Here is a 57,671-nt window from a genome sequence, read left to right as displayed (position 1 = left end):
CTTTAATATTGCATCTAAAATTTCGCAAGTTCCATGTCCATCACATCTTATAACTATTGAGTTTTTTCCTATTGATTCACAAGGAAAGTTCCCATCTGAAATTATAAGTCTGTCACTATGTCCCATTTCACATAATGCTTTTAAAAGTTCTGGTGATAAAATTTTTGGTATATTTTTTAACATTTTATTATCTCCTTAAATCTTTCATAGGCCTTGTCCCATTTTTCTTTGTCTTTAGGTAAGTACTCTTTTATTTCTTCAGATTTTTTTATAATATGCCTTGCCTCTTGTACATTTTCTATACTTCCAAGTGCAATAAGTTGCATGCTTATATTTCCAAGAACTGTAGCTTCTACAGGGCCTGCTAAGACTTTTCTATTACAAGCTGATGATGTCATTTTGCAAAGTAATTCACTTTGAATACCTCCACCAATCATATGAATAGTATTGTAGTTTTTATTTGTGCAGTCCTTTAATTCTTCTAGAGATTTTCTGTATTTTAAAGCAAGACTTTCATTTATGCATCTTATGATTTCTCCTTCAGTCTTTGGAATATATTGCTTTGTTTCTTTGCAGTAATTTTTAATTCTTTGAGGTATATTTCCAGAAGAGACAAAAATTTCATCATCTGGATCTATAAAGCACTTAAATTCTTCTGTTTCTTCTGCCATTTTTTCAAGAGATGAAAAACTTAGATTTTTGCCTTCTTTTATCCACTGTCTTCTACTTTCTTGAACTAGCCAAAGTCCTATTATATTTTTTAAAAAAGATGTTTTATTTTCATGAGCAACTTCATTAGTTATATTGTATTTATAGGATTTTTCATTTATTATTGGACTATTCTCCTCTGATCCAAGAAGTGACCATGTACCACAACTTAAAAAGGCAAAGTCCTCATCTTCTGCAGGTGTTGCTATTAAAGCACTTTGAGTGTCATGTCCTGCTACTGCTATTACTTTTAATTTATCTATTGATAGTTCTTTTGCAACTTCATCAGATATTTCTCCAACAATAGTTCCACTTTTTACAATATCTTTAAAAATATTCTTTGGAATTTTAAATTTATCAATTAATTCACTAGACCAAGATTTTTCTTTTTGATTATAAATTTGAGTAGTTGATGCAATAGTTACTTCAGAGTATTTTTTATTTGTTAGAAAGTAACTTAATAAATCAGGCATAAGTAAAATCGAATCTGTTTTATTTAATAATTCACTTTTATTTTCCTTTAGAGATAATAGTTGAAAAAGTGTATTAATATTCATAATTTGATTTCCTGTTATAGAATATAATTCTCCAAGAGAAATATATTTTTCAATATTATTAAATACTTCTACAGTTCTTAAATCTCTATAGTGAATTGGATTTTCAATTAAATCTCCCTCTTTATTTATAAGACCAAAGTCCACTCCCCAAGTATCTATTGCCAAGCTGTCTATTTTTCCATATTTTTTTGATTTTATTAAGCTTTGTTTTATTTCATGTAAAAGCCTTAAAACATCCCAATACATTGTATTGTTTACTACTACTGGATCATTGGAAAATCTGTGAATTTCTTCATATTTTATTGTCTCACCATTATAAATGCCTAGCATGGCACGTCCACTTGACGCGCCAAAATCTATTGCTAGTACTTTTTTTTCTACTTTTGTTTGCATATTAAAACCTACTTATTTATATAGTGGTCCATAATTTTCACAAGCTCTATAATCTTGAGATTCCTTATCCATTCCAAAGGAGTTCCAAGCTGATGGTCTAAATATTTTATCTTCATCTACATTGTGCATAGATACTGGGATTCTAAGCATTGAACACATTGTAATTAAATCTGCTCCAATATGTCCATAAGTTGTTGCTCCATGATTTGCTCCCCAATTATTCATTACATCATAAGCTGATTTAAATGCACCTTTTCCTGTAATTCTTGGTGTAAACCAAGTACATGGCCAAGTGTAGTCTGTTCTTTTCCATAGTTTTTCTGTAACTTCTTCAGGAAGTTTTACTGTCCAACCTTCTGCTATTTGAACAACTGGTCCAAGTCCCTTAACTAAATTTACACGAATCATAGTAACAGGCATTTCTGCATCTGTTACAAATCTTGAAGAGTATCCTCCACCTCTAAAGTATCCAGTATCAGCATAATTCCAAGTTGTATTTTCTAAAATTTCCTTTTCTTCTTTTTTTGTAATATCATACCAAGCTTTCATTACAGAGTTTCCGTTTTCATCTTTACAAACTCCTGTGGCATCTAGACAAGTTGCACCTGAATTTATTAAATGTAAAAATCCATCTGCTTCTTTTGCATGACCAGAAATATCATATCCAGTTGATTTTTTAACTGCATCTGTTGACCAATAAGTTCTTACATCTGAGAAAATTTGAGCTTGATTTGTTAAAAGCTTCATAAATAACATTCCAATTCCATTTAAAATATCATTTTCTGTAGCAAGAATATAAGGTTCACGAATACCATTCCAATCAAAGGATGTATTTAAAAGAGCCTCTGCAAAGTCACAATTTGGATAAAAGTCAGTCCATTGTCTTTGACCTTGGAATCCTGCTGCAATGGCATTATGACCTACCATTTCTTCTTCACAGCCCTTTGGCAAGTTTTTATTTCCATTCATTAGATCCTTTATAATAAGCATCATTTTTACTACAAATTCCCAGTCTTTATCCTTTTCTTCTCTTGTCTTTTGAAGTTTTTCTGGATTTTTATCAAAACCTTCTTTGCAGTTTTCTTTTGTCCATTTCATTGCCTTTTTAAATTCATCTTCATCATAAATTCCTTCAGACATTCTTCTTATTATTTCAACTTCATCTACTGATTCAACTCTAAGACCTAAATAATCTTCCATAAAGTTTGGATCCATCATTGATCCACCAATTCCCATACAAATTGAACCTATTTGTAAATAAGATTTTCCCTTCATAGTTGAAACAGCAATAGAAGCACGTCCAAATCTAAGTAATTTTTCTTTCACATCGTCTGGTATAGATGTATCATCTGCTTCTTGAACATCTTTTCCATATATTCCAAAAGCAGGAAGTCCCTTTTGAGTATGTGTTGCAAGAACTGATGCAAGATAAACAGCTCCTGGTCTTTCTGTACCATTAAATCCCCAAACGCCCTTTATAGTATTTGGATTCATATCCATAGTTTCTGCACCATAGCACCAACAAGGAGTTACAGTAAGAGTAATATCTACTCCCTCTTTTTTAAATTGTCTTTCACATTCTGCAGCCTCTGCAACTCTTCCAATAGTTGTATTAGAAATTACTACTTTAACAGGCTCTCCATTTGTATATTTTAAATTCTCTTTGAAAAGCTTTGCAGCTGATTTAGCCATATTCATAGTTTGCTCTTCTAGTGAACCCCTTACATTTAGCACTCCTCTTCTTCCATCTATTGTTGGTCTAATTCCTATAACTGGATATTCACCTATTAATCTACTTTTAGTCATTTTACTTCCTCCTTAAAATCCAAAAAACCCTTTAGGACTACGTTTGCCTTTTTCTTGATTAGATTATATGTCTTTATATATTTATATACTTGTAATATAATTAGGAAAAATGGTAATATATTCAGGTTTTTTAAACAATTGTTGTTGATTTAAGTAGTTTTTATAGTTTTTAAGTAAATTATGTACATTTAACTTTGAGGTGTTCAAATGAAATATCTAAATTATAGAGAAAATAGAAAACATGGAAATAATAATTTTCCCTTTGAAATTTATGAAGTTGATAAAAAACATATAAGATATAATATGATTTTACATTGGCATCATGAATTTGAAATAATTAAAGTTTATTCAGGAACTTTGACACTTTTTATCGATGGAGATGAATATATTTTAAAAGAAGATGAAATTATACTTTTAAATGATGGCACTTTACATAGTGGAGTTCCAAATAATTGTGTCTATGACTGTTTTTTATTTGATATGAGATTTTTATTAAGTAGTAATTTTGTTGGAAATGAAACTATTCAAAAGATAATAAATCATGAAAAAAATATTAAAAACTTATTTACAAAAAAAGATGAAAAATCCTATTTAATAATATCTGAAATTTTAAATACAATGAAATCAAAAAACAATGGATATGAACTTAAAATTATTGGACTTTTATATACTTTAATAGGAATAATTGAAGAAGAAAATCTCTATAAAATAAAATTAAAAACTAATCCCACTTATAAAAAAAGACTTTCTCAATTTAAGGATTTAATTACATATATTGAAAAGAACTACAATAAAAACATAAGTCTTGATGATCTTGCAAATTATGCAAATATAAATAGTCATTATATGTGTGAGTTTTTTAAAGAAATTACACATATGACTCCCATAGAATATTTAAATTACTATCGAATAGAATCTGCCTGCGATCAGCTTCTTTTAACAGATTATAAAATTACAAAGATTGCCTATAATTGTGGATTTAACGACTCTAGTTATTTTACTAAAGTATTTAAAAAATATAAAAATATGTCTCCTAAGGAATATGTACAACTAAAATCAAAATAAGGACCTTTAAAGGTCCCTATTTATTCTTCCTTACTTATTGCTGATACTGAACAAGATGAAATTGCTTCATCAACATCTGAAATATTTGAATCATTTACATTTTCATTATGTGCAACTGCCTTCATATCATCATTAATTTCAAAAATTTCTGAATTTACACCTTCACAAATTCCACAGCCAATACATAAATCTTTGTCAATTTTTACTTCCATAACTGCCTCCTTACATTAAAGTCTTACTTCCCTCTAATGAGCGAAGTTCTGAAATTTCTTCTGTTACTTCTAATACTCCTAGATATTTATTTTCTTTATTTCTTAGAGCATAATATCTAATTAAAATAAAGATATTAGGCTTATTTATATAAAATATTTCACTGTCTTTTTTATTATTTCTAAAATCTTCTACTATTTGTTCTACTATATGAACTGACTTACTTGGATGACAATCACTTACATCTCTTCCAATTATCGTTCTTGTTCTAGGAAATACCCTATTTTTATTTTCAGAAAAATATCTAACTTTATTATTACTATCTACAAAAGTTATATCTACAGGAAGTGTATTTAGTAATGTCTCAAGCTCTTCTATTGTAAAAAATCCACTTGGTAAATTTATCTCACCTGATTTAATTTCACTAATAATATTGTCCTTTGCCTGTCTTTTTTGCCAATCTCTTATATCAGATAAAGTTGCACCCTCAATTTCCTTATTAAAGACATATCCAATTTCTTCACTTTCTTCAGATATTAAAATCCAATCTTTGTGATTTATATTTTCCTTTAAAAGAGGATTTAAAATATTATCTTCCTTTGAAATCATAGACAATATTTTATCTATTAATGTATCTAAAAAATCAAAATCTAAGGCATCAATTTCAAGATCTTCTATTGATTTTTTAATCATATCTCTTATTTCATCATCTACAGACCACATTACCTTAGGTGGTGCTATAATATTGTTTTTTTCTAAATAGGGAAATAATAATAATTCTTTTCTCTTGTAGTGAATATCTATTTTTGACAATTTTTTTAAATTTTCAAGCAGTTCAATTTTATTATTTTTATTTTTATAATCATCTATACTTTTATTTAGCTTATTTTCTATAAAACTTTTAATTCCCTTATTTTCACTACTAAATACAAATAGTGGATGTCCTTTTATCTTTTCAAGGGGCATATTGTGAATTTCTTCTATACTAGTTTCAAATACTGCAGCATGAATATCACAAAGTTCATGAATTTCATCAATTGTAGTTCCACTTTCTATTAATTCCCTTTTAGCATCTGCAATTTCCTTAGCTGAAACCTTTCCAAGTCTCTCTTTAAATTCTTCTACTACAGAATCAAAATCTTCTCCACTACTTATTTTTTGCAAAATTTCTTTTATAATATCCTTATTTTCCATAATATCACCTATTTCAATAGAGCTTTTACAACAGAACTTGCCTTTTCAAAATCTTCTTCATCTGGATTCCAAAGAGATTTAATATTTTCCTCTACTACTTCAAATCCTGCATCTAAAAGTCTTTCTTGTAGGACCTTTACACCTTCTCCACTCCATCCATAACAACCAAAAGCTGCTGCTTTTTTATTTTTAAATTTTAATGATTTTAAAAAGTGTATCCATCCATCAACACTTGATAAAATATCATTTCCAACTGTTGGTGATCCAACTGCAATTGCACGAGATTTAAATACCTCTGTCATTATTTCATTTTTATCATATTTTGCACAATTAAATACTCTTACTACTGTATTTGGACTTAGTCTATGAACTTCACTTGCTATTTTATGTGCAATTTTCTCTGTTCCTTGCCACATAGTGTCATAGACAATAGTAATTTGATCTTCTTGATATTCTTCTGCCCAAAGTGCATATTTTTCTACAATTTGCATTGGATTATCTCTCCAAATAGCACCATGACTTGGAGCAATTATTTCAATTGGAAGATTTAAAGCTACTATTTCTTTTATTTTTCTTGATGCAAAAGGTGAAAAAGGATTTAAAATATTTGCATAATATTTCATAGCTTCCTTCTCAAGTAGACATTTATCTGCTCTATCATTAAAAAGTTCTTCTACTGCATAATGTTGTCCAAAGGCATCATTTGAAAACAAAATATTGTCACTTGTCATATAAGTTGCCATACTATCTGGCCAATGAAGCATTTTCATCTCTACAAAAATAAGTTTTTTGCCATTTCCAATATCTACACTATCACCTGTTTTTACAGTTTTAAAATTCCATCCATGTTTTCCATATTGTCCCTCAATACTTTTTACTGCATTTGCTGTACAGTAAATAGGAGTATCTGGAATTTCCTTCATAAGATCAACTAAAGCCCCTGAATGATCTACTTCTCCATGATTTGCAACTATAAAATCAATATCTTTTAAATTGATTTCTTTTTTTAAATTGTCAATAAATTCAAATCTATGTGGAGCCCAAACTGTATCTATTAAGACATTTTTTTCCTCTTGAATTAAGTAGGAATTTTGACTAGAACCATTTATTATTGAATAGTCATCGCCATGAAAGCTTTCAAGTTCCCAATCAATATATCCAACCCAACTTACATTATTTTTTACTAACTTTTTCACTTTACTCCTCCTTATTAAAATCAAATGGCATTTTTATTTAAACATTCTACTACTTTATTTATATCCAATTTTCTTTCCTTTGCCATTATTTCAATTGATCTTTTTTCTAAAGTAAAGGGATTTATTTTAAAATTTAATAATACTTTTATTGTTTTTGGATATTCTTCAACTATATCTTTAATATTTTTATCTTTTGTTATCATAAAAAAACCCTCTTTAAAACTTAATATCTTTTATATCTCTATATTAAGTCTTAAAGAAGGTTTAAACATTGATTTAAATCAACTTATAATAATTCTTCTAATTTTTTTATATTTAATATTTTTATTTTTTTATTTCCAACTCTTTCAACTATTTTCTCTTCTTGAAGCTCACTTATCTTTCTACTTACTGTCTCTCTTCTTAGATTTATAATTGCAGCAATATCATCAATTGACAAATGTATTTCTTTATCTTCAAGTCTTTTACTTCTATATATTAAAAACATTGCAACTTTTTTTAGCGCATTATTTTCATGAAGTATAGATAAATTTTCATTAGAAATAATTAATTTTCTATTTAAATTTTTCATAATATCAAGTGCTGTTTCCGGCTCTTTTTTAATTAAATCAATAAAGGAACTTTTACTAAATTTACAAATTTTAACATCTTCAACTGCAATACAATTATAGGGATAATTCATCTCTTCAAAGAATAATTCTTCTCCAATGCTATCTCCCTTAATTAAAATATCAAAAATATATTCCTTACCTTGAAGATCATATTTATTTAATTTTATTTTTCCCTCTCTTATAATAAGAATACTGTCTAATTTATCATTTTCATTTATAATAATATCATTTTTTTTATAATCAATATGTTTTGCCCTTAATATAAGTTTTCTTTGAATTTCCATTGGAAGACTTCTAAACATAATAATATTTTTAGTACATAGCTCTTCACCACATCTATTGCAATTACCACTCAAATAATCACTTCCTTTTATTATTATATATACTACAAAGTTTTTATAAGTCAATATTTAAAAGATTTTATAGAGTTTTTTAATAGGTCTAAACTTTTAATAAATATGAAATTATGATATATTATTTTAGAGGTGAAAGCTGTGAAATTAAGTGTTTTAGAGTATTTAGAAGAAACAGCAAAAAACTATCCAAAAAAAATTGCTATTTCAGACAATAATGAATTTATTACTTTTGAAGAACTTATAAATCAAAGTAAAAAAATAGGTTCTTTTTTATATGAAAATTTAGATAAAAAGAGAAATCAACCAATTTTCGTAGAAGTTCAAAAGAGCTTAAAATCAATTGTAGCTTTTTTTGGAGTTTTATATAGTGGCAATTTTTATGTTCCTATAGATGGAGAAACTCCTCTTATTAGAATTGAAAATATGATTAATACTATTGAGCCAATTTGCTCTATTTCAATTACTAAAAATAATCCCTTTGTAGATTCTAATAGTAAAGTTTTTGATTTTGAAGATATTGTTTTAAATGATATAGATGAAATAAATTTAAAAGAAACTCGAGATAAATCCCTTGATATAGATCCTTGTTATCTTATTATGACATCAGGTTCTACTGGTGTGCCAAAGGGTGTTGTCATAAGTCACAAGATGGTTATTGATCTTGGACTTTGGCTTGTAGATACATTTAATTTTACAAGTGATGATATTTTGGCAAATCAAAGTCCTTTTTACTTTGATGGTGCTACTAAGGATATTTATATAATGGCCTTTGCTGGAGCTAAAATGGAGATAATTCCAAAGCAATTATTTTTAACTCCTTTAAATTTAGTTAAATTTTTAAATGAAAAAAAGGTAACTTCTCTACTTTGGGCTGTTAGTGCTATTAATATATTGTCTAATTCTTCTGTTTTTGATATAGAAAAACTTCAAAGTGTAAATAAAGTTATCTTTGCAGGAGAAGCTCTTCACACTAAGGAGCTAAATATTTGGAAGAAAAATCTAAATGCTCTTTATGTCAATTTATATGGACCTAGTGAGTGCACTGTTGATGCAATGTATTATATTGTAGATCGTGAGTTTTCAAAGGATGAAGCTATTCCCTTAGGTCGTGCTTGTAAAAATATGGAAGTTTTTTTACTTGATGAAAATAATAATATTATTAATGATGGTATTGGAGAAATAGCTATTCGTGGTACTGCTGTTTCTATGGGATATTATAATGATTTTGAAAAGACTGATAAATCCTTTATTCAAAATCCAAATAATAAATCCTATAGGGATATTATTTATAAAACAGGTGATCTTGCAAAATACAATGATCTAGGAGAGTTAGTATTTGTATCAAGGCGTGATAATCAAATAAAACATATGGGAAATAGAATTGAGCTTGGTGAAATTGAATTTGCACTTAAAACCTTAGATGAGGTTCAAGAAGGTATTTGTATTTATGATAAGGACAATCAACTAATTGTATTTATATATACAGGCATTGAACTTTCAAGACGTGATATTTTCATAAAACTAAAGGGAAAAATCCCAAAATATATGTATCCAAATAAATTAATAAAACTTGATACTATGCCCTATACAAATAATGGAAAAATCAATAGAAATAAATTAAAGGATGATTATTATAAAAAAAATTAATTCTATTAATGAGCTAAATAGCCTTATTAATATTTATTTTAATAAAAAACATTTTATGAACTTTTTACAAAATCCAAGTTCACTAGAAAAATATATTTTAGAACAAAATCTCTATTATATAAGTGATAAGGACAATCTTATTATATTAGTAGATAGAGATACTCACTATTTGGGATATTATTATTTAATTAAAGAAGATAATAATTTTAACTTCTCAATAGACAAAAATATAGTCTTTGAATATTCTTATAATACTTTAAGATATGACTCTTCTATAGAAGATATTTTAAATAAAATGAATTTTAAAGAATTAAATAATAGAACGAGTCTTAGTTTAGATCTTAATAATATAGATAGAAATTTTGATTTTGAAAAAATAGATAATTCTTTTTTAGATGAAATATATAATTGTATTTTAGAAAATTTCAATCCCTACTATGGCTGTATTAAAAGAAAAGATGAGCTTTTAAAATCTATTGAAAATAATGAAATTTTTCCCCATATAGATTATAATGAACTAGTTGGATTTATTGAATTTAGCAAGAAAAGAAATATTTTTACAATTGATCATTTCTGTGTTTTTAACAAATATAAAAATATGGGATATGGAAGTAAAATTTTATCTTCCTTTATAGAATATAGCAGTTGTGAAAATATTAAAAAAATTGATCTTTTCGTACTAGATAATAATATAAGTGCAATAAATGTATATAAAAAGATGAATTTTAAAGAAACTAAAATTAAATCTAAAATTTTTATGAAAGAGGTTTAAATAATGAAAGAAAAATTAATTGAAATATTAAATGAAGTTAGACCAGATATTGACTATAGTGACGATATGAAACTAGTTGATGATGGTATATTAGATTCTTTTGACATAGTAAATTTAATTCTTGAAATTGAAGAAGAATTAGATGTTAAAATTGGTGTTGAAGATATTCTTCCTGAAAATTTCAACAATTTAGATGATCTTGAATTACTAATTGAAGAATTAGATAAGGAATAAAAATGTCCTTATTGTCAGCTGAATTTTTGGTTTTTATAAGCTTACTTGCATTTTTCTACTATGGTCCTCTTAGAAGACTTCAGTGGCAATTATTACTTATTGCAAGTTATGCCTTTTATTTTATATCAGGGCCAATTTCTATTATATATTTATTAATAACTACATTAACTACTTATTTTGCAGCTAATAAAATTGATAAATTAAATAGAGAGTTTAAAGCTTTTAAAAAAGAAAATAAGGAAATACTTCCAAGAACTCAGATAAAAAAGAAAAAAGAGCAAGTTGATAATATTAAAAAAAAGCATCTTTTATTTGCAATTTTAATTAATTTTGGAATGCTTGCTATTTTTAAATACAGTGCTTATATTTACTCTATTATAAATTCAATACTTTTAAAATTTAACATAGATGGAAATCTTACAAATATTATTATTCCAAATAGTCTAAGTAATATAATACTTCCACTTGGAATTTCTTTTTATATATTTCAATCTATTGGATATGTTATTGATATTTATAGAGGTAAGTATAATTCACAGAGAAATATCTTTAAATATGCCCTTTTTGTGTCCTATTTTCCACAAATGATACAAGGACCTATTGGAAGATATTATAAATTATCAGAACAACTTTATAAAAAACATAGTATTAATTATGACGAAATAAAATATGGACTTCAACTTGTAATCTGGGGTTATTTCAAAAAAATATTAATTTCAGATAAAATTGGAGTCATTGTAAATACAGTATTTAAAGATTATACTTCCTATCCTGGAGCAATTGTATTTTTATCTATACTTTGTTATGGAATACAAATTTATACAGATTTTTCTGGTGGAATTGATATAGTTCGTGGTATATCTCAAATATTTGGTATAAAAATGAGTATTAACTTTAAGCAACCTTTCTTTGCAACATCTATTTCAGATTTCTGGAGAAGATGGCATATTACACTGGGAACTTGGCTTAAGGATTATTTATTTTATCCACTAAATTTATCAAAACCCCTTGTTAAATTAAATAAAAAGGGCAGGAAAATTTTTGGTCCAGAAAAGGGTAAATTCCTATCACTTTGCATATCAACTTATTTAATTTATTTTATAGTTGGTATATGGCATGGTGCTGGTTTTAAATATATTGCCTTTGGTCTGTGGAATGGTACTATAATCTCACTATCACTACTTTTAGAAAGTAATTATACTAAAATAAAATCAATACTTAGAATAGATGATGAAAAGCTATATTATAGACTTTTTATGATTATTCGTACTAATATTTTAGTTTGTATTGGTAGATTTTTTACAAGAGCATCAGGATTTAAGGTTGCAATTTCAATGATAAAACATACATTTTTAAATTTTAATCTTAAATCTGTAAATATAGATTTATTTAGAACTTTTGAAATTTCACAACTAAATTGGATTATAATGCTTGTGTCTATATTTATTCTTTTCTATGTAGATTTTCAAACAGAAAGAGGAATAAATTTAATGAAGCGCTTTGAAAAGAGAAATGGCTTTATTCAATTTATTTATATTCTACTAGCTGTTTTATTTATAGTTTACTTTGTAATATATTCTAAGGGATATGTATCTACAGAGTTTATTTACAAGCAATATTGAGGTGAAAAATGAATTCTAAAAAATTTGTAAAACTTTTTATTAGGGTTTTTATCTCAATACTATTATTAATAGTTTTATTAAATATAATAGTATCGCCCTTTGGGCTTTTTAAGGATCAGTTTTTAAATTGGCATTCTTACAATATGACTCAAAATCCTAGAATCGCAAAGATAGAATACCTAGATAAAAATCATGAAAAATTCGACTCCTATGTAGTTGGGGCAAGTGGATCTTCTGCCTTTTTAAGCAAATATTTAGATAAATATACTGGTGATAAATTTTATAATTTATTTTATTATGGAGCAGATATGCTTGATTCAGTAGATACTGTAAAATATATTGTAAAAAATTATGAAGTTAAAAATATTTTCTTACCACTTACAATTACACATGGACTTTACTATAATGTTGGAAATGAAAGATTAAATGACAAAATGCATTATAAAGTAGAAAACTCAAGCCCAGTAGAATTTTATTCTAAATATTTATTGGCAAATCCAAACTATTCAATAGATAAGATAAAATCAATTAAAAAAGATTCCTATCTTCAAGAAAGTTTTGATGTATTTAATGCAGAAAATGGTTCCTATGACAAGTCTTTAAGAGATGTTGAGCCAATTCACTCAAAAGACGAATATCTTTCAAAGGAAGAATATAATGTCTTTAATTATGATTTTTCAGAAGATAAGCATTTAGATTATATTGAAGATGTAAAAAAATCTCTAATTGAAATTAAAGAAATTTGTGAAAAAGAAAATATAAATTTAGAAGTTGTAATGTGTCCTTTATATAATCGTGACTACAAATTTTATAATAAAAATGAAGTAGAAAAGTTTTATAAAGAAATTTCTCAAGTAGTTTCCTTTTGGGACTTTACAAATTCTTCTATAAGTTATGAGCCTAGATATTTTTATGATAGAACTCACTGGCGAAATTCTGTTGGAACTATGATGCTTGCAAAAGTTTATGATGATAAAAATATTTATATGCCAGAGGACTTTGGATATTATGTTACAAAGGACAACTACAAGGAAGCTTCTAAGAGATTTTTTGCAGATACAGAAATAAATAATAATGTCTATTCAGAAAAAGTTCCGATTTTAATGTATCATGATATTAGAAAGTCTGGTGACAATGCAGATATTATCTCTTATGAAAACTTTGAAAGACAAATTCGTTTTCTAAAGGAAGAGGGATATAATACTGTTGATTTTAATGATTTATACAATTATGTAAATAAGGGAGTAGAACTTCCTAATAAGCCAATTTTAATAACTTTTGATGATGGATATAAGAGTAATTATAACCTTGCCTATCCACTTCTAAAAGAACTTAATTATAAGGCTACAATTTATCCAATAGGTTTTTCCATTGGAAAGGACAAATACAAGGATACTAATGAAAAAATCATTCCTCACTTTTCTATAGATGAAGCTCGTGAAATGTATGAATCTGGTCTAATAGATTTTGGATCTCATAGTTTTGATATGCATCAAGCTGAGAAGTTTGAAAAAAATAAAGCTCGTACAAATGCTATGAAATTTGAAGATGAATCAGAAAAAGAATTTATTGAAATTCTTGAAAAAGACATTGCATCCGAAAATAAATTAATAAATAAAATTAAAGATAAAGATGTTGATTCTTTTGCATATCCTGGAGGATATTATTCAGATTTAACAGCAGTTATCTTATCTGAAAATAATATAAAATCAACTGTTACAACTATTGAGGGACAAAACTATATAATAAAGGGACTTCCTCAAAGTTTATATGGACTAAAGAGATTTTTTATTACAGATCAAACAACAAATGAAGATTTATTAAATTATCTAAATTCAAAATAAACCACCTTTTCAGGTGGTTTTTATTTTGTAAAAATATTTTCTAAATTATTTCCTATAGAATTTAAAAGTTCTTGAGGAAGTTTTTCAACATCTTCTCCTATTATAATTCCATGTTTTTCTTTAAAATTTTCATTCCATACATAATTAAATAATTCTTCGTTTTTATCGCTATTTTTTCCTATTTGAAAGGCAAAAACTTTAACATTTTTTTCCATTAAATCTTCTACTGCATTTTTTGCAAGTCCTGGAAAAGACGAAGCTCCATCGGTTATTTCAAAGAGTATTTTTATATCTTGTCCTCTTTTAAGCCTACTTTCTTCATAGGATGTAATATTATCTGCTATTTCTCTTAGACAACTTGCATCATCTGTTGCCCCATAATATCCATCAATTTTTGTAATAGATTTTATAATATCACTTTTTTCACGATTTTTATTATTTTTATATTGGAATTTTTTAAGATTATTATATTTACTTCCAAAAAACCAAGTTTCACTTAAAACTTCAACTTTTTGATTTAATTTTTCTGTGTTTTTTTCTAAGTAGTCATTAAAATCTTCTAAGGACAAAAGAGTAACTGCAACTGCTTTTCTTGCTGCTTCTATTTTTGACTCATTCATAGATCCTGAATTGTCTATTAAAAATGAAATTTCTATTTTCTCTGGCAAAACTTTTGCTTTAGGCTCTAATAAGTATCTACTAAATATAGGTAAATCTTTGTAATTCCCCTTTTTTTCTGCCTCTACAAAGTCTGGATAATGCTTTATTAAACTGTCCACATGAAGCTTTCCTTTTTGCTCTTCTGTCTTTTTTACATTTTCTTCTTTTTTTGCATTTCCAACAAGTTTTCTCCAAAACAACTTCATTTCATCTCTTTGCTTTTTCATTTTTATAGCATAATAATTGAAAAGTTCCTCTTCACTATTACTTACTCCATAATCTTTTAAATCAACTTTTCCCTGAACTATATCTTCTGATGCAATATCTAAACTTTCTTTTTCCTCTAGCATTTCCTTTAATATATCATCTACTTCTTCTTTAGTAGATTCAAAGGAATCTGGCATATCATCATCTTTACTTGCTTCTAGAGGACTTTTCTCACCTTTGGATTTTTCCATACTTTTAGATTTTGATTCTACAAATTCCATATTGTCTATTTCATCAATAAATAATTTTTCAAATACTGGATATACAAAGGACTTTACAAATTCATCTCTTTTTAAAATACCTTCACCTTTATTTATTTCTAAAATCAAATTTCTTCTTACAAAATAAAATAAATCTTCATTAAAAATTTTTATATTAAAGGGATTTTCCTCAAGATTAAAATTTGGAATTTCTTTATATAATTCAATTAATAAAAAACTATTTGAAAAAGCTCTATGTCTTTGCATATTTTCTATGGAATTTAAAGTTTTTTTATTCTCCTTCATATATTCTAAAATATACTTATTATTTTCCTCATATTCATACATTGGATTTAACTGCAATACTCTAAGAAAAGCTGTATATTTATCTATTAAATATAAAAAATCCAAGATTTCTTTTTTTACATAATTTTTAATAATCTTACTTTTATATGCAGGATCATCTTGCAGATTTAAGGTCTTTATTTTAGAAAGAATATATAAACTTATCTTTTCTATTTCTTCCTTCCAAAGCTCATCTCTATATAAGTATTTTTCTGGGTTCTTTTTCCAGTCTGGATATAGCGCAAGTTCATAATAAATATGCCACAGAATTTCAACATTATTTAAGTCCCTATCTAAAAAACTTGTCAAAGGAATATTTAATACTCCCTTTTTTGGATTTAATATAAATTTATCTATATTGGAATTTGGCATATATATTAAATTTGAATCCTTAGTAAAAGTAACGAGAGATCTCTTTTCTTTTTTTAAAAATTCTTCAAAGTTTTTCTTTGACTCTTCAATTAGAATTTTCTCATCAAATTGTGACATTTTAACACCTCTTATATTAAATCCACTTTCCATAAATCTTCTGCTGTAGTTACTCTATTTATTTTAATCAAATCAAATTTTAAATCTAAATTCATTGCCAAATATTCCTTATTATTTTTTGCAATAATATTAGTATAAAATAAATCTTTCTTATAATTTTTATTTAAATGCCATTTTCCTAAATTTTCTTCTATTGTATATAAAACTCCGTCCTCACTTAAGATAATGGCTGTTCCTCTATTTGAATCTACATCAAATAAATTCCCCTTTAAATTATCAAAACTTTTTAAAATATTAATTTTTTCATCTATTTCTAAAATTTTTAAATTCCCTTTATCTCCCAATATAAGAACTTTATTTTTTATTAGAGATTCATCTTCTAAAACTTTTATTTTTCTAATATTAAAATCAAATTCTAATTTTTCTAATATATAAAATTTATTTTCGCTAAATTTAATACTATATAATTTTCCATCTTTTGTTCCTACTAAAATGTGATTTTCTTTAACTTTTTCAAAGGTAGTCCAATTTTCTATATCTATATAAATATCTTTAAAATAATTTATTTCACTATTTAATTTAAATAGATTGATTCTAGACTCACTACTTTCAGTTAAAAATATATCTTTTCCAAGAGAAATACTTCTTCCCATAAAATTATCTACAAAATTATTTTTAATTTCAATTATCTCTAAATCATTTTTTATATTTGGAAGTTTTTCTAAGTTTTTAATTAGGATTTTATAAGTTTTACCCTTTAAGGATATAATAAATATTTCATTATTATTTATCTTATAAAAATATGCTATATTATCTTTAATTTCTTCTAGTGGAAGACTTATCTCTATTTCTAAATTTTTATTTATATAAATAAAATAAACTTCTTTTTTACTACTAGATATAATATATAAATTATCATTAATCTTTAAATATTTTTCTAAAAATCCCTTTATATAGATACTTCCAATTTCTTTAAGTTTAATTATTTCTATTTTGTCTTTATTTATATCCTTAGTATTTTCTCTATAATAGGGAATTAAATCTTTTAAGAGTTTTTCTTCTAATTTTTTAATTTCTTCTAATTTTTCTTCAAAATCTTCTTCTAATATACCTGTTTTTTTAATTTCATTTAAATTTTCTCGTAGATTTTTTACATTTTTCTTAAAATCTTTTTTATCTAATGATAAATCCATTTTAATTTTCTCCAAAATCTTCTAAATATTCTAATAAATCTATGGAATGCTCTAAATGTGACAATTTTTCGTCAAGTTCCTGATATTTATCAATATTTATTTTTAAGTTTTCCTCTATATTATCCTTTAAAATTTGTTTTAATTCTTCTGAAATTTCTGTATTTTTAGGTTCATTTCCAAAAAGTAATTTTATTAAATCAAAATAACTAAAAGTTTCAATATTTTTTCTTATATATTTATAGGGATATTCTCTTATTTCTTCATATGTTGTCGTAGAGTCTCCCTCTGATTTTGTCACAATATTCCATCCATCACTTTTTTTGAAAAATCCAAATCTAACACTTTGTGACAATATATAATTTTGATCATCAGCATAGGTTATAGTGCTTATGAAAGAGTCCCATAGCGCCTTTGAAAGATCTTTTTCTTCTCCTAAATTCCAGTTGTCTAAGACATTTAAAATATTACGAATTGAAAGCACTGCTTCTCTAAGTTCTAAGTCTTCAACTTGGCTATTTTCATCAAGTCCACTTTCTTTTAATTTCCCCATAAATACATCTTGTGTAACTTTACAAAGTTTTGCAAATCTAAATAGTTCTTCTAATGTATCTATTCCACCTGGCAAATGAATATTTCCATATTTATCTGTAAGTCTTGAGATTATTATTCTAAATAGTTCGTTTTCTTCTGGATTTTCCTGTTCACTTAATGCACCTATTAAGTTTTGATTTACATAATTGTATTCAATAGTCATAAATCTAGACTTAAAGGCAGGATTTAGCTCATTTGTACCTTCATAATTTACTCTTTGTGTAGATAGATTTCCTGTTCCTATTAGACCAAATCCCTCTTTAATTAGCACTGGTCCTACACCTGTAATATATGCTCTTGATCCTGCTTTTCTTTGTAATATATCATTTAGAGCAATTAAGTTTTGCATTGCAATTGTATTTAATTCATCTATTATTACAGTTCTACCTTCTGTTACAGCTATTAAAATTTCTTTTTCAACTTTTTTAATTTCTGTACCAAAGGCAGAATTTTTAGCTACTAAAAGATCTGAAAAACTCTTCCATATTTGAATCTTTAAGTTTAATTGCTCTTCTTCTGTCATTTTCTCAAGCTTTTCTTTATGCTCATTCATCCATATATAAAAATCATCTATTATAAGATCTAAATAGTCTGAAAAAGAACCCTTTGAAAAACTATGTCCCAATGTAAGTGTTTTTTCTATAAACATATCTTCATAGGTAATATTGTGAGATCCTGATATAAAAAGAGGTTGAAGTTTTTCTATTTCTTCACCACTACCCTCTTCTAAAATATTTTTGTAGTGATTTTTTCTTTGTGCATTTAATTCTCTAAATTTTTCAATTGCCATTTTTTCATCTGCATTTTGATTTTCTAAAAACCACTCTTCCATTTGAATTTCTAGTTCACTTTGAATTTTATTTTGAACAGTAAAAGAAATAGCAGCTTCTGTTGCAAGTTGAGTCTTACCACTTCCAAGATGACCTACTATATATACAGGCACTCCTTGATTTAATGACTCTGCCACTTTTTTCTTAGCATTTAAAACATACTCCACATCTACAAGTTTATGCTTTTGTTGTTTTTCTATATCATCTAATAATTGTCTTTTATAGTAAAATTGCCATGCTTCTTCAGAATTTTTTAGAACATTATCTAATTCTTCTTCTAATTTTTCAATATAATCTACATGGTATCTTGTAGAGGAGGTACTTCCATATCCATTATAATTATTACTTTTATAATTTACTTTTCTTTCCCATTTTAGAAAGAATTTTTCATATTCTATTAGATTTTCCAAGTTTAATATTTGTTCTTCTTTAGTTTTTAATTCTTTATTTACATATTCTTTGTATTTTTTATAGTAAGTGTTCTCTTTAAAATCATTTTTTATTAAATTTTCTTCAATATTTGATTTTCTAAACTTATTAAAAAAAGCACCTTTACCATTTTGAGCATTTATATTTTCTAAATTATTTTTTTCAATTGCATCTATTCTCAAATCAATTTTATATTTTTCTTTCATTTCTTCAATGGTTGGTATATTAGTCCTATTTTGACTATTGTCTTTCATGAAATTCCCCCTTTTAGTACTTTTTAATATACTACCCTTATTATTATAATTTAGTATGTATAATAGAAAATCCCGACTTTAAAAATCGGGATTTTATTAATTTAATTTATAATTAATTTTATTTATATTTTTAAATTATATTATATTCTTTTAATAATAATTCTACTTCAGTACCAGCAAGTTGTTTCATAATCTTACGTCTAACAGGTGGTGGTAAATCTAGGTCTGGTTTTTCACCATCAAGTAAACTTGATCCTGCATTTAGTAAATATCTAACATCATATCTAGATGCATATACTTCAGGAACTCCCTTTTCTACTCCAGTTAGTACATAAACTGCTTCCATTGCTGTTCTTCCAGAATACTCAGTAGTAAAGATTGTATCTCTATTTGGATCATCTAGAGTTTCTGCATATTGTCCTAAGAATGCAAAGTTCATAGCATTTTTTGGTACAACATAAGGTCTATCTCCAAAACTTCTTGGCATAAATTGAGAAGTTATAAATGGCATCATAACTGGTACAGCTGAACAAGTTTCTGCAAGTTTTTCAATTTCACCTTCAGGAACTCCTATATGATATAGCCATTCTTTTGTGATTTCTTTACCTGTACAATCTCTCATAGGTTTTTTAATATAATCTCCAGGTGTATCACTAAATAGTCCATAAACCCATACAACAACATCTTTTTCAGGTTGTTCCATATATTGGCCTTGTCTATTTATAGTCCAGCTCATTAACCATGAAGAGTCAACAGCAGTTACTATACCACCTGTTACAGTTCTTCCACCATAAGGTGTACGTTTTGTAATTTTTTCTATATATTTAGGTACACTTTCATCATGACAAGTTACTGTACATGATTCCCAATTTGATTTTTCTACATCTGAACAGAATACTTCAGGATGTCCAAATTCATCACATTGTGCAGCAATATTTTTCCATAATTCCCAGCTTCCTGTTGCTTCTTTATTAAATGGTGCTGGAGTATCATCATCTCCATAGCCTGAGTTTTCAGTCATTGAACCATTTGTAATAAATACTAAATCATTTTCTGTAAGATCTATTGAAATATCTTTTCCCTTTGTATCTACAGCTTCAATTTTTGTAGCAACTTTTTTATTATCAGAAATTGAGAATTGAACATTTTCAACAGTTACACCATATTCAAATTTTGCACCATGATCTTTTAAATATTTAATCATTGGTAGAACAAATGATGTATATTGATCATATCTTGAGAATTGTAGTGCTGATAAATCAGGAAGTCCTCCAACATGATGGATAAAACGATTCATATAAAGTTTCATCTCAAGAGCACTATGCCAGTTTTCAAAAGCAAACATTGTTCTCCAGAAAGTCCAGAAATCTGTATTTAAAAGTTCTTCTGAGAAAATATCTTCTATTGCTTTATCTTGTAATTCCACATCAGGAATATTAACAAAAGCAGCAAGTTCTTTTGCTAAATCTTGTCCCAAGTTGAATTTACCATTATCATGTCTTTCACCTTGATTTTTAGTTATACGGCAGTTACTATAGTTTGGATCGTCAAGATTAGTATAGAAATAATAATCAAGAATTGACATATTTTCTGGATCTTCAGCTGATGGAATACCACTAAATAAATCCCATAAAACTTCAAAATGATGTCCCATTTCACGGCCACCACGAGCTATATATCCAAGATTCTTCTTATAAATACCATCAAGAGATCCTCCTGGAATATCTAATTGTTCTAAAAATGTAATTTTACTTCCATCCATATGTGCGTCTTTAATTAAAAAGCAACCAGCTGCAAGTCCAGCAATACCAGTACCTATAATAGTAGCTGTCTTGTCTTCTATTCCCTTTGGCTTTCTTGATTTAACTAGAGAATGATAGTTACCATTAGTTAAAGTAAGTCTGTCATCATGTGTTTTTAATTTCATATTTATCCTTCTTTCTTATAATCCCATAATAAAAACGAGTTACACTTACTTATTAAATTTTGCTGTAAAAGACTTTTTTCTAAGTAATAATTCCATTCCAGAAAAACTGTCCCATAGTCATTATTTACCCAATAATTCCTTTTCTAACTAAAAAAAGTAGAAAAACTTAAAATCTTTCTACTTTTTTATTTTTATTCCATTTTTTTAATTTCTAATAATAATCTATTTAAACATTGACCTTTAGCCATTTTAACTGTTTATTAATAGTACAATTTATATGAAATAATTTTATTCAATTTTTATATTAAAATCTCTTAATAAATTTATAACTTCTGGAAATGTAAATTTTGCATCTTTTATTTTACAATTTTTCGTATTTATATAATAATTTTTTGCTTCTTTAAAATTTGCTTTAATTAAATTTGAATTTTCAAAGGAAGATAATTTAAAAGTACAATAGGAAAAATCAGAAGAAACTAATTCACAATTTCTAAATTCACTTTCTATTATTTCACATTGACTAATCTCAATATTATTTAAATCTAAATTCATAAAATAATTATACTTTAATATAGAATTTCTAATATAAATTATACTTGGAAATAAAATATTCCTGCTTCTTAAATATTCCCAGCTTATTCCTATTAAATTACAATTTTCAAATCTTGCATTTATTAAATCACAAAAATTAAATTTTAAAGTATTAAAAGTACAATTTATAAATTCACAATTTATGAACTTAGAATCAACTATCTTAGAAAAAGAAAGTTCACAATTAATAAATATACAACTATTAAATATTAATTTTTCCAAAGTCTTTTCTCTTAATACAATATCTTTAAATTCCCTACTTTCCAATATCCACCTCTATTTTTCTGCTTCAATTGTAATTATTTCTGAATTTTTATTAGGTTTTTTTAAATAAATATAATCTGATGACATAGTTATATTTTTAAACCCAATAGCTTCAAGTATCATTTTAAACTCCTCTATTCCATACCATCTCATTGAAAAATACTCCAGTTCCGAGCTTAAATACTTGCCATCTTTATATTTAGTATAATTATTAATTGAAGTAGAATATTGATTTATATAATCTATATCTATTATTTCAGTATTTAGAAGAATAGTTTCTCCATTTTCAGTTTCAAATATTCTTGTATTTCTATCACCTATTTTTATTTCTTTATTAAATGTAATATCTATTATTAATTTTCCACTATCTTCTAAGTGATTATAAAAATTCTCTAAAGCCCTAATAGAATCCTCTCTTTTATATAGTAGAAGAAAAGTACCAGTAGGAACAATAATTCCAGTAAATTTCTTATTTACTTTAAAAGACTCCATTTTATCTATAAATAAATTTGTAGATACATTATTTATCTCACAATTACTCTTACATACTTTAAGCATTTCATTAGAACTATCAAATCCTGAAATATTAATCCCCTCTTTAAGAAGTGGTATTAGTATTCTTCCCGTTCCAACTCCAGGTTCTAAAATCTCACCATCTAAATCTTTAACTCTACTATAATAGTACTCCACATCTCCAAAAGAAGATCCAATATTTTTATCAATATCATATACCTCTGATGATAATTTTCCATAGCTCTTTAACATAAACACCTCTAAATTTTATTTTCTTTTACAATATTTTTTAATTCTTTTATACCAATATTAAACATCTGTCTATGTAGCATATTGTGACAATTTGAACAAACTAATACAATCTCTTCATTATAATTACTAGAATTTTCATCTCCATAATAAGAAATAGGCTTAGTATTGTGAAACTCTATAAAATTACGACCTATTTTTCCATAGGTTTTTTCAAAATTAAATCCACAAATCTCACAACTTAAATTATTATTTTTTATTGCCTCTTCTTTTTTTCTTTCTATTAGTTTATTATTTTTTTCCTTTATTCTATGCATCTTATAAAGAGTCTTACCTTCTATAAATACTGCATCAAAACTTTCTTCTCTTCTTATTTTATTTAAATCCTTTTGAGATTTTTTAATTGCATTTGAAATTTTACTTAAATAATCTTTTTTATCATTAAAAAAATCCCAAATATTTTTATCTAGAATATTAGAATCATTAATATTATTATCTAAATTTTGAAAATTTAATAATTTTAACTTCACACTATCTACATCTCTAAAATCTTTTAAATCAGTCTTTGGAAAATTTAATTCATTTAAAATCTCCACTAATTTTATAATTTCATCTTTGTCCTTATAATCCCTATTTAAATATAGATCTAAACATAAGATATCCTCTTCTATTTCCCAGTTTATATCATTAAATTCCATAATGCACCTCTTCTCTAATCCTTGAAATTATCTTATTACTATAGTATCATACTAAAAATATTTTTACTTATTTATAAATTAAATCTCTATTATTTGTTTTACCCTAATTCTTCAGGGTAAATAAAAAACAAGAAAATTGTTTAAATTAAATACAAATGGAGATGATTATATGTTATCAATTAGCCTTATGTTTTTTAAAAAAATATTTAATTTGTTTATTTAATATTTACAATTAATATATTCTACTTAAAAGGGACAATGAAATTTGTCCTTTTTTATTTATATTAGGGTATTTATATAAAAAGGAGGGATAATATGTGGAATAGATCAGAACTTAAATTTAAGGCAAAAGTATTTTTAAAAGAAAATCTTGGAATAGCTATTTTAGTTTGTTTATTTTTTGCCTTTGTATCTGGATTTCTTGGAAATCAATCCTACTTAGAATCAGCAAGTGACACTGCTCAAATTAAATACAATGAAGCAGTTGAAAGTGGAGATTTTAATGAATATGATGAATTTTTAAATGATACTAATTTTGAAGGACAAGATGGTAAAATGCCCTACTATTTCTATCTTTATAAATCAGATATAAATATTCAAGATCAAAGTGCCTTTACAGAAAAATTCTTTAATCTTCCAACTGTTGACAATGATTTATACAACTTCCTACTTGGTGGAGGATATAAAGTTTACATTGCACCATCAACTGTTTTTATTATAGTAATTTTAACTACACTTGCAAAAATATTTATATTAAATCCACTAACTATTGGATATAGAAGATTTTTTATAAATGGAGCTGATAATACTAATTCCGAAAATAAATTTAGTACATTATTTACTCCCTTTAAAGATGGGACTTGGAGTAGTCTTGGAATTAAGCTATTAGTAAAAAATATTTATCTAATGCTTTGGACATTACTATTTATAATTCCAGGAATTTATAAATCATATCAATACTATTATGTAGATTATATATTAGCTGAAAATTCAGAATTATCCATTGGAGAAGCTATTAATATAAGTAAAATTATGACTCATGAAGATAAATTTAATATATTTATATTAAACTTATCCTTTATAGGATGGGAATTATTATCTGGAATTTTACTTGGACTTGGATTTATTATTTTAAATCCTTACAAAGAATCAACTTATGCTAATCTATATTTAGAAGTAAAAGAAAATCAAAAAAATATATTTGAAAATTTAGTATAAATAAAAAAGATAGGCTTAGCCTATCTTTTTTATATTTTTATAACATTTTCCATTTCTCTTTTTAATCTCTTAAGCGCTTTTTTTTCTATTCTAGAAACAGTCATTTGAGAAATTTCAAGTTTTTCTCCAACTTCTCTTTGAGTTTTTTTATTAAAATATCTATCTATTAATACTGTTTTTTCAACTTCATTTAAAACTTCCATTGATTTTTCAATAAAATCATTTATTTCAATTTGGTCATAATATCTTTCATCTTGACCAATAAAATCTGCAAGATTAGTCTCATTGTCTCCATCATTTGTATAAGATATATCTAATGACTGTGGTAAATACACCTTGCTCGCTTCCATAGATTCAAGCACTTCTTCTTCTGTAACACCTAAATAATTTGCAATATCTGCAACTGTTGGTGTTTCCTGGTTTAATTTTGTAAGATCAGTTCTTGCTATTGTTATCTTTTTAGAAAGTTCTTGTATTCTTCTAGGTACTCTAATAGTCCAACCTTTATCTCTAAAATACTTTTTTATTTCGCCTATTATTGTTGGTGTAGCAAAGGAAGAAAATTCATATCCCTTTTCAATATCATATCTATCCACCGCATATATTAATGCCATAGATGCAACTTGAAAGATATCCTCATATTCTATACCCTTACCTGAATATTTTTTAGATAGGATTTCTGCTAGGTAGAGATGTTCTTCTATTAATTGTGCTCTTAGATTTTCATCCTTTGTCTTAGAGTATTCTCGAAACATTTCTCTTCTTTTTTCCTTAATGTCTTCAATATTTTTACTCATCACTACCTCCTTCTTTATTATTTCCTATAACTATATTATACTGTTTCTTCTATATTTTCCAATGTTTGTTTGAAAAACTTATAAAATAATATAGAAGTTACCGTTACAGCTATGATATCTGCTATTGGTTCAGCTAAAAATACAGCAAAAACTTTTCTTTCAAAAAATCTTGGAAGTATAATTACTAAAGGCATCAATAAAAATACTTTCCTTAAAAAAGCCAAAAAAACAGAAGATCTTGCATTTCCAAGAGCAATAAAAGTTTGTTGACAGGCAACTTGTATTCCCATTAAAAAAGAAACAGACATATAAACCCTAAGTCCCTTAGATGCCTCTCTGATTATATCTTGATTTTTTGTAAAAATACTTGCAAAAGTACCTGGAAAAATCATTATAAATAAATAAAATATTAAACTATAAGTAATCGCTGAAAATAACAAATACTTAAAAGTATCCTTAACCCTAGATTTGTTTTTTGCACCATAATTATAACTAATTATAGGTTGAGAACCTTGAGTTAGTCCAGACAATGGCAAAAATAAAAATTGCATTGCAGTAGTAGTAATAGTCATTGCACCAACAGCCACATCTCCGCCATATCTTTGAAGTTTTGCATTAAATAATATTATAATAAAGCTCTCTGTAAATTGCATTACAAAAGGAGAAAGTCCCAGTAATAAAACAGGTCCCATTACTTTACTATTAAAACCTAGATTTTTCTTTTTAATCTTTAAATTTGTTTTCTTTCCAGTTAAAAAATATAAAACCCATATTGCAGAAACACCTTGAGAAATAATAGTTGCAAAAGCAGCACCACGAACACCCATATCAAAACCAAATATAAATATAGGATCAAGAACAATATTTATTACAGCACCTATTGAAACAGTAATCATACTAGTCTTTGCAAAACCCTGCGCACTAATAAAAGGATTCATACCAAGAGTCATTTGAACAAATATTATTCCAAAAGTATAAATATTCATATACTCTAAAGCATACTCAATTGTATTTTCACTAGCACCAAATAACATTAATAACTTTTCATTAAATATTAAAAAGAATATACTAAGCAATATTGAAATTCCAATTAAAGTAGTAAGACAATTTCCAATTATCTTCTCGGCAGCATCATTGTCCTTTTTGCCCATAGCAATTGACGCCCTTGGCGCACCACCCATTCCAACTAAAACAGCAAAAGCAGATATAATCAAAAGAATAGGAGCCGTAACACCAACACCAGTAAGGGCAAGACCTCCAATATCCTTAATATGTCCAATATAAATTCTATCTACAATATTATATAATAAACTTACCATTTGCCCTATTATTGCAGGAAGAGCCAAAGAAAATAATAAACCCTTAATATTTTCAGTACCTAACTTATTTTTTTCCATACACTATCCTTCCCACTATAAATCTATATCTTTCATATTTTCTAACATTCTATTATTAATATTTGAAAAAAATTGCAACTCTTCCATAGTCATATCCCTTAACAATTTCTTTAAAAAAATTCTATTCTCAACCTTAACAGCATCTATAAGATCTAATTCCTTAGTATTTATCCTTAAAAAAACAGATCTCTTATCAAGAGGATTATCTACAATATAAATAATCTTCCTTCTTCTTAAAGAAGAAACAGCCTTAGAAACAAGGCCCTTTGAAATCCCCCTCACCTCAACAATATCCTTAGCCGTAATATCACTTTCTATATTATTTATTAAAAAAGTGACAACATCTATCTCTGCTGGAGCCAAATTAAAATCACAAAGTTTCTTTTCCATATAATCTTTATACTTTTTTATAACTTGAAAATAAATATAAAAAATATTATTTTCATTTTTATAAGAACCCATTTAAAACCTCCTAATATAGTTTATTTTTGAACTATATTACATAGTATAAATATAACTAGTTCAAAAGTCAACTAATATAAACACTTAATAATTTTTAATAACTATTATTTCCAATAAAAAAACACCTAAATTAATAGGTGTTTTTCTAAATACTTATTTAATTATATCAGTCCACTTCTCTGAACCATCTTCTAATCTTTCTTTTTCATAATTATGAGTATTTGCTGCTTCTACTATATCTTCATAGTATCAAGCATTTTTTTCTAGGTCATTAAAGTGTTTTATATTTTCTAGAATATTTTCATTTTTTACTTTTCTATTTTGCATTCTATTTACAAGTGTTACAAATTCTGCTCTTGTAATAAAGTTGTCTGCTTTTATACTTCCGTCTTCATATCCCTTGATCCAACCTTTTTCTATTGCTGTTATTAGTTCTTTTTTTGCCCAGTGGTTTTTTATTTCTTCTGGTATATTTTTATTATTTGATTTTGCATTTTCTAGTCTTACAAGTATTGTAGCAGCTTCTGCTCTTGTTATTTTATTTACTGGTTTAAAATTACCATCTGGATATCCCTTGATTCCACCTTTATTTGAAAGATTTTCTATATTATTATATGACCATCTATTATTTTCTACATCTGGATAGTTAAATAATCTTTTTGTCATAGATTTATCTTCTGTTACTCTATCTAGTATTGCTGATGCTTCTTCTCTTGTTAAGTTTCCTTCTGGTCTTACTGTATTATCTAGATAGCCATTTATATATTCCTTGTGAAGTAGTGAACTTTGTATTTGTGGTTTTATTACTTCTTCTGGTTTTTCATTTGGTTTACTTGGCTTATGAGGTTTATGGTTTCCTCCACCACTTCCACCACTATCTGGTTTTTCTGGTTCAGTAATTTCTACCTCTTTCCATTTTGCATAAAGGATTATATTTTCTTCTACTGGACTTTCAAAGTTAAATTCTTCGCTAAAGTCTTCGTCTATATACCAACTGATAAATTTATGATTTTCTTTTGTTGGATCTGTTGGTTTAGTAGCTGTTTCGCCTTTAACTATTTCTTGAGATTCTACTTCACTTCCACCATTTGTATCAAAAGTTACTTTAAACTTACCTACAACTACTACATTTACATTTGTTTCTTTATCTCCTAGTTTAAGCTTAACATTATAGGATCCAGCATTTTCAGTTAGATTATTTTTATTAATTTCACCCGAATATATGAATTCAACTTTTTCACTTACATCTTCTCCATTTAAAGTTGCTATACTAATTAAATCTTTTTCATTAAAGTCATCATTTACATTTAATTCTAAATTTTTTGCAATTAATTTATATATATCTCTTTTTGTATTTCCCTTCATGTTTAAATTTATTAAAAATTCAGATGCATAAAGTTCTATATTTTTATTGCTTAAATCAAGATAAATTCTATACTTTGAAGTAGAATCTCTGTAATATTCATCTGAAGGTTTATTTACATAAAAAGGAGCAAGTATTTCAGTTTTACCTATATTATTTTTATTCATATCATATTTAGCTTTTAATTGAATTTTAAATACAGATACATCTTTAAAAACTTTATTTAAATTTTAATCATACTTTATTTCTTCATAATTAAATTTTTTTATATTTTCTATATCTTTTTCTAAACTTTCATCTTTACTAATAAAATATTTAATATCAAAATTATTTTTTAGTTCATTTAATATTGGATTTGCATTAAAAAAATATAAATCAAATTGATTATTATCTATATTTTCTCTAGGATAAACAAAATAATAATCAATAGTATCCCCTTTCTTAAATGTATGTTTATTATTTACAATATTAAATGCTATTTGTATTCCTAATACATTTTTCGCCTCTACACTTACATTTTGAACATCTACTTTTTTTGCTAAAGTAGGCGTTATAATAATATTTCCAAGCAATATTGTAACAACAGATACTATTATTAATATTTTGTTTAAGTATTTTTTTATAAACATTATATTTTCCTCCTTATAAATTTTATTATTATCTTTTATGTTTTATTTCTCTATTAATAGTAATTAAGTACATTTTTATTTAGTATCATTCTAACACATACTATATTTTATTGCAATAAATCATTAAATCGATATTTTTATAAAAAAAAGACATACCTTTAGGTATGTCCTTATTTTATACATGATGTATTGATATTGTATCTATTACTCCATTTGAGACTTTTTGTAGTTCATAGATATATATTCCATCGTCTACTAGTCCTCCAAGTTCTAATTCTTGGCTTTTTTCTTCAAATAGTTTTGATACTAGTCCTCCAAGTGTTTCAAATCCTCTTGTGTCTATGTTGAAATTATATTGTTTGTTTATTTCACTTATTGGCATTGATGCTGAGAATACTTTTATTCCTCCATCAAAGATTACATCGCTTGTTGCTGATCCTTGTACTAGGTATTTTCTAACTATGAAAAGTATTGCTATTGCAATTACTCCTATTAAAAGATCTGGCATATTTTCTGATACTATTAGCATTTTTCTTGCTATTACTAGCATTATTAAATGCGTTATTGTTGTGTCTGTATGTGCTACCATTAAAAGTACAAATTCCATTGCTATTACAAGTAGTAGTACATGAGATAAGAATTGTTTAAATAATTCTAAGCTCAGTGTTACGTCTGATTTTAGTATAACTACATAGTATTTAAATATGTCAGGAATAGAGAAGACTATTCCAAGTAGTAATAGCAGGGATATTAAAACTTCAAATAATAATACAACTTTATTTAGTTTTAGTAAAAAGTTTCTTTTATCCATATTACACTTCCATTGATTTTTCTATTTCTTTTCTCATTTTTTCCAGTACTTTTTTTTCTATTCTTGATACTGTCATTTGAGAGATGTCTAGTTTTTTTGCTATTGCTATTTGTGTCTTTTTGTTAAAGTATCTGTCGATTAATATTGTTCTTTCGACTTCGTTTAGTCCTTTCATGGACTTTTCTAAGAAATCATTCACTTCGATTTTATCAAAATATTTTTCGTCTTCTCCTATTAGGTCTGTTAGGTTTATTTCTTTGTCATCTCCTCCTGAGTCATAGCTTATGTCTAAGGATTGTGGTGTATAAACTTTACTTGCCTCTATTGTTTCTAGTATTTCTTCTGGAGTTGTGTTTAAATATTCTGCTAAGTCTTCTGCTGTTGGTGTTTTTTGATCCCTTTGAGCTAAATAGGATTTTGCGTTGTTTATTTTCTTAGAAAGTTCTTGTATTCTTCTTGGTACTCTAATTGTCCAACCTTTATCTCTAAAGTGTTTTTTTATTTCTCCAATTATTGTAGGTGTTGCAAATGAGGAAAATTCATAACCCTTACTTAAGTCATATCTATCTATTGCAAAGATTAGTCCCATTGATGCTACTTGATATATGTCTTCGTAATCTATTCCTCTTCCTGCGTATTTTTTTGACAGTATTTCTGCAATATATAAATGTTCTTCTATTAGAATTTCTCTTACTTCTTCGTCTTTTTCTTCTTCATAAACTTTAAATAGTTCTTTTCTTTCTTCTTTTGTAAGTTTTCTTCCCAGGTTATAATATTGCTCTTTATTCATAATCAACCCTACTTTAGATGTTTTTTTAAATACATTTTATCTTCTATCATTTTTGTTTCGTCTACTAAGCAATCAATAATTGTTGTAGAAAGATAAAGTTCCTCTCTTTCTTCTATTTCTTTTTGACATATATGTCCTATTAGTATAGTAAATTCTTCTTCACTTATTTCAAAGTCTATATCTATATAGTCATTGCATTGTAATTCTAGTGCTATGTTACATCCTTCTGTTACTGCAATTTTTAAGTCTTCCATAGTTTCTATGTCTATTCCATGTGATGATAGTATTCCTGAAACTAATAGTCTTAATGAACTAAGATATTGTGCTTTGTTAGGGATTTTAAGGCTAATTTTGTCCACTAGTCTTCACCCCTCATTTTAAATATTTGATCTAATTTTGTTATTGTAAATAGTTTTTTGATTGTTGGTTTCATATTTTGAATATATATTATATGTTCATCTTTTTTGATTTCATTTAATATATACATTAATGCTCCAAGTCCTGTTGAATCTACGTATTCTAGTCCTGTTCCATCTATTACGATGTCTTTTTTATCTTTGTTATAAATATCTAAAACTTCTTTTTTAAGTTCTGGTGTTGTAAAAACATCTAGTTCACCTTTAGGATATATTATAATTTCATCTTTGTTTTCATATTCAATTTGAAAAGCCATAATAATAACCCTCCTTAATCTCCAATATATTTAGCAACTGCAACTATATCTGAATCTTTTATATTCATAAGTTTTACTCCAGATGTTGATCTTCCCATTACTGAGATGCCTTCTGTTTGTATTCTTATTATTACTCCTTTTGATGTAATCATCATTACTTCGTCATTTTTGTCTATGACTTTTGCTGATATTACTTCGCCAGTTTTATCTTTTGTCTTGTAAGTTATTATTCCCTTACCTGCTCTTGTTTGTATTCTGTATTCAGATAGTAGTGTCATCTTTCCAAAACCTTTTTCTGATATTACAAGAAGGTATTTATCGTCATCTACTATATCAAAGGCTACTACTTCATCGTCTTTGTTTAAGTCTATTGATTTAACTCCCATTGAGTTTCTTCCTGTTTTTCTAACATCATTTTCAGAAAATCTAATACTCATTCCCTTTTTAGTTACAAGTATTACTTCTTCTTCACCTTTTGTAAGTCTTGTTGAGATTATACTGTCGTCTTCTTTTAGTGTTATTCCTATAATACCTGATTTTCTAATATTTTTAAACTCTTCAAAAGAAATTCTCTTAATTAGTCCTTTTCTTGTAGCCATCATTATATTTAGTGATGGATCATATTCACTTACTGGAATTATTGATTGAACTTTTTCATCTGCTTCAAGATTTAATATATTTATTATTGCAGTTCCCTTTGATTGTCTTGAGCTTTCTGGAATTTCATAGGCTTTTAGTCTATAAACTCGTCCCTTATTTGTAAAGAAGAGTATTGAGTCATGTGTTGATGTGATAAATAAGTCATTTACAAAGTCTTCTTCTCTTGTTGTAAGGGCTGATATTCCTCGTCCTCCACGTCTTTGTGGTTTGTAAGTTCCCTCTGGCATTCTCTTTATATAACCAAATTGTGTAAGTGTAATTACTACATCTTCTTCTTTGATTATGTCTGAAAGTTCTATTTCTCCATCTGATGGTCTTATTACTGTTCTTCTTAAGTCACCAAATTTTTCTTTTATTTCTATTAGCTCATCTTTAATTATGCCCATTAATATGTCATGATTCTCAAGTATTTTTGTAAGTTCTTCTATTGTTTCTAAAAGTTGTTTATATTCTTCGTCTAATTTTTCTCTTTCTAGACCTGTAAGTCTTTTTATTCTCATATCAAGAATTGCTTGTCCTTGAAGGTCTGATAGTCCAAATTCTTCTGTAAATATATTTTTTGCATCTTGATCTGTTTGAGATGCTCTTACTATTTCAATTATTCTGTCTATATTATCTAGGGCAATTTTTAGTCCTTCTACTATATGAGCACGTCTTTTTGCCTTATCTAAATCAAATTGAGTTCTTCTTGATACTACTTCTATTTGATGATCTACATAATAAGATATTAGTTCTTTTAAGTTTAGTACTTTTGGAACTCCTCCAACTAGTGCTAGATTTATTATTCCAAAAGTTGTTTGCATTTGTGTATTTTTATATAGTTTATTTAGTACTACATTTGGATTTGCATCTCTTTTTAAGTCTATTACTATTCTAATACCTTTTTTCATTGAAGATTCGTCACAAATTCCTGATATTCCGTCTATTTTTTTGTCTTTTACAAGTTCTACAATTTTCATTATTAGTGAAGATTTATTAACTTGATATGGTAATTCTGTAACTATTATTCTTCTTTTGTTTTTGTGTTCTTCTATTTCTGCTACTGCTCTAACTTTTACTTTTCCACGACCTGTAGTATAGGCATCTTTTATTCCTTGAAGTCCCATAATGTCAGCACCTGTTGGAAAATCAGGTCCTTTAATTACATTCATTAGTTCTTCTATTGTTATATCATTATCATCTATATATTTTATAGTACCATCTATTACTTCTCTTAGATTATGTGGTGCCATATTTGTTGCCATACCTACTGCTATACCTGATGATCCATTTACTAATAGATTTGGAAATCTTGATGGAAGTACTACTGGTTCTTTTGTAGTTTCATCATAGTTTGGTATAAAATCTACTGTTTCTTTATTTATATCACGAAGCATTTCTTGAGCAAGTCTTGTCATTCTAAGCTCTGTATAACGCATTGCTGCTGCTCCGTCACCATCTATTGTACCAAAGTTACCTTGGCCATCTACAAGTGTATATCTTGTGTTAAAATCTTGAGCAAGTCTTACTGCTGCTTCATAAATAGAGCTATCACCATGAGGGTGAAAACTACCCATTACATCACCAACAAGTTTTGCTGATTTTCTATATCCAGAATCAGGTGTAAGTCCTAATACATGCATTCCATATATAATTCTTCTATGAACTGGTTTTAGTCCATCTCTTACATCTGGAAGTGCTCTTGATACAATTACACTCATTGAATAATCAAGATAGGCTTTTCTCATTTTATCTTCAATACCTACATTGATTATTCCACTTTCATTTTTTATTAAATCGCTCATCCTGACCCCCTAAGCATCTATTTGTTCAACATAGATTGCATTATCTTGAATAAATTCACGTCTTGGCTCTACATCTGCACCCATTAACATACTAAATATTTCATCAGCTTCTATAGCATCTTCAATATTTACTCTTAATAGTATTCTATTGTCTGGATCCATTGTAGTATCCCAAAGTTGGTCAGCGTTCATTTCTCCAAGTCCCTTGTATCTTGCTATCTTATAATTTTTATCTCGTCCAAGCTCATCTAAGGCACTTTGAAGCTCTTCTTCAGAGTAACAATATCTAACTACCTTAGTTCCCTTTTTAATTCCAAATAGAGGTGGTTTTGCCACGTAAACATGACCTTGTTCTATAAGTGGGCGCATGTATCTAAAGAAGAATGTTAAAAGTAATGTCATAATATGAGCACCATCAACATCGGCATCAGTCATAATTACTATTTTTCCATATCTTAGATTTTCTATATTAAATTCAGATCCTATTCCTGTACCAAAAGCTGTAATCATAGCTTTGATTTCATCAGAGTTTAATATTTTATCAAGTCTTGCCTTTTCAACATTTAAAATCTTACCTCTAAGTGGAAGTATTGCTTGAAATTCTGAATCTCTACCAAGTTTTGCAGATCCACCAGCTGAATCCCCTTCGACTAAGAATATTTCAGTATGATCTGCTCCTACATCGTGACAATCTGCAAGTTTTCCAGGAAGTGTCATATTTTCAAGACCTGATTTTTTTCTAGTTAAATCCCTTGCTTTTCTAGCAGCTTCACGAGCACGTCTTGCTGCAAGAGCCTTGTCTAATACAAGTTTTGCAACTTTTGGATTTTCTTCTAAAAATATTGCAAGATCTTCTGAAACTATTGAATCAACTATACCACGTGTTTCAGAGTTACCAAGTTTTGCCTTAGTTTGTCCTTCAAACTGAGGTTGTGGAAGTTTTACAGAAATTACTCCAGTAAGTCCTTCACGAACATCATCACCTGATAAGTTTTCTTCTTTTTCTTTTATAATATTATATTTTCTACCATAGTCATTTATAGTTCTAGTTAAAGCTGATCTAAAACCTGATAAATGAGTTCCACCTTCTTCAGTGTGAATATTATTAGCAAAAGTTAATATATTTTCAGAATAAGAATCTGTATATTGAAGAGCAACTTCCACTTGTGTATCTTCTTTATTGTCTTCAATATAAATAACTTCACTGTGAATTGGGTTTTTCTTTTTATTTATAAATTCAACAAAGGATTTTATACCACCTTCATAGTGATAGATTTCTCCTTTATTACTTCTATGATCTTTAAATTCTATTTTTATACCTTTATTTAAAAAGGCCATTTCCCTAAATCTCTTTGAAAGAGTTTCATAATCAAATTCTACAGTATCAAAAATTTCTGCATCTGGAGTAAATGTTATTTTAGTTCCAGTATCACTTTCTGATGTATTTCCTATAATTTCAAGATTACTTTGTGCAATACCTCTTGAGAAAGTTTGTTCATAAATATGTCCATCTCTTTTTATAGTTGCAACAAGTTTAGTTGAAAGTGCATTTACTACTGAAACACCAACACCATGTAGTCCTCCAGAAACTTTATATGCTCCATTATCAAACTTACCACCAGCATGTAGAATTGTAAGAACAGTTTCTACTGTTGATTTACCAGTTTGAGGATGAACACCTGTAGGAATACCAGATCCATGATCTGAAACAGAAACTGAATTATCTTCATGTATTTCTATTAAGATATAGTCATTTCTTCCTGCAAGGGCCTCATCTATGGAGTTATCTACAACTTCATAAACAAGGTGATGAAGTCCTTTGGAACTAGTAGATCCAATATACATACCTGGTCTTTTTCTTACTGGTTCAAGACCTGTAAGTACCTGTATGTCAGAATCTTCATAATGTGTATTGTTATTTTCCGCCATGTTTTAATCTCCTAATCTATTATATCTTTTTGTTATTTTGCTATTTTCAATTTCAAAAAAAGATCCCTCTAAATCCTTAAAATTTTCCTCATTTAAATCTGTTGATGTAATAAATGTCTGAACATTATTTAAACTATTAATTAAATATTTCGCACGATTTTTATCAAGTTCAGAAAAAACATCATCAAGTAATAATATAGGATCAGATTTTAAAATTCCCCTAATTAAATTTACCTCTGCTAGTTTTAAACTTAATACTACAGATCTAATCTCTCCTTGAGAACCATAGGATTTTACACTTAAATCCTCAATTTTAAAATCAAGATCATCTCTATGAGGTCCAATAGTCGTATATTTAAGTTCTAAATCTCTTTCTACAGCATTATCTAAATGTTTAAGAAATATTTTTTGCATTTCACTTTCATCAGATGATAGTGGTATTGTGCTTAAATAAGTTATCTTTAAGTTTTCACCACCTGATAAATTTTTAAAATGCATTTTACTATACTTTTCTAATATTTTAATAATATTAAGTCTAGTTCTTAAAATTTTAACACCTGTATCTGCAAGTTGAAAATTGTATATGTCTATAAGAGATCTATCTCTGCTTTTTTTAAGAAGCTTATTCCTCTCATATACTATTTTACGATATTTACTTAAATTATGCTCATAAATTGGATCAATTTTTGAAATTAAATTATCTAAATATTTTCTTCGCTCTTGAGGAGAAAATTTTATCATATTTAAATCTGATGGAGAAAATATTACAGATGCCATATCTCTTTTATAATTTTTTAAATTAAGCTCTTCTGAATTTAAGAAGTATCTATTTTTTTCATCTCTATTTAAAACAACTTTTAAGTCATCTTCATAGCCAAAATTATTTATGCTCCCTAAAAGTTCACTACTATTTTTGTTTAAATTTATTATTTCTTGATCTCTTGAAGTTCTAAAAGACTTTCCAACAGTTAATATATAAACAGCCTCAAGTAAATTAGTCTTTCCAATTGCATTTTTCCCAACTATTACATTTATTTTATCACAGGGGAAAAATTCTAAATAAGAATAATTTCTATAGTTAAAAAGCTTTAAATTTAAAAGTTTCATTATTCACCGACAATATAAACATTTCCATCAAATTCTACTTCGTCTTTTGGATATAGTTTTTTACCTCTTCTTGTTTCTATTTCTCCATTAACTTTTACAAGACCATCTTGTATTATCATTTTTGCTTCTCCGCCAGTTTGTGCAGCTGCACAAAGTTTTAGAAAAGAATCTAATTTTATAAATTTATCATTTATTTTTATTTCCATTTTATCACCTAATTTGCAAGTCTAACTGGAAGAACTAAATATATATAGCTATTATCATCAATTTCTCTTATTATAGTTGGATTTACAGAATCAGTAAAACTTAAAGTTATTTCATCTGATTCTAAATTTTTAAGTCCCTCAATAATATATTTTGAATTAAATGCTATATCAAGTTCTCCTCCCATAGTTTCAGCTGGAACTATTTCCATAGAACTACCTATTTCAGAATTTGATCTAATTTCAATTATATCTTCAGATACAGATAATTTTACAAGATTTGCACGGTCCTCTTTAGCTAAAAGACTTGCTCTTTCTAAGGAAGATTGAAAATCTGATTTTTTAACTTTAGAATTTATTTTATAATTATCTTTTATAAGTCCTTCATATTGGAAAAATTCAGATCCTAGTAAATTTGCATAAAAAATAGTATCACCAAGATCAAATTTTATAATATTTATTCCTATTTCAATATCTATATCTATTACATCATCTTCAATAATTTTTATTAAATCATTACAATTTCTAGCAGGAATAATTGCCTTAGTATTAATATTTGAATCAATACTTATTTTTTTAAGAGCCATTCTAAAACCATCAAGTGCTACAAAAGTAATTTTTGAATCTACTATATCCATTAAAACACCAGTAAGTGTTGCACGAGTTTCATCTAAAGAAACTGCAAAGGATGTTTTTCGAATTGCATCTTTAAAATCATTGGCATTTATCTTTAAGTTTTTTATATCTCCAAGATTTGGTAAATCTGGAAACTCTTCAGAATTTTGACATTGAATATTAAATTCAGAATTACTACATAAAATATTCATATTATAATTAGAAACTTCTATAGTTATTATATCATCTGGAAGTTTTCTTATAATATCTCCAAATAATCTTGAATTAACTACAATAGTTCCCTCTTCTTCAACTATTGCAGGAAAAGAAGTTTTAATAGCAGTTTCACTGTCAGTTGCAGTCAAAGTTATAATGTTGTGATTTGCAACAATTTTGATTCCTTCTAAAATTGGTAAAGTTGTTCTATTTGAAATAGCCTTTTGAACGATGGATATATGTTTTGCTATAGCTTTTTTATTTACTTTAAATTTCATTATTAGCTGCCTCCTATATAGTATATATAATTAATAATAGTAGTAGGGGCTGTTAGTTTGTGGATAAGTCCTTTTGACTTCTATTTATCAACACTTAAAGAAAATAATAACATGTTGATAAGTTTATAATAAGTCTAAAACTATTAACAGCTATTCTTTAATCTCTTTTATGAGATTATTAATTTTAATTTTAAAAGAAGTATCTTCATTCATATCATTTTCGATTTTATTATAGGCATGAATAACAGTTGAATGATCACGCCCTCCAAATTCTTCTCCAATTCTAGGAAGAGATAAATCAGTAAGTTCTCGAGTTATATACATAGCTATTTGTCTAGGATATGCAATAGCTCTAGTTCTTTTTTTAGAATTAATATCTTCTACTGATACTCTAAAGTTCTTAGAAATTACAGTTTTTATTAATTCTGGAGTTACAACCTTTTGTTTTTGCGGACTATATATGTCTTTTAGTACAATTGCAGCTGTTTCCTCATTTATTTCACCAGTAGTTAGCTTAGAATAAGCCATAACTCTTGATAATGCTCCTTCAAGCTCACGAATATTGCTTTTTACATTTTTAGCAATAAAATTAATTACATTATCAGGTACATCAAATCCCTCAGAATCGGCCTTTGATCTAAGTATAGCTATTCGTGTTTCAAGGTCTGGTGGTCCAATGTCTACTACAAGACCCCATGCAAATCTAGAAATAAGTCTTTCTTCTAAGGATTTAATTTCCTTAGGAGGTTTATCTGATGTTAAAACTATTTGTTTATTAGCTTCATGTAGATCATTAAAAGTATGGAAGAACTCTTCTTGAGTCCTGTCTTTATCAGCAATAAACTGAATATCATCTATTAATAATAAATCTACTTTTCTGTATTTATTTCTAAATTCCTCATTTTTATTAGTTTGAATTGAATTAATTAGTTCATTTGTAAATTGTTCACTAGTTACATATAAAACTTTTTTTGTTGGATCTTGTTGTAATATAAAATGTCCAATAGCCTGCATTAAATGAGTTTTTCCAAGGCCTACACCACCATATATAAATAGTGGATTTGAGTGTGCATCTGATGGATTTTCATAACTTTCAGCTACAGCAAGTGATGCTGCATGGGCAAATTCATTACTTTTACCTACAACAAAGGTTTCAAATACATATTTTGGGTTAAGTCTAGTATTTGGAAGATTGTGATCTTCTTTTTTTGGAATATAAATTTCATCATCATCTTCTGTTAAGATTACAGGTTCATATTCCTCTTTTACAACCTCTTTAATACATTTTCTAACACGACCTAGCTGTGCTGAATTATTTGATAGTCTTGTTCTCATAAATTCAATAGGTACAGTTATGTAAAATGTTTTATTCTCTTCATCTATTTGTTTTAGCTTCATATCTTTATACCAAGTATTAAAAGATATGGCAGACATGGACTGTTGTTCTAATTTATTTAATACTTCACCCCATATTAAGGATAGATCTTTAGCCATAAAAGCCTCCTTATCTAAAATTATCCACAATATTAAAAATAAAATAATTGTGAATAAAAAAATTTGTATAAAGTTATCAACATATGTTGACTCTTTGTGGATATTAATAATGGTACTTATAATTTAGTTAGTTATTGTGGATAAAAAATAGCTATAATATAGAAAATAGCTAAAAAGAACTAAAAAAATAGAGTTTATTAACAATTCATCAACAGAATGTGGATAACTCTATCTATAAACATCTAATTAAATAATTAACAGTCATTAAAATTTATCCACATATATTTTAACAAATAAAATCATACTTATCAACAAGCTATAAACAAAAAAATATCCTTTAACTATTGATTTTTCAATAAAATCTTGACAATAAGGCCACTTACCAATATAATTTTTATATCATATTAGAAAGAAGGTGAATTTAATGAAAAGAACTTACCAACCAAAAAATAAACAAAGAAAAAGAGAACATGGTTTCAGAGCTAGAATGAGAACTAAAGCTGGTAGAAATATAATTAAAGCTAGAAGAAGAAAGGGAAGAAAGATTCTTTCTGCATAATAATGAAGGACATGAAGGATTGTTATTTAAAGAAGAACATTGAATTTCAAAGGGTATATTCTGCAAAGCATATTACTGGAAACAGAACATTTACACTTTTTTATAAGAAAAACAACCTAGATTATCCTAGAATTGGATTTACTATTACTAAAAAAGTTGGAAATGCTGTTACAAGAAATAAAATTAAAAGAAGACTTAGAGAGATTAATAGAGAACACTTTTTAAAGTTAAAACCTGGCTATGACTATGTTTTAGTTGTTAAAAAAGTTGCTGTTGATTTATCTTATAAGGAACTTGAGAGCTCCTTTATTCATGTTATAAAAAGAGTAAGGTGATTTTTTTGAGAAAAGTTATGATGCTTTTAATAAGATTTTATCAAAAATTTATTTCAACATATATATTAGTAGGAGCTCGCTGCAGATTTACACCAACATGTTCACAATATTCTTATTTAGCCTATGAAAAATATGGTTTTTTTAAGGGAACTTATTTAACTATAAGAAGAATTTTAAAATGCCATCCTTTCCACGAGGGCGGATACGATCCTCTTCCTTAGATTTGGAGGAAATTAATGAGTGCTATTAGTAAAGTGCTAGGCTCATTTTTGAAATTGATCTATGATGTTCTTGTTGGTGCTTTTCCAACAGAACCAGAGAGCATATCTTTTTTTGCGCTTTCTATTATAGTTGCAACTATTGTTTTAAAGCTTGTAATTATACCGCTTAATGTTTCTCAAATTAAAAATCAGAAGAAAATGGCGGAACTGCAACCTGAAATGCAAAAACTTCAAAAAAAGTATAAAAATGATCCGCAAACTCTAGCTGCAAAGCAACAAAAATTATACAAAGATGCAAATTATAATATGCTAGCAGGATGTCTACCTATGATTATTCAAATGGTAGTTTTAATTGCTTTTTATAGGGTGTTTATTGATCCTACTAAATATGCTTTTACAAAAGATGCATTTTCTGCAATGAATAAAAACTTTTTCTTTATAAAAAGTCTAGAAGAAATTGACAAAACTATGGTATTGCCAATAGTAGCAGCTATTACAACATTTTTAGTATCCTTTGTTACTACTAAAAATCCAGCTAATGAAACTATGCAAAATCAACAATCTCAAGGTATGATGAATGGTATGATGATTTTTATGCCAATTATGATTCTTACTATGGGTAGAAGAATGCAATCAGCACTAGTTCTATATTGGACAGTTAGTAATATATTTACTATTATTCAACAGTTAATCTCTAACTATGTAGTTTCTAAAGGTGCGGAGGAAGTTAAATAATGAATTATGTAATAAAAGTAGCAAAAACTGTAGATGAAGCCGTAAGTGAGGCTCTTAAAGAGTTAAATATTACTAGAGATGAAGCAAAAATCGAAGTAATTGAAGAAGCATCTAAGGGTTTTTTAGGACTAATTGGAACTAAAGATGCTACTGTAAAAGTTTCTAAGGTTACTGATACTAAAGATCTTTTAGCTGAAATATTTAACGAAAAACTAGAATCAGAGAAGAGCCAAAATAAAGCTCAAGAAGTGAGCGATAAATTTGAAAACAACTCAAAAATAAGTGCTACTGAATCTAAAAAAACAAATGAAGAAGTAGATGATTTATCTATTTATGACATAACAGAAGAGTTCATGAGTAAAATAATGAAAACTTTAGATATAAAATATAGCTTAAATATTAAAAAAGAAAAGAATATTTTATCTGTTGAGATTTTAGGAAATGAACAAGAACTTGGTATAGTTATTGGTAAAAGAGGAGTTACTCTTGATGCTATACAATATATACTTAGTTTAATGATTAACAAAAACTCTAGTGAATATATTAGAGTTGTTGTAGATTCAAGTGGATACAGAAAGAAAAGAGAACATACTTTACAAGATCTTGCTAGAAAAATGGCTGCTAAAGCCCTTAGAACTTCTAGAGCTATAAGACTTGAACCTATGAATCCTCAAGAAAGAAAAATAATCCACGAAGCACTTCAAGATTATGACGGAGTATTTACTCATTCTGAAGGAAAAGATCCTTATAGAAGAGTTGTAATCCAAAAAGAGAGAGAATATTAAAAAACAGCGGATAATCCGCTGTTTTATTTTTTCAAAAAATACATATTATATAAAATACTACCAAATTACATAACTTTAATATAAAATGTTCCTAGGTATTTCTTACTATGGAAAATTAAGAACTTATAGTATAAAATTATACATTGAAATATATATAAAGGATGATAATTATGATAAATTCAGAGACTATTTCTGCAATTTCTACAGCAACTGGAGAAGCAGGAATTGGAATCGTAAGAATGAGTGGAGAAAATTCTATAAAAATAGCAAATGAAATTTTTAGACCTATGGGAAAATCCACTTTAATAGAAGCAGAAAATAGAAAATTAACTTATGGACATATTTATGATGGTGACAAACTTTTAGATGAAGTTTTAATTGTCAAAATGCTTGCTCCAAAAACATATACAAGAGAAGATATTGTTGAAATATACTGCCATGGTGGTATTATTTCTGTTAGAAATATTTTAAAACTTACTATTGAAAAGGGTGCAAGACTTGCTGAAGCTGGTGAGTTTACAAAAAGAGCCTTTTTAAATGGAAGACTAGATCTTACTCAGGCTGAGGCTGTAATAGATCTTATTAAATCAAAATCAGAAGTATCTTATGATATGAGTATTAAGCAACTTGAGGGATCTCTTTCTGGAAAAATCAATGAAATAAGAAATGAAGTTATGTCAATGGCAGCATTAATTGTTGCAAATATTGATTTTCCTGAAGATGAAATAGTTGAGGCAACTTATAAATCTCTTGAAAAAGATGCTAAAAATGTAATTAAAAGTTTAAATGAATTAATAGATAATTCAAGTCGTGGAAAATTACTTCGAGATGGTATAAATACTGTTATTCTTGGAAAGCCAAATGTTGGTAAAAGTTCTCTTTTAAATAGCTTACTTCGTGATGAAAGGGCTATTGTTACAGATATTCCAGGAACTACAAGAGATGTAATAACAGATTTTGTAAATCTTGATGGAATACTTCTTAAAATAACTGACACAGCAGGAATTCGTGAAACTCATGATGAAGTTGAAAGAATTGGTGTAAGTCGTGCTAAGGAAGCTATTAATGATAGTGATTTAATAATTGCAATTTTTGATGGATCTAAGTCTTTTACAGAGGAAGATAGAGAGATTATATCTTTAATAGAAAATAGAAAATCAATTATTTTATTAAATAAGGCAGATTTAGAAAGAAAAGTTTCAGATAGTGAAATAAAAGAACTTCTTGGAGATAAAAAATACTTTGATGTATCTATTCTTTCAGGTAAGGAAATAAAAACTATTGAAGATGAAATAAAAGAAATGTTCTTTAAGGGTGAAATTAAGGAATCCTCTGATGTATATGTAAATAATTTAAGACATATTACTGCTTTAAAAGAGGCAAAATCTGCAATGGATGAAGTATTAGTAGATATAGAACAAGAAATGTTTTTAGATCTTTTAGAGGTAAATCTTGAAGTTGCCCTTGCATCTCTTGGCGAAATTACAGGAGATACTACAACTGAAGATGTACTTGATAAAGTATTTAGCGAATTTTGTATTGGTAAGTAGAAAGTGGGAAGAAAATAGATGGCAAATGTAAGAGAATATAATGCCGGTGAGTATGAAGTTTTAGTAGTTGGAGCAGGTCATGCTGGAACTGAAGCTGCTCTTGCAGCAGCAAGAATGGGCAGAAAAACTTTATTATTATGTATAAATCTTGACTCAATTGTGGCAATGAGTTGTAATCCAAATGTTGGAGGAACTGGAAAGGGACATTTAGTTCGTGAAATAGATGCCCTTGGTGGAGAAATGGCAAGAAATATAGATAGAACTTTTATTCAATCTAGAATGCTAAATACTTCAAAAGGACCTGCAGTTCACTCATTAAGAGCACAAGCAGATAAAAGAAGATATCATGATGAGATGAAAAGGGTAGTAGAAAGACAAGAAAATCTTGATTTAAGACAAGGTGAAGCTGTTGAAATACTAACAAATGATGATAAAACTAAGGTAATTGGAGTAAAAACTAAAACTGGAGCAATTTATAAGTCTGAAAATATAGTTCTTGCAACAGGAACATATTTAAAAGGTAGAGTTTTTATGGGAGAAATCAACTATGAATCAGGACCAGATGGATTTCAACCAGCAAATGAACTTTCTAAATCACTAATGGATTTAGGGCTTGATCTTATGAGACTTAAAACAGGAACACCTGCAAGAGTTTTAAAATCTTCAATTAATTTTGAGGGAATGGAAGTTCAATCAGGAGATGAAAAAGTAGTTCCTTTTTCCTTTGACAATATAGAAAAAGAACTAGATGTAAAGCAAGTTGACTGTCATTTAACATATACAACTGAAGAATGTCATGAGATTATTCGTGAAAATATAAATCGTTCTGCACTATATCTTGGAGATATTGAAGGTGTAGGACCAAGGTATTGTCCATCAATAGAAGATAAAGTAATGAGATTTACAGATAAAAACAAACATCAAGTATTTATAGAGCCAGAAGGACTTTCTACTGATGAAATGTATATTCAAGGAGTATCATCATCACTTCCAGAAGAAGTTCAAATAGAGCTATATCACAAGGTTTTAGGACTTGAAAATTGTCATATTACAAGATCTGCTTATGCAATAGAATATGATGCAATAGATGCAACTGTCTTAAAGAGATCTCTTGAACATATGGAAATTGAAGGGCTTTTCTTTGCAGGACAAATAAATGGTTCATCAGGATATGAAGAAGCAGCAGGACAAGGACTTATTGCAGGAATAAATGCAGCTCTTAAATTTGAAAATAAAGAGCCTTTTGTACTAGATAGATCAGAAGCATATATAGGAGTTTTAATAGATGACCTTGTAACTAAGGGAACTCGTGAACCTTATAGAATGATGACTGCAAGAGCCGAATACAGACTTACTTTAAGACAAGATAATGCAGACATACGTCTTAGTGAAAAAGGACGTGAAATAGGCCTTGTAGATGATGAGAAGTATGAAAGATATCTATATAGAAAAGAAAATATAGAAAATGAACTAAAAAGACTTCAAGAAATAAGAATTACACCTACAAAAGAAAATAATGAAATAATTGAATCTCTTGGATCAAGTCCAATTAGAAATGTAGTTACACTTGAAGAATTAATTAGAAGACCTGAGTTTAACTATGAAATTGTAAAAGTTTTTGATCCTAATCGTAAAGAATTAAGAGCAGATATAGTTGAAGAAGTTGAAATTGAAATTAAATATGCAGGATATATTAAAAAACAAGGAATTCAAATAAATCAATTTAAAAAATTAGAAAAGAAAAAACTTGATATAAATATGGACTATAAAAAAATCTCTGGACTAAGACTTGAAGCACAAGAAAAATTAAATCAAATAAAGCCAGAATCAATAGGACAAGCTTCAAGAATTACAGGAGTTTCACCTGCAGATATTAATGTATTATTAATACATTTAGAACAATTAAGGAGAATGCAATGACACTTAAACAGTATATAGAGGACTTTGGACTTGAAGCAAAAAAAGTAGAAGAACTGCAAAAGTACAAAGAATTGCTACTTGAGTGGAACGAAAAAATCAATATAACTAGAATTACAGAAGAAGATGAAGTTTATGTAAAGCATTTTTTAGACTCATTATCACTATTTAAAACAAAATATCTAGATGGAAATAAATCTCTAATAGATATAGGGACAGGTGGAGGATTTCCAGGACTTGTGCTTAAAATTTACAATGAAGAGCTAGATGTAACACTTCTAGATTCATTAAATAAAAGACTAGTATTCTTAGATGAAGTAATAAATACATTAGAACTTGAAGATGTAAGAACAGTCCACGGAAGAGCTGAAGAACTTGGTAGAACTAATGAGTATAGAGAGCAATTTGACATAGCAACATCAAGAGCTGTTGCAAATCTATCTACACTTCTTGAATATGATTTACCCTTTGTAAAAGTTGGTGGATACTTTATATCAATGAAGGGACCAGAATATAAAGAAGAAATTGAAAATGCTAAATCTGCTTTAAAAGAACTTGGTGGAGAGCTTGAAGAAGTAGTAGAAATAAAACTTCCAATGGATATAACTCACTATTTATTAATAATTAAAAAAGTGGGAATGACACCAAAAAAATATCCAAGAGGTGGAGGAAAACCAAAAAGTAAACCACTATAATTAAATAGCCTTCGGGCTATTTTTTTGTGGAAAAATAGTTGCAAATACAACTAAATTATACTAATATATAATATATTGTTGCAAATACAACTAAAAGGGGGAAAAAATGGTAGAAATCCTTCGAGAAATTGGAATGATTGCAAGATCACTAGACTCAATTGCAAATATTGAATTTAAAGAATGTAATTTAACAAAGGGGCAGTACTTATATGTCATAAGGATTTATGAAAACTCAGGAATAATTCAAGAAGAACTATCAGATATGATAAAAGTAGATAAAACAACTATATCTCGAGCTGTTAAAAAGCTTGAAAAAGATGGATTTATTGAAAAAAAATCAGATGAAGAAAATAAAAAAATCAAAAGACTTTATGTCTCTAAAAAGGGAGAAGAAGTATATGATTTTATAAAAAGAGAAAATGATTATTCAAATGAAATTGCACTAAAAGGATTTAGTAAAAGAGAAGCAGAAGAAATTGAAAAATTACTTATAAAAGTTAGAAAAAATGTGGAAAAAGACTGGGAATATGTAAAAAAGGGAAATAAAAGAAAATATTAATTATGGAAAATATAAAAATAAAAGAATGTAAATTATCAGATATAGAAGAACTTCAAAAAATTAGCTACAAAACCTTTGATGAAACTTTTAGAAAATACAATAAAAAAGAAGATATAGACTTATATTTGAAAAATGCCTTTACAATTACAAAATTAAAAGGTGAAATTGAAAATAAATTTTCAAAATTCTATTTATTATATTTTAAAGATGAACTTGCAGCTTATTTAAAACTAAATATACTAGATGCTCAGTCTGAGCAAATAGATGAAAATGCCCTTGAAATAGAGCGGATTTATATACTTCAAAAATATCAAAAACACAGAATTGGAGAAATTTTAGTAAAATTTGCAGTAGAAAAGGCAAAAACTCTTAAAAAAGATAAAATCTGGCTTGGAGTATGGGAACACAATGAAAAAGCACTTAAATTTTATAAAAAAATAGATTTTAAAATTATATCCTCTCATGATTTTTATATGGGAGAGGACAGACAAAGAGATTATATAATGATAAAGGAGTTGTAAAAATGAGTAAATTTATAGCAGATGAAAGTTTTTTTGAAATATTTCCAGATGCAAAACTAGGAGTACTTTTAATTAAAAATATGGAAAATGGTGAATCACCAAATGAATTAAAAGACTTATTATTAAAATCAAATGAAGAAGCAGAAAAATTTATCACAAATCCGAAATTTAGTGACAATGAAATAATAAGAGAGTGGAGAGATGCCTACAAAAAATTTAAAACTAAGAAAAAGGCAAGATGCTCAATAGAAGCACTTTTAAAAAGAGTTGAAAAAGATAATATAGTAGGACCAATAAATGCACTTGTAGATATATATAATTCTGCATCACTTAAATTTGGACTTCCTTGTGGAGCTGAGGATATAGACTCCTTTGTAGGAGATTTAAGACTTACACTTACAGATGGTGGAGATGAGTTTTATGCAATAGGATCAGAAGAAAATGAGCCTACAAAAGAAGGTGAACTTTGCTACAAAGACGATCAAGGTGCAGTTTGTAGATGTTTTAACTGGCGTGATGGAACAAGAACTATGATAAATGATGATACAAAAAATACCTTTTTAATTATGGAAATTTTAAATGAAGAAAAACTAGAAACACTAAATGAAGCTCTAGATTTCATATCAGAACTTAGTGAAAAATACCTAAATGCAAATGTTGAAAAACATATAGTAGATAGGAAAAATAATGAAATTAATTTAAAATAGGTGAAAAATGAAAATTTATAATAAAAATTATAATGAACTTACAAAAGATGAATTATATAATATATTAAGACTTAGAAATCAAATATTTATAGTAGAGCAAAAGTGTTATTATGAAGATATAGATAATTTAGATAAAGATTCTATTCATATATTTAAAAAAGAAAATGATAATATAATTTCTTATTTGAGAATATTTAAAGAAGATGGAAATTATCATATGGGAAGAGTCCTTGTAAAAGAAGAAAATAGAAAAAATGGACTAAGTAGAAAACTACTTAAATATGCAATAGAGTATATATTTAATGAATTAAAAGAAGAAAAAATCATAATAGAAGCACAGGACTATCTAAAAGAATTTTACAAATCAATGGGATTTGTTGAAAAAAGTGAAGTTTATCTTTTAGATAATATTCCTCATTTAATAATGGAATTAAATAAATAATTTTAAAAATGCTCCACGTGGAGCATTTTTTTTTAGTGATATAATTAATAAATTAGGAGGATATTTTGGAAAGAGAAAAATTTAAAAAAGTTGTATTAGAATTAAAAGAAAGACTAGAGCTAGAAATTGGAACTAATCCTTTGACTAAAGAAGAGGGAATAAAGATAAATGGACTTGCTGGAGAATATGATATTTTATTTATTAGAGAAAATAGAGATGAGATAATTAAAACTCTAAAGAAATTAAATAGTGAAAAAATTAAAATAAATATTGAAATAAGTAAATCTGATTATGAAAAGCTTTCTAAAATATCGGAAAATTTAAATATTACAGTAGAAGAATTAATTATTAGAAAAATAAGCAAATTTTAATGCTCCACGTGGAGCATTTTTGCATTTTAGATTAAAACATCTTTTAAGTTGTATAAATTTCTGATATTATATTGAATAGAATAGGGGGCTTAAAATGGCTAAAGTTATTACTATTTTTAATCAAAAGGGTGGAGTTGGAAAGACTACAACTGTTGTAAATCTTGCTTCTGCTCTTGCAAACTCAAAAAAGAAAGTCCTTGTAATAGACTTAGATCCTCAGGCAAATGCAACTAGTGGGCTTGGAATTGATAAAGAACAAGAACACAATGTATATGATTTATTAATTAATGGAAATAAAGATACTATTTTAAATACAGAAAATAAGAAATTAGATCTAATACCATCAAATGGAGATCTTGCAGGTATTGAAATTGAACTTTCTCGTGAAAATAATTGGCAATATAGACTTAAGGAGTCAATTGAAGATATTAAGGCGAATTATGATTATTGTCTAATAGATTCACCTCCATCACTAGGAGTTTTATCAATGATTGCACTTGTGGCATCAGATAGTATTATTATTCCTGTGCAATGCGAGTATTACGCTCTAGAAGGTGTAGGACAGCTAATGAGCACTATATCTTTAATCAGAGATACTTTTAATAGTGATTTACAAGTTGAAGGTGTTGTACTTTGTATGTATGATGGAAGGACAAACCTTTCAATACAAGTTGCAGATGAAGTAAAGGGATTTTTTGAAGATAAAGTATATAAAACTGTAATTCCAAGAAATGTAAGACTTGCTGAAGCGCCAAGTTTTGGTATGAGCATATTTGAATATGATCCAAATTCTAAAGGTGCAAAGGCTTACTTAAGTTTAGCAAAGGAAGTAATCAAAAGAGATAAGAAATCTTGAAAGAGGTTATAAAATGGCGAAGAAAAAAGGTCTTGGTAGAGGTATAACAAATTTTATTAAAGATTCTGAAAAAGTTGAAGAAATTTTAAATGATACAAAAAAAGATGAGCTTCAAAGTATTTCTATAGATAGAATACAGGTAAATGAAGAACAAGCTAGAAAAATATTTGATGAAGAAAAAATTAAAGAATTATCAGAATCTATAAAGGAATATGGTATTCTTCAACCATTAGTACTTAGAAAAGATAAAGATGTATTTACGATTATAGCTGGAGAAAGAAGATATAGAGCTGCAAAAGAAGCAGGGCTTAAAGAAGTTCCTGTTTTAATAAAAGATGTATCTAAGGAAGATGCAGATAAGATTTCACTTATAGAAAATATTCAAAGACAAGATTTAAATCCAATTGAAGAAGCTTTAGGATATAAGTCTATAATGCAGGAGTATTCTCTAACACAAGAAGAACTTGCATCTGCAATAGGTAAGAGCAGACAATATATTGGAAATACAATTAGAGTCTTAAAACTTGATAAAAGAGTTATTGATTTTTTAAAAGATGAGCTTTTAACAATGTCACATGCAAAACTTTTACTTTCTATTAAAGATAAAGATATGCAATATAATGAGGCGCTAAGGATTATAAAAAGTGGTTCTTCTGTAAAAGATACAGAAAAAAGACTTAATAAAAATAATAAAACAGAAGAAGAACTTGATATTTTTATGGAAGAGGCAAGAAAGAATCTTTCAGATGCCCTTGGTACAAAGGTTTTGTTTAAAGGTAGTGGAAAAGTTAAAAAAATTGAAATTGAATACTACTCAGAAGAAGACCTTAGTAGAATATGTGACACTATAATAAGAGGTGAAATTTAATGCAATATTATAATATGTATCTTGCAAATGCCTTTACAGATAAAGCTTTTAATGGAAATGCAACAGGGATAGTTATATCAGCAGGTAGAATGAGCGATGAAGAAATGCAAAATGTTGCAAAGGATTTAAATCAATCAGTAACTGTTTTTGTAAGAAGACTTGATATAGGATTATATGCAACTAGATTTTTTAGAACAGATAGAGAAATAAAATTATGTGGTCATGCAACTATTGCTACATTTTTTGCTCTTTCAGAAAATGAATATATTCAAAAAATAGACAATGGTATAGTAAAAATTAATCAACTTACACAACTTGGAAAAATTCCTGTAGAAATTGAGTATAAAAACTCAAAAGTAAAAAGAGTAAATATGATTTTAAATGTAAGGAATTTAGATAAGGAAATAAGCGATGAAAGAATTTTAGAGGCCATTGGTATTAAAGAAGAAGATTTAGGCCTAAATGGAGCTATATTAAAGCCGAAAAAAATCTCAACTGGTGGATCAGATATAGTTATTCCAGTAAAGTCTGTTGAGATACTTGAAAAAATTAAAATAAATTATGACAAAGTTTTAGAACTTTCAAAAGAAGAAGACATAATAAGTTTTCAAGTATTTACAATAGAAGAAAATAAAGAAGAAGCTCATATTCGTCAAAGAACATTTTCTCCATCAATTGGAGTTGAAGAAGAAGCAGGATCTGGTACTTCAACTGGCGCTACCTTATACTATATAAATAAATTTGTATCAAAAGAAACAAAGAAAATAAAATCAGTTCAAGGAATAGAACTTGGACGAAAATCCTGTCTATGTGCAGAGATTATTGACGAAAACACTGTAAAAGTTGGAGGAATAGCCTTTGTATTTATGAATGGAGTATTAAATATATAGGAAGTGAGATTTTGAGCAGAAGAAATCAATCAAAAGGTAAAAATAAGTTATTTATAACTGTATTTTTTATACTGCTATTGTTTTTATCTTACAAAGTAATAGGAAAGAGAAATAAAATATTAGATCTAAACAATAAGAAAATATCCTATGTAGAAATTATAAAATTTGAAAATAATACTATGAAAACTATTAATGACAAGGCAAAAGTCAAAAAAATCATAGGATCACTAAATAGAATAAGTGCAGAAGAAGTCCAAAAAGACACATTAGAAAGTGATAGTTTAGATTTTATAAATATATATGATAAGACATTTAAGAGAAAAGAAATAGCTAGAGATGGCTGTTTTATCAGAATAGATACGAAATGGTATAAAATGAGTAAAAATGGATCAGACATATTTGATTCAATTTTAAAAGAATACAGTTAATTGTGGATAAAAAATTAAATAAAGTTATAAACAAGTAAGAAGTAGAAATACTTCTTCTTTTTTTGTGGATAAAATTCTTAAAAAACTTATCAACAGTGGATAAATGATATATTTCACTATATGAAAACTACTCCCTTAATTTATAGTAAAAATTTAGAGCAAATAAATATATAAAATTAGAATGGTTATATATTAAAATTTAATGTAATATAGATAGATAATAAAAGGAAATAAACATAGAAAAAATTCTATATTCTAAGAAATCTGAGTTTAAAATATTAAACTTACAAAAATCTGTAAAAATTTCAAAAAAGCATGAAAGACTAAAAGATGATGTGTAGAATTGCAACACATAAAAGTATTAAAATACAAATAAAAAAATGCTCCACGTGGAGCATTTAATGATTATTTCTTAAAAACATTTTTATTTCCAGGTATTAAAGCATCTACAATGCCGATTACAAAAGCTCCGATTAAAGAACCTATAATACTAGCAGAAAAACCATCTACAATTCTTCCTGTTAAATAAATAATAATTGCAGCAGTTATAAAACCAACAGTTCCACGACCAGCAGGGGAGGCTTTTATTCCTAAAAACTTATTTATAGCCCAATCTAATACACCAATTACAATAGAGGCCATAATTGCTGCTGAATAATTTGTAACTTGCATTGGGCTAAAAAAAGCTGCTATTGAAATTGCGATTGCACTGACTAAAATTTTAATTATTAATTGAATCATAATATCCCTCCTTGTAAAAATATTTATATCCAAGAATGTAAATGTTAAAACATCTAGAAAAAAAGGGAGTAACAAATGGGCTAAATAAAGATTTAAATACAGAAGTAATATATGACTATTAATATTGTAAAAAACTCTCTTAAAAGGCCTACAATAAAAAAAGAGCTTAATAAATAAGCTCTTAATACTATCTTCCTGTAAACTTATGTGTAAGAGCCCAGAAGAAAAATCCAAGTCCTGGTTTTGGATCGTCCCAAGCCCAAGTGGAATTTACTTTTTTAAATCTATAATCTTTAAATATTTCTTTCCATGACATTTGACCAACTTTTATATATTGTCTTATAGCGGATATATCTTCGTATTTATATTTCCAATATACATCACGATTTACACTTATCTTTGGTCCGGAAAAATCCTCTCCAATAGAATCTAAGAAATACATCATAGGAGTATTCATTCCCATATGTGCTTGAAGTTCTGTAAAGTTTACAAATCTTACATTTACCTCAACTAAATAAATATTTCCTGTAATCTCATCTTTTTTAAGTTCAACTTCAGCAAATCCACGATATTTAATAGATTTAAATAGTGGTACGCAAATATCATAAAGTTCTGGAATATAATTTTGTCTTGCATAGGTACTTGCTCCAAAATTAATAGGCCATTGACGAATTTTATTAGTAGTCATATAGCTTACTACATTTTGATTTTTGTCCATATATACATCAAAGGAGTAACAATTTGTCTCTGGTCCTTTTACTATTCTTTGAACGAAGACATCTTGATTATCTCTTTTACACATTTCAATTTTATCTCTTAATTCTTCTTCACTATTTATAAATAATACCTTTGCTCTATATTTATTTACAAAGGGCATTGAATCACGAGGCTTAACAATACACGGATATCCTAGTTCTTCTGTAACTCTAGTATATAAATTATCCTCATTCATATCTATAATCTCTGGAGTTTTTATGCCAAGAGGCTCTGTAAATTGAAGAAGAGATTGCTTATCCATTAAAGTTTTATATAGACCTTTGATTTCATTAGGCCATAGATAATATTCCTTTAATTTGTCAAAATTATCTTCCATAAATTCAACATAAAGATCCGCTGTAGGAAATAAAACAGGTTTATAAGCTTGCTTTTTTGCATAATTTATTAAAAATTCTACACATTCTTCCTCTTCTTCTTTATAGTGAGGAGCAATTAGTCTTTCAATAGCATATTTAGAAGCGCCATATCTAGTATTTTCATCATAATCAACAGTTGTTACAGAAACTCCTGCACGTCCTAAGTTTCTAACAACAGAAAGTCCGATATAGTAATTTGTACCAAGAACTACTGCTTTGTGCTTATATTTCATTGTATTTTTCACATCCTAATTAAATAATACATTTATTATATCATTATTTAAGGAAAAAAAGTTTCTAAAGTTAACAATTTGGATATAAACTAATATAGGCTTAGAATTAGTAATAATATTTTAACAATTTAGGAGGAATAATAATATGAATATAACATTCGGTGGAAATAAAGTAACACTTGCAGGTAAAGAAATTAAAGTAGGAGATAAAGCTCCAGAATTTGTAGCAGTTAAAAATGACTTATCAGTTTTTGACTCAAAAGAAAATGAAGGAAAAGTTGTAGTTTATTCAGTAGCACCATCAATAGACACTCCTGTATGTTCACTTCAAACAAGAACATTTAACGAAGAAGCAGCAGAATTAAGAGATGATATTGCAATAGTAACTATTACAGTTGATCTTCCTTTTGCACAAGCAAGATTCTGTGCTAATGAAGGAATAGACAAAACTATAATCGTTTCAGACTATAAAGACCACGATTTTGGTACAAAATATGGATTCTTAATGAATGAAAATCACCTACTAGCTAGAGGAATTGTAGTAGTAGATAAAGAGGGAATAGTACAATATGTTGAGTATGTTCCTGAAGTTACTAATGAAGTAAACTTTGAAAAAGCTTTAGAAAAAGTTAAATCTCTTTAATGAAACTTGCAATAATACAAAATAAGTGTTATAAAATGTAACATGAATATTAATATAATTGCAGTAGGAAGAGTAAAAGAAAAGTATATTTTAAATGGAATTGCAGAATTTAAAAAAAGACTTACACCTCATGCTAAGATAAATATAATAGAAGTATCTGATGAAGCAGCTCCAGAAAACTTATCAAATAGTGAAATGGAAATGGTAAAGGCAAAAGAGGGAGAAAAAATCCTTAAAAAAATTAAAGATCAAGATTATGTAATAACTCTTGAAATAAAAGGTAAAAATTTAAGTTCAGAAGATTTTGCAAAGAAAATTGAAAATATACAACTAAATGGAAAATCAACTATAGACTTTGTAATTGGAGGCTCACTTGGACTTTCAGAAGAAGTGATGAAAAGATCAAACTTTGCACTTTCTTTTTCTGATATGACATTTCCTCATCAATTAATGAGGCTAATACTTATAGAGCAGATTTATAGAGCTTTTAGAATAATTAATAATTTTCCATATCATAAGTAATATAAACTTGTGAAATTAAAAAGAATGTTTTAAAGGTGTTAAATCAACACATTTTAAAATAAAAGAATATATACTTTTAAAATAAACCGATAATATAATGAAAAAATAAAAAGGATTATTGGGTATATAGGATTGTAGAACAATGTTTTACAAAAATAACAACTATTAACATAAAAAGAGCGCATATTAATGCGCTTTTTTTATGCCCTTATTTATAATATAAAGAATATAAGTTTAAAATAAGAAATATTATTATATAATATTAACTAGATAGAAAGATACAAATATAATGTGTTTTTAACATTTAGAATAGGAGAATAAAATGAACTGTGGAGTTTTTTTTGAAAAGTTTTATTCAAATTTAATTACAAGCAAAAAACATCACATAGAAATAAAAAATAATCTAGAACAAATAACAGAAATTATAAATTTTGAATATTGGAATAAAAAATCAAGTTCTCTACATTCTATAATAGTAGATTCTTATGCAATAAGTACAAACCTAGACGATAAGAATATAAATGTATTAGTAGAACTTCCTTGGTATATGCACAAGAGATATAGTCTATATGGTGGCAATGGTCCGCTTGCTCTATTAGATGATGTAAATAAAAAGTTTAGAAAGTTTTTAAAGTCTTCTATTACATTAGATTGTAGAAAGATAAAAATAGATTTTGAAGAAGATATTTCATTTAAAGTTATTCCAGTATTTTTAAATGAAGATGGATCTTATACCTATCCAGATCCAATAGCAGGTGGGAGCTTTAAAGCAACTAATCCTAGAAGATCAATTTACTTATTTAATAAACTAGATAAACAGATGAATGGGAATTTAAAGATATTTGTTAAAATGATAAAAATTTGGAATGAAAATTGGAATCTTGATTTAGAAGAAGCATTAATAGATGCAATTGTATATGAGTTTTTTGAGGATTACAAAATAGGAAGTGTAAAAAACTTCATGTCCTATGATTGGTACACAAGAGATTTCTTTGAGTATATGATAGAAAAAGGACCAGATTACTATTGGTATATACCAGGAACAGATGATGGTGTAATGCCAAAGAGTCCATATCTATTATTAAAGGCATTAAAAAAATCTCTAGTTCTTGCAGAAGAAGCAATGGAACTTCAATTAAAAGACTATAAACTACTATCTCGAGACAAATGGATAGAGATATATGGTGAGATATTTGCAAGAGAAAAACCACTAAGCATAAATGGAGAAGAAATAATATAGATAAAAAGAGTCTTATAGCAAGGCTCTTTTTTATTTATAAATAGATCTATATATTAGAAGGAAAGTGAAAAAACATAAACTATATATAAATAGTAGAAATTAAGTTTGAAAGACAAAACATTGGGCATACATACTACATATAGATGGATTATCTATTTATATAGTAAGTCTATATATAGTATGTGGTGAGAAATGGCTTAAAATACAGAATATCTATGAAATAAAAATAAATTACAAAAAAATTGAAAAAGTTCTTGCCAAAAGCTACTATACGTTGTAAACTAAATAAGTTGTCTAAACAAGATAACAAAAATTGTTAAAACTTAATAAAAACATCTTAAAAAAGTTCTTGACAACAAGTCTTAAAAGATGTATACTAAATAAGTTGTCTTAAGTAAAACTTGAGTGACAAATATAAAAAAACAATAAAAAATAACTTGAAAAAAAGTTCTTGACAAAAGACTTTGAAAGTTATATAATATTGAAGTCGCTAAAACAGAAGGCGACAAAAAATAACCTTGATAATTAAATAGTGTAAGAGAATAAACGAATAAACACATAGCAAATATAAAGCTTAGC

General features: G+C 27.1%; 59 protein-coding genes (1 of these 59 running past the window's edge). 27 read left to right on the top strand and 32 right to left on the bottom strand.

The features are described from left to right. The 3 genes in view from J2Z71_RS05630 to J2Z71_RS05620 are tightly spaced (at most 12 nt apart) and all read right to left on the bottom strand, a layout consistent with a single transcriptional unit that may run on beyond the window. A protein-coding gene (locus J2Z71_RS05630; protein ID WP_210060880.1) for an RbsD/FucU family protein crosses the window boundary here: on the bottom strand, positions 1-183 show its 5' end (the start). 258 nt of this gene lie to the left of the window's left edge; the window shows 183 of its 441 coding nt (coding positions 1-183); it begins with the start codon at positions 181-183; the stop codon falls past the left edge of the window. After that, positions 177-1,658, bottom strand: coding sequence for a rhamnulokinase (locus J2Z71_RS05625; RefSeq protein WP_210060879.1), 1,482 nt, complete (start codon positions 1,656-1,658; stop codon positions 177-179). The genes J2Z71_RS05630 and J2Z71_RS05625 overlap by 7 nt, the downstream gene beginning before the upstream one ends. 12 nt (positions 1,659-1,670) lie before the next feature. Then, on the bottom strand, positions 1,671-3,464 hold the full coding sequence (locus tag J2Z71_RS05620) for an L-fucose isomerase (RefSeq protein ID WP_210060878.1): 1,794 nt from the start codon (positions 3,462-3,464) through the stop codon (positions 1,671-1,673). A gap of 207 nt (positions 3,465-3,671) precedes the next feature. Between J2Z71_RS05620 and J2Z71_RS05615 the strand changes: the two genes are divergently transcribed. Beyond that, positions 3,672-4,529: an AraC family transcriptional regulator gene (locus J2Z71_RS05615; protein ID WP_210060877.1), complete on the top strand. Its 858-nt coding sequence runs from the start codon at positions 3,672-3,674 to the stop codon at positions 4,527-4,529. A 20-nt stretch (positions 4,530-4,549) separates the two neighbouring features. On the opposite strand, the gene J2Z71_RS05610 is transcribed toward J2Z71_RS05615, so the two are convergent. The 5 genes from J2Z71_RS05610 to J2Z71_RS05590 all read right to left on the bottom strand — a co-directional run bounded on the left by J2Z71_RS05610 (position 4,550) and on the right by J2Z71_RS05590 (position 8,096). Next, complete coding sequence (locus J2Z71_RS05610) at positions 4,550-4,741, bottom strand: ferredoxin (RefSeq protein ID WP_210060876.1); 192 nt, start codon at positions 4,739-4,741, stop codon at positions 4,550-4,552. Positions 4,742-4,751: 10 nt separating this feature from the next. Next, positions 4,752-5,933, bottom strand: coding sequence for a DUF438 domain-containing protein (locus tag J2Z71_RS05605; RefSeq protein WP_210060875.1), 1,182 nt, complete (start codon positions 5,931-5,933; stop codon positions 4,752-4,754). Positions 5,934-5,941: 8 nt separating this feature from the next. Continuing rightward, positions 5,942-7,129 carry an oxygen-binding di-iron domain-containing protein gene (locus J2Z71_RS05600; protein ID WP_210060874.1) on the bottom strand — a complete coding sequence of 396 codons (1,188 nt, stop codon included), beginning with the start codon at positions 7,127-7,129 and terminating at the stop codon, positions 5,942-5,944. Positions 7,130-7,149: 20 nt separating this feature from the next. Beyond that, the gene (locus J2Z71_RS05595) at positions 7,150-7,332 is read right to left on the bottom strand and encodes a hypothetical protein (RefSeq protein WP_210060873.1); all 183 of its coding nucleotides are present in this window, start codon (positions 7,330-7,332) and stop codon (positions 7,150-7,152) included. Positions 7,333-7,415: 83 nt separating this feature from the next. Continuing rightward, positions 7,416-8,096, bottom strand: coding sequence for a Crp/Fnr family transcriptional regulator (locus J2Z71_RS05590; protein WP_210060872.1), 681 nt, complete (start codon positions 8,094-8,096; stop codon positions 7,416-7,418). 138 nt (positions 8,097-8,234) lie between these two features. On the opposite strand from J2Z71_RS05590, the gene J2Z71_RS05585 reads away from it, so the two are divergent. The 5 genes from J2Z71_RS05585 to J2Z71_RS05565 are packed head-to-tail and all read left to right on the top strand — an operon-like array spanning position 8,235 to position 14,215. Next, positions 8,235-9,743, top strand: coding sequence for an AMP-binding protein (locus J2Z71_RS05585; RefSeq protein WP_210060871.1), 1,509 nt, complete (start codon positions 8,235-8,237; stop codon positions 9,741-9,743). A gap of 55 nt (positions 9,744-9,798) precedes the next feature. Continuing rightward, on the top strand, positions 9,799-10,515 hold the full coding sequence (locus tag J2Z71_RS05580) for a GNAT family N-acetyltransferase (RefSeq protein WP_210060870.1): 717 nt from the start codon (positions 9,799-9,801) through the stop codon (positions 10,513-10,515). A gap of 3 nt (positions 10,516-10,518) precedes the next feature. Beyond that, positions 10,519-10,749: a phosphopantetheine-binding protein gene (locus J2Z71_RS05575; RefSeq protein WP_210060869.1), complete on the top strand. Its 231-nt coding sequence runs from the start codon at positions 10,519-10,521 to the stop codon at positions 10,747-10,749. A gap of 2 nt (positions 10,750-10,751) precedes the next feature. Beyond that, positions 10,752-12,371 carry an MBOAT family O-acyltransferase gene (locus tag J2Z71_RS05570; protein ID WP_210060868.1) on the top strand — a complete coding sequence of 540 codons (1,620 nt, stop codon included), beginning with the start codon at positions 10,752-10,754 and terminating at the stop codon, positions 12,369-12,371. Between the two features lie 8 nt (positions 12,372-12,379). Next, a complete protein-coding gene (locus J2Z71_RS05565) occupies positions 12,380-14,215 on the top strand; it encodes a polysaccharide deacetylase family protein (RefSeq protein ID WP_210060867.1) in 1,836 nt (611 codons plus the stop codon). A gap of 20 nt (positions 14,216-14,235) precedes the next feature. On the opposite strand, the gene J2Z71_RS05560 is transcribed toward J2Z71_RS05565, so the two are convergent. From J2Z71_RS05560 to J2Z71_RS05530, 7 genes are all read right to left on the bottom strand, one after another. After that, positions 14,236-16,209, bottom strand: coding sequence for a vWA domain-containing protein (locus J2Z71_RS05560; RefSeq protein ID WP_210060866.1), 1,974 nt, complete (start codon positions 16,207-16,209; stop codon positions 14,236-14,238). Then, positions 16,188-17,369 (bottom strand): hypothetical protein, encoded by a 1,182-nt coding sequence (locus J2Z71_RS05555; RefSeq protein ID WP_210060865.1) that lies wholly within the window; start codon positions 17,367-17,369, stop codon positions 16,188-16,190. Before J2Z71_RS05555 ends, J2Z71_RS05560 begins: the two co-directional genes overlap by 22 nt. A 1-nt stretch (position 17,370) precedes the next feature. Further along, positions 17,371-19,473 (bottom strand): P-loop NTPase family protein, encoded by a 2,103-nt coding sequence (locus tag J2Z71_RS05550; protein WP_210060864.1) that lies wholly within the window; start codon positions 19,471-19,473, stop codon positions 17,371-17,373. A 130-nt stretch (positions 19,474-19,603) separates the two neighbouring features. Beyond that, complete coding sequence (locus J2Z71_RS05545) at positions 19,604-21,400, bottom strand: oleate hydratase (RefSeq protein WP_210060863.1); 1,797 nt, start codon at positions 21,398-21,400, stop codon at positions 19,604-19,606. A 288-nt stretch (positions 21,401-21,688) separates the two neighbouring features. Further along, complete coding sequence (locus J2Z71_RS05540; protein WP_210060862.1) at positions 21,689-22,258, bottom strand: pentapeptide repeat-containing protein; 570 nt, start codon at positions 22,256-22,258, stop codon at positions 21,689-21,691. 9 nt (positions 22,259-22,267) lie between these two features. Beyond that, complete coding sequence (locus J2Z71_RS05535; protein WP_210060861.1) at positions 22,268-23,020, bottom strand: methyltransferase domain-containing protein; 753 nt, start codon at positions 23,018-23,020, stop codon at positions 22,268-22,270. Between the two features lie 8 nt (positions 23,021-23,028). After that, complete coding sequence (locus J2Z71_RS05530) at positions 23,029-23,715, bottom strand: HNH endonuclease (protein ID WP_210060860.1); 687 nt, start codon at positions 23,713-23,715, stop codon at positions 23,029-23,031. Positions 23,716-24,030: 315 nt separating this feature from the next. On the opposite strand from J2Z71_RS05530, the gene J2Z71_RS05525 reads away from it, so the two are divergent. Continuing rightward, a complete protein-coding gene (locus tag J2Z71_RS05525; RefSeq protein ID WP_210060859.1) occupies positions 24,031-24,933 on the top strand; it encodes a DUF975 family protein in 903 nt (300 codons plus the stop codon). A gap of 29 nt (positions 24,934-24,962) precedes the next feature. Here J2Z71_RS05525 and J2Z71_RS05520 read toward each other — a convergent pair whose 3' ends face one another. From J2Z71_RS05520 to dnaA, 15 genes are all read right to left on the bottom strand, one after another. Then, the gene (locus J2Z71_RS05520) at positions 24,963-25,730 is read right to left on the bottom strand and encodes a SigB/SigF/SigG family RNA polymerase sigma factor (protein WP_210060858.1); all 768 of its coding nucleotides are present in this window, start codon (positions 25,728-25,730) and stop codon (positions 24,963-24,965) included. Positions 25,731-25,765: 35 nt separating this feature from the next. Beyond that, entirely contained in the window at positions 25,766-27,127 is a 1,362-nt protein-coding gene (locus J2Z71_RS05515) for an MATE family efflux transporter (protein WP_210060857.1), read from the bottom strand. Between the two features lie 15 nt (positions 27,128-27,142). After that, positions 27,143-27,589, bottom strand: a complete 447-nt coding sequence (locus tag J2Z71_RS05510; protein ID WP_210060856.1) for a MarR family winged helix-turn-helix transcriptional regulator — start codon at positions 27,587-27,589, stop codon at positions 27,143-27,145. Between the two features lie 249 nt (positions 27,590-27,838). Beyond that, complete coding sequence (locus J2Z71_RS05505) at positions 27,839-29,119, bottom strand: S-layer homology domain-containing protein (protein ID WP_210060855.1); 1,281 nt, start codon at positions 29,117-29,119, stop codon at positions 27,839-27,841. Between the two features lie 63 nt (positions 29,120-29,182). Further along, positions 29,183-29,581 (bottom strand): hypothetical protein, encoded by a 399-nt coding sequence (locus J2Z71_RS05500; protein WP_210060854.1) that lies wholly within the window; start codon positions 29,579-29,581, stop codon positions 29,183-29,185. 175 nt (positions 29,582-29,756) lie between these two features. After that, positions 29,757-30,392 carry a transporter associated domain-containing protein gene (locus J2Z71_RS05495; RefSeq protein ID WP_210060853.1) on the bottom strand — a complete coding sequence of 212 codons (636 nt, stop codon included), beginning with the start codon at positions 30,390-30,392 and terminating at the stop codon, positions 29,757-29,759. A 1-nt stretch (position 30,393) separates the two neighbouring features. Next, on the bottom strand, positions 30,394-31,182 hold the full coding sequence (locus J2Z71_RS05490) for a SigB/SigF/SigG family RNA polymerase sigma factor (protein WP_210060852.1): 789 nt from the start codon (positions 31,180-31,182) through the stop codon (positions 30,394-30,396). Between the two features lie 8 nt (positions 31,183-31,190). Beyond that, entirely contained in the window at positions 31,191-31,541 is a 351-nt protein-coding gene (locus J2Z71_RS05485; protein WP_210060851.1) for an ATP-binding protein, read from the bottom strand. Next, complete coding sequence (locus J2Z71_RS05480) at positions 31,541-31,855, bottom strand: STAS domain-containing protein (RefSeq protein WP_210060850.1); 315 nt, start codon at positions 31,853-31,855, stop codon at positions 31,541-31,543. Before J2Z71_RS05480 ends, J2Z71_RS05485 begins: the two co-directional genes overlap by 1 nt. 14 nt (positions 31,856-31,869) lie before the next feature. Continuing rightward, a complete protein-coding gene (gyrA, locus tag J2Z71_RS05475) occupies positions 31,870-34,299 on the bottom strand; it encodes a DNA gyrase subunit A (RefSeq protein WP_210060849.1) in 2,430 nt (809 codons plus the stop codon). 9 nt (positions 34,300-34,308) lie between these two features. Next, positions 34,309-36,228 (bottom strand): DNA topoisomerase (ATP-hydrolyzing) subunit B, encoded by a 1,920-nt coding sequence (gene gyrB / locus J2Z71_RS05470; protein WP_210060848.1) that lies wholly within the window; start codon positions 36,226-36,228, stop codon positions 34,309-34,311. A gap of 3 nt (positions 36,229-36,231) precedes the next feature. Beyond that, the gene (gene recF, locus J2Z71_RS05465; protein ID WP_210060847.1) at positions 36,232-37,335 is read right to left on the bottom strand and encodes a DNA replication/repair protein RecF; all 1,104 of its coding nucleotides are present in this window, start codon (positions 37,333-37,335) and stop codon (positions 36,232-36,234) included. Next, positions 37,335-37,541 carry a S4 domain-containing protein YaaA gene (gene yaaA, locus J2Z71_RS05460; protein WP_210060846.1) on the bottom strand — a complete coding sequence of 69 codons (207 nt, stop codon included), beginning with the start codon at positions 37,539-37,541 and terminating at the stop codon, positions 37,335-37,337. Before yaaA ends, recF begins: the two co-directional genes overlap by 1 nt. An 8-nt stretch (positions 37,542-37,549) precedes the next feature. Then, positions 37,550-38,647 (bottom strand): DNA polymerase III subunit beta, encoded by a 1,098-nt coding sequence (gene dnaN / locus J2Z71_RS05455; RefSeq protein ID WP_210060845.1) that lies wholly within the window; start codon positions 38,645-38,647, stop codon positions 37,550-37,552. 150 nt (positions 38,648-38,797) lie between these two features. Next, on the bottom strand, positions 38,798-40,141 hold the full coding sequence (gene dnaA, locus J2Z71_RS05450; RefSeq protein ID WP_210060844.1) for a chromosomal replication initiator protein DnaA: 1,344 nt from the start codon (positions 40,139-40,141) through the stop codon (positions 38,798-38,800). Positions 40,142-40,565: 424 nt separating this feature from the next. Here dnaA and rpmH point away from each other — a divergent pair, with 424 nt between their 5' ends. The 17 genes from rpmH to J2Z71_RS05365 all read left to right on the top strand — a co-directional run bounded on the left by rpmH (position 40,566) and on the right by J2Z71_RS05365 (position 52,580). Next, positions 40,566-40,700, top strand: a complete 135-nt coding sequence (gene rpmH / locus J2Z71_RS05445; protein ID WP_210060843.1) for a 50S ribosomal protein L34 — start codon at positions 40,566-40,568, stop codon at positions 40,698-40,700. An 11-nt stretch (positions 40,701-40,711) separates the two neighbouring features. After that, on the top strand, positions 40,712-41,035 hold the full coding sequence (gene rnpA, locus J2Z71_RS05440; RefSeq protein WP_210060842.1) for a ribonuclease P protein component: 324 nt from the start codon (positions 40,712-40,714) through the stop codon (positions 41,033-41,035). 5 nt (positions 41,036-41,040) lie between these two features. Further along, entirely contained in the window at positions 41,041-41,256 is a 216-nt protein-coding gene (gene yidD, locus J2Z71_RS05435) for a membrane protein insertion efficiency factor YidD (protein WP_210060841.1), read from the top strand. Positions 41,257-41,271: 15 nt separating this feature from the next. After that, positions 41,272-41,991, top strand: a complete 720-nt coding sequence (locus J2Z71_RS05430) for a YidC/Oxa1 family membrane protein insertase (protein WP_210060840.1) — start codon at positions 41,272-41,274, stop codon at positions 41,989-41,991. Next, positions 41,991-42,776 (top strand): RNA-binding cell elongation regulator Jag/EloR, encoded by a 786-nt coding sequence (jag, locus tag J2Z71_RS05425; protein WP_210060839.1) that lies wholly within the window; start codon positions 41,991-41,993, stop codon positions 42,774-42,776. The genes J2Z71_RS05430 and jag overlap by 1 nt, the downstream gene beginning before the upstream one ends. A gap of 170 nt (positions 42,777-42,946) precedes the next feature. Next, positions 42,947-44,326 (top strand): tRNA uridine-5-carboxymethylaminomethyl(34) synthesis GTPase MnmE, encoded by a 1,380-nt coding sequence (gene mnmE, locus J2Z71_RS05420; protein WP_210060838.1) that lies wholly within the window; start codon positions 42,947-42,949, stop codon positions 44,324-44,326. Between the two features lie 18 nt (positions 44,327-44,344). Further along, positions 44,345-46,246, top strand: coding sequence for a tRNA uridine-5-carboxymethylaminomethyl(34) synthesis enzyme MnmG (mnmG, locus tag J2Z71_RS05415; RefSeq protein WP_210060837.1), 1,902 nt, complete (start codon positions 44,345-44,347; stop codon positions 46,244-46,246). Continuing rightward, a complete protein-coding gene (gene rsmG / locus J2Z71_RS05410; protein WP_210060836.1) occupies positions 46,243-46,938 on the top strand; it encodes a 16S rRNA (guanine(527)-N(7))-methyltransferase RsmG in 696 nt (231 codons plus the stop codon). The genes mnmG and rsmG overlap by 4 nt, the downstream gene beginning before the upstream one ends. A 106-nt stretch (positions 46,939-47,044) precedes the next feature. Further along, on the top strand, positions 47,045-47,497 hold the full coding sequence (locus J2Z71_RS05405) for a MarR family winged helix-turn-helix transcriptional regulator (protein WP_210060835.1): 453 nt from the start codon (positions 47,045-47,047) through the stop codon (positions 47,495-47,497). A gap of 2 nt (positions 47,498-47,499) precedes the next feature. After that, positions 47,500-48,018: a GNAT family N-acetyltransferase gene (locus tag J2Z71_RS05400; protein ID WP_210060834.1), complete on the top strand. Its 519-nt coding sequence runs from the start codon at positions 47,500-47,502 to the stop codon at positions 48,016-48,018. Positions 48,019-48,020: 2 nt separating this feature from the next. Beyond that, complete coding sequence (locus J2Z71_RS05395; protein WP_210060833.1) at positions 48,021-48,725, top strand: B3/B4 domain-containing protein; 705 nt, start codon at positions 48,021-48,023, stop codon at positions 48,723-48,725. Between the two features lie 7 nt (positions 48,726-48,732). Then, complete coding sequence (locus J2Z71_RS05390; RefSeq protein WP_210060832.1) at positions 48,733-49,167, top strand: GNAT family N-acetyltransferase; 435 nt, start codon at positions 48,733-48,735, stop codon at positions 49,165-49,167. Positions 49,168-49,232: 65 nt separating this feature from the next. Continuing rightward, the gene (locus tag J2Z71_RS05385; RefSeq protein ID WP_210060831.1) at positions 49,233-49,538 is read left to right on the top strand and encodes a hypothetical protein; all 306 of its coding nucleotides are present in this window, start codon (positions 49,233-49,235) and stop codon (positions 49,536-49,538) included. A 94-nt stretch (positions 49,539-49,632) separates the two neighbouring features. Next, complete coding sequence (locus tag J2Z71_RS05380) at positions 49,633-50,394, top strand: ParA family protein (RefSeq protein ID WP_210060830.1); 762 nt, start codon at positions 49,633-49,635, stop codon at positions 50,392-50,394. Between the two features lie 13 nt (positions 50,395-50,407). After that, positions 50,408-51,262 (top strand): ParB/RepB/Spo0J family partition protein, encoded by an 855-nt coding sequence (locus J2Z71_RS05375; protein ID WP_210060829.1) that lies wholly within the window; start codon positions 50,408-50,410, stop codon positions 51,260-51,262. Beyond that, on the top strand, positions 51,262-52,152 hold the full coding sequence (locus J2Z71_RS05370; protein ID WP_210060828.1) for a PhzF family phenazine biosynthesis protein: 891 nt from the start codon (positions 51,262-51,264) through the stop codon (positions 52,150-52,152). The genes J2Z71_RS05375 and J2Z71_RS05370 overlap by 1 nt, the downstream gene beginning before the upstream one ends. A gap of 11 nt (positions 52,153-52,163) precedes the next feature. Further along, the gene (locus J2Z71_RS05365; RefSeq protein ID WP_210060827.1) at positions 52,164-52,580 is read left to right on the top strand and encodes a hypothetical protein; all 417 of its coding nucleotides are present in this window, start codon (positions 52,164-52,166) and stop codon (positions 52,578-52,580) included. A gap of 405 nt (positions 52,581-52,985) precedes the next feature. Here J2Z71_RS05365 and J2Z71_RS05360 read toward each other — a convergent pair whose 3' ends face one another. Both J2Z71_RS05360 and J2Z71_RS05355 read right to left on the bottom strand, forming a co-directional pair. Continuing rightward, a complete protein-coding gene (locus J2Z71_RS05360; RefSeq protein ID WP_210060826.1) occupies positions 52,986-53,321 on the bottom strand; it encodes a phage holin family protein in 336 nt (111 codons plus the stop codon). Between the two features lie 187 nt (positions 53,322-53,508). Beyond that, complete coding sequence (locus J2Z71_RS05355; RefSeq protein WP_210060825.1) at positions 53,509-54,687, bottom strand: carboxylate--amine ligase; 1,179 nt, start codon at positions 54,685-54,687, stop codon at positions 53,509-53,511. Between the two features lie 145 nt (positions 54,688-54,832). Here J2Z71_RS05355 and tpx point away from each other — a divergent pair, with 145 nt between their 5' ends. The 3 genes from tpx to J2Z71_RS05340 all read left to right on the top strand — a co-directional run bounded on the left by tpx (position 54,833) and on the right by J2Z71_RS05340 (position 57,092). After that, on the top strand, positions 54,833-55,330 hold the full coding sequence (tpx, locus tag J2Z71_RS05350; protein ID WP_210060824.1) for a thiol peroxidase: 498 nt from the start codon (positions 54,833-54,835) through the stop codon (positions 55,328-55,330). Between the two features lie 42 nt (positions 55,331-55,372). After that, positions 55,373-55,852, top strand: a complete 480-nt coding sequence (gene rlmH / locus J2Z71_RS05345) for a 23S rRNA (pseudouridine(1915)-N(3))-methyltransferase RlmH (protein ID WP_210060823.1) — start codon at positions 55,373-55,375, stop codon at positions 55,850-55,852. Between the two features lie 322 nt (positions 55,853-56,174). Next, the gene (locus tag J2Z71_RS05340) at positions 56,175-57,092 is read left to right on the top strand and encodes an SMODS domain-containing nucleotidyltransferase (RefSeq protein ID WP_210060822.1); all 918 of its coding nucleotides are present in this window, start codon (positions 56,175-56,177) and stop codon (positions 57,090-57,092) included. The last annotated feature ends 579 nt before the right edge of the window (positions 57,093-57,671 follow it).

This window comes from Peptoniphilus stercorisuis, assembly GCF_017874395.1.
Lineage (GTDB): Bacteria > Bacillota > Clostridia > Tissierellales > Peptoniphilaceae > Anaerosphaera > Anaerosphaera stercorisuis.
This window is presented reverse-complemented; position numbering and strand designations above follow the sequence as displayed.

What these genes read in the sequence shown, in the direction of transcription:
- J2Z71_RS05625 (WP_210060879.1), bottom strand. Translation starts at nt 1,658, where the DNA reads ATGCAAACAAAAGTAGAAAAAAAAGTACTAGCAATAGATTTTGGCGCG.
- J2Z71_RS05620 (WP_210060878.1), bottom strand. Translation starts at nt 3,464, where the DNA reads ATGACTAAAAGTAGATTAATAGGTGAATATCCAGTTATAGGAATTAGA.
- J2Z71_RS05615 (WP_210060877.1), top strand. Translation starts at nt 3,672, where the DNA reads ATGAAATATCTAAATTATAGAGAAAATAGAAAACATGGAAATAATAAT.
- J2Z71_RS05610 (WP_210060876.1), bottom strand. Translation starts at nt 4,741, where the DNA reads ATGGAAGTAAAAATTGACAAAGATTTATGTATTGGCTGTGGAATTTGT.
- J2Z71_RS05605 (WP_210060875.1), bottom strand. Translation starts at nt 5,933, where the DNA reads ATGGAAAATAAGGATATTATAAAAGAAATTTTGCAAAAAATAAGTAGT.
- J2Z71_RS05595 (WP_210060873.1), bottom strand. Translation starts at nt 7,332, where the DNA reads ATGATAACAAAAGATAAAAATATTAAAGATATAGTTGAAGAATATCCA.
- J2Z71_RS05580 (WP_210060870.1), top strand. Translation starts at nt 9,799, where the DNA reads ATGAACTTTTTACAAAATCCAAGTTCACTAGAAAAATATATTTTAGAA.
- J2Z71_RS05575 (WP_210060869.1), top strand. Translation starts at nt 10,519, where the DNA reads ATGAAAGAAAAATTAATTGAAATATTAAATGAAGTTAGACCAGATATT.
- J2Z71_RS05570 (WP_210060868.1), top strand. Translation starts at nt 10,752, where the DNA reads ATGTCCTTATTGTCAGCTGAATTTTTGGTTTTTATAAGCTTACTTGCA.
- J2Z71_RS05565 (WP_210060867.1), top strand. Translation starts at nt 12,380, where the DNA reads ATGAATTCTAAAAAATTTGTAAAACTTTTTATTAGGGTTTTTATCTCA.
- J2Z71_RS05560 (WP_210060866.1), bottom strand. Translation starts at nt 16,209, where the DNA reads ATGGAAAGTGGATTTAATATAAGAGGTGTTAAAATGTCACAATTTGAT.
- J2Z71_RS05555 (WP_210060865.1), bottom strand. Translation starts at nt 17,369, where the DNA reads ATGGATTTATCATTAGATAAAAAAGATTTTAAGAAAAATGTAAAAAAT.
- J2Z71_RS05550 (WP_210060864.1), bottom strand. Translation starts at nt 19,473, where the DNA reads ATGAAAGACAATAGTCAAAATAGGACTAATATACCAACCATTGAAGAA.
- J2Z71_RS05545 (WP_210060863.1), bottom strand. Translation starts at nt 21,400, where the DNA reads ATGAAATTAAAAACACATGATGACAGACTTACTTTAACTAATGGTAAC.
- J2Z71_RS05535 (WP_210060861.1), bottom strand. Translation starts at nt 23,020, where the DNA reads ATGTTAAAGAGCTATGGAAAATTATCATCAGAGGTATATGATATTGAT.
- J2Z71_RS05530 (WP_210060860.1), bottom strand. Translation starts at nt 23,715, where the DNA reads ATGGAATTTAATGATATAAACTGGGAAATAGAAGAGGATATCTTATGT.
- J2Z71_RS05525 (WP_210060859.1), top strand. Translation starts at nt 24,031, where the DNA reads ATGTGGAATAGATCAGAACTTAAATTTAAGGCAAAAGTATTTTTAAAA.
- J2Z71_RS05520 (WP_210060858.1), bottom strand. Translation starts at nt 25,730, where the DNA reads ATGAGTAAAAATATTGAAGACATTAAGGAAAAAAGAAGAGAAATGTTT.
- J2Z71_RS05515 (WP_210060857.1), bottom strand. Translation starts at nt 27,127, where the DNA reads ATGGAAAAAAATAAGTTAGGTACTGAAAATATTAAGGGTTTATTATTT.
- J2Z71_RS05510 (WP_210060856.1), bottom strand. Translation starts at nt 27,589, where the DNA reads ATGGGTTCTTATAAAAATGAAAATAATATTTTTTATATTTATTTTCAA.
- J2Z71_RS05505 (WP_210060855.1), bottom strand. Translation starts at nt 29,119, where the DNA reads ATGAATAAAAATAATATAGGTAAAACTGAAATACTTGCTCCTTTTTAT.
- J2Z71_RS05500 (WP_210060854.1), bottom strand. Translation starts at nt 29,581, where the DNA reads ATGTTTATAAAAAAATACTTAAACAAAATATTAATAATAGTATCTGTT.
- J2Z71_RS05495 (WP_210060853.1), bottom strand. Translation starts at nt 30,392, where the DNA reads ATGGATAAAAGAAACTTTTTACTAAAACTAAATAAAGTTGTATTATTA.
- J2Z71_RS05490 (WP_210060852.1), bottom strand. Translation starts at nt 31,182, where the DNA reads ATGAATAAAGAGCAATATTATAACCTGGGAAGAAAACTTACAAAAGAA.
- J2Z71_RS05480 (WP_210060850.1), bottom strand. Translation starts at nt 31,855, where the DNA reads ATGGCTTTTCAAATTGAATATGAAAACAAAGATGAAATTATAATATAT.
- gyrA (WP_210060849.1), bottom strand. Translation starts at nt 34,299, where the DNA reads ATGAGCGATTTAATAAAAAATGAAAGTGGAATAATCAATGTAGGTATT.
- gyrB (WP_210060848.1), bottom strand. Translation starts at nt 36,228, where the DNA reads ATGGCGGAAAATAACAATACACATTATGAAGATTCTGACATACAGGTA.
- recF (WP_210060847.1), bottom strand. Translation starts at nt 37,335, where the DNA reads ATGAAACTTTTAAATTTAAAGCTTTTTAACTATAGAAATTATTCTTAT.
- yaaA (WP_210060846.1), bottom strand. Translation starts at nt 37,541, where the DNA reads ATGGAAATAAAAATAAATGATAAATTTATAAAATTAGATTCTTTTCTA.
- dnaN (WP_210060845.1), bottom strand. Translation starts at nt 38,647, where the DNA reads ATGAAATTTAAAGTAAATAAAAAAGCTATAGCAAAACATATATCCATC.
- dnaA (WP_210060844.1), bottom strand. Translation starts at nt 40,141, where the DNA reads ATGGCTAAAGATCTATCCTTAATATGGGGTGAAGTATTAAATAAATTA.
- rpmH (WP_210060843.1), top strand. Translation starts at nt 40,566, where the DNA reads ATGAAAAGAACTTACCAACCAAAAAATAAACAAAGAAAAAGAGAACAT.
- rnpA (WP_210060842.1), top strand. Translation starts at nt 40,712, where the DNA reads ATGAAGGATTGTTATTTAAAGAAGAACATTGAATTTCAAAGGGTATAT.
- J2Z71_RS05430 (WP_210060840.1), top strand. Translation starts at nt 41,272, where the DNA reads ATGAGTGCTATTAGTAAAGTGCTAGGCTCATTTTTGAAATTGATCTAT.
- jag (WP_210060839.1), top strand. Translation starts at nt 41,991, where the DNA reads ATGAATTATGTAATAAAAGTAGCAAAAACTGTAGATGAAGCCGTAAGT.
- mnmE (WP_210060838.1), top strand. Translation starts at nt 42,947, where the DNA reads ATGATAAATTCAGAGACTATTTCTGCAATTTCTACAGCAACTGGAGAA.
- mnmG (WP_210060837.1), top strand. Translation starts at nt 44,345, where the DNA reads ATGGCAAATGTAAGAGAATATAATGCCGGTGAGTATGAAGTTTTAGTA.
- rsmG (WP_210060836.1), top strand. Translation starts at nt 46,243, where the DNA reads ATGACACTTAAACAGTATATAGAGGACTTTGGACTTGAAGCAAAAAAA.
- J2Z71_RS05405 (WP_210060835.1), top strand. Translation starts at nt 47,045, where the DNA reads ATGGTAGAAATCCTTCGAGAAATTGGAATGATTGCAAGATCACTAGAC.
- J2Z71_RS05400 (WP_210060834.1), top strand. Translation starts at nt 47,500, where the DNA reads ATGGAAAATATAAAAATAAAAGAATGTAAATTATCAGATATAGAAGAA.
- J2Z71_RS05395 (WP_210060833.1), top strand. Translation starts at nt 48,021, where the DNA reads ATGAGTAAATTTATAGCAGATGAAAGTTTTTTTGAAATATTTCCAGAT.
- J2Z71_RS05390 (WP_210060832.1), top strand. Translation starts at nt 48,733, where the DNA reads ATGAAAATTTATAATAAAAATTATAATGAACTTACAAAAGATGAATTA.
- J2Z71_RS05380 (WP_210060830.1), top strand. Translation starts at nt 49,633, where the DNA reads ATGGCTAAAGTTATTACTATTTTTAATCAAAAGGGTGGAGTTGGAAAG.
- J2Z71_RS05375 (WP_210060829.1), top strand. Translation starts at nt 50,408, where the DNA reads ATGGCGAAGAAAAAAGGTCTTGGTAGAGGTATAACAAATTTTATTAAA.
- J2Z71_RS05370 (WP_210060828.1), top strand. Translation starts at nt 51,262, where the DNA reads ATGCAATATTATAATATGTATCTTGCAAATGCCTTTACAGATAAAGCT.
- J2Z71_RS05360 (WP_210060826.1), bottom strand. Translation starts at nt 53,321, where the DNA reads ATGATTCAATTAATAATTAAAATTTTAGTCAGTGCAATCGCAATTTCA.
- J2Z71_RS05355 (WP_210060825.1), bottom strand. Translation starts at nt 54,687, where the DNA reads ATGAAATATAAGCACAAAGCAGTAGTTCTTGGTACAAATTACTATATC.
- tpx (WP_210060824.1), top strand. Translation starts at nt 54,833, where the DNA reads ATGAATATAACATTCGGTGGAAATAAAGTAACACTTGCAGGTAAAGAA.
- rlmH (WP_210060823.1), top strand. Translation starts at nt 55,373, where the DNA reads ATGAATATTAATATAATTGCAGTAGGAAGAGTAAAAGAAAAGTATATT.
- J2Z71_RS05340 (WP_210060822.1), top strand. Translation starts at nt 56,175, where the DNA reads ATGAACTGTGGAGTTTTTTTTGAAAAGTTTTATTCAAATTTAATTACA.